At 35.9% G+C, this 57,671-nt stretch carries 51 protein-coding genes, 1 tRNA gene and 1 riboswitch (2 of these 53 only partly in view); of the genes, 17 read left to right on the top strand and 35 right to left on the bottom strand.

Translation table 11 applies throughout. The features are described from left to right. The 3 genes in view from FJ651_RS14245 to rsgA are tightly spaced (at most 59 nt apart) and all read right to left on the bottom strand, a layout consistent with a single transcriptional unit that may run on beyond the window. Nucleotides 1-1,568: the 5' portion of a DUF3857 domain-containing protein gene (locus FJ651_RS14245; protein ID WP_140991269.1), read on the bottom strand. Its footprint begins 337 nt before the window's first position; 1,568 of the gene's 1,905 nt are visible here — the first part of the coding sequence; the start codon lies at nt 1,566-1,568; its stop codon lies beyond the left edge, outside the window. Between the two features lie 59 nt (nt 1,569-1,627). Beyond that, nucleotides 1,628-2,080: a D-aminoacyl-tRNA deacylase gene (dtd, locus tag FJ651_RS14240; RefSeq protein WP_140991267.1), complete on the bottom strand. Its 453-nt coding sequence runs from the start codon at nt 2,078-2,080 to the stop codon at nt 1,628-1,630. 42 nt (nt 2,081-2,122) lie between these two features. After that, on the bottom strand, nt 2,123-3,073 hold the full coding sequence (rsgA, locus tag FJ651_RS14235) for a ribosome small subunit-dependent GTPase A (protein ID WP_140991265.1): 951 nt from the start codon (nt 3,071-3,073) through the stop codon (nt 2,123-2,125). Nucleotides 3,074-3,154: 81 nt separating this feature from the next. Between rsgA and FJ651_RS14230 the strand changes: the two genes are divergently transcribed. Next, entirely contained in the window at nt 3,155-3,601 is a 447-nt protein-coding gene (locus FJ651_RS14230) for a hypothetical protein (RefSeq protein WP_140991263.1), read from the top strand. Nucleotides 3,602-3,636: 35 nt separating this feature from the next. Here FJ651_RS14230 and FJ651_RS14225 read toward each other — a convergent pair whose 3' ends face one another. From FJ651_RS14225 to FJ651_RS14210, 4 genes are all read right to left on the bottom strand, one after another. Further along, on the bottom strand, nt 3,637-4,719 hold the full coding sequence (locus FJ651_RS14225) for a bifunctional 3-deoxy-7-phosphoheptulonate synthase/chorismate mutase type II (RefSeq protein WP_140991261.1): 1,083 nt from the start codon (nt 4,717-4,719) through the stop codon (nt 3,637-3,639). A 95-nt stretch (nt 4,720-4,814) separates the two neighbouring features. Further along, a complete protein-coding gene (locus tag FJ651_RS14220) occupies nt 4,815-5,666 on the bottom strand; it encodes a prephenate dehydrogenase (protein WP_140991259.1) in 852 nt (283 codons plus the stop codon). Further along, the gene (locus FJ651_RS14215) at nt 5,663-6,808 is read right to left on the bottom strand and encodes a pyridoxal phosphate-dependent aminotransferase (protein WP_140991257.1); all 1,146 of its coding nucleotides are present in this window, start codon (nt 6,806-6,808) and stop codon (nt 5,663-5,665) included. Before FJ651_RS14215 ends, FJ651_RS14220 begins: the two co-directional genes overlap by 4 nt. Continuing rightward, on the bottom strand, nt 6,792-7,649 hold the full coding sequence (locus FJ651_RS14210; protein WP_140991255.1) for a prephenate dehydratase: 858 nt from the start codon (nt 7,647-7,649) through the stop codon (nt 6,792-6,794). The genes FJ651_RS14215 and FJ651_RS14210 overlap by 17 nt, the downstream gene beginning before the upstream one ends. Nucleotides 7,650-7,901: 252 nt before the next feature. Here FJ651_RS14210 and gldA point away from each other — a divergent pair, with 252 nt between their 5' ends. Next, entirely contained in the window at nt 7,902-8,798 is an 897-nt protein-coding gene (gldA, locus tag FJ651_RS14205; protein ID WP_140991252.1) for a gliding motility-associated ABC transporter ATP-binding subunit GldA, read from the top strand. Here gldA and FJ651_RS14200 read toward each other — a convergent pair. The 9 genes from FJ651_RS14200 to FJ651_RS14160 form a co-directional block, all read right to left on the bottom strand. Beyond that, on the bottom strand, nt 8,791-9,537 hold the full coding sequence (locus tag FJ651_RS14200) for a head GIN domain-containing protein (protein ID WP_140991249.1): 747 nt from the start codon (nt 9,535-9,537) through the stop codon (nt 8,791-8,793). The genes gldA and FJ651_RS14200 overlap by 8 nt on opposite strands. A gap of 12 nt (nt 9,538-9,549) precedes the next feature. After that, nucleotides 9,550-10,644 carry an acyloxyacyl hydrolase gene (locus FJ651_RS14195; RefSeq protein ID WP_140991248.1) on the bottom strand — a complete coding sequence of 365 codons (1,095 nt, stop codon included), beginning with the start codon at nt 10,642-10,644 and terminating at the stop codon, nt 9,550-9,552. Nucleotides 10,645-10,763: 119 nt separating this feature from the next. After that, the gene (metF, locus tag FJ651_RS14190; protein WP_140991246.1) at nt 10,764-11,720 is read right to left on the bottom strand and encodes a methylenetetrahydrofolate reductase [NAD(P)H]; all 957 of its coding nucleotides are present in this window, start codon (nt 11,718-11,720) and stop codon (nt 10,764-10,766) included. A 23-nt stretch (nt 11,721-11,743) separates the two neighbouring features. Then, the gene (gene metH, locus FJ651_RS14185; protein ID WP_140991244.1) at nt 11,744-14,413 is read right to left on the bottom strand and encodes a methionine synthase; all 2,670 of its coding nucleotides are present in this window, start codon (nt 14,411-14,413) and stop codon (nt 11,744-11,746) included. An 8-nt stretch (nt 14,414-14,421) separates the two neighbouring features. Then, on the bottom strand, nt 14,422-15,414 hold the full coding sequence (locus FJ651_RS14180) for a homocysteine S-methyltransferase family protein (protein ID WP_140991242.1): 993 nt from the start codon (nt 15,412-15,414) through the stop codon (nt 14,422-14,424). Between the two features lie 25 nt (nt 15,415-15,439). Then, nucleotides 15,440-16,642 carry a trans-sulfuration enzyme family protein gene (locus tag FJ651_RS14175; RefSeq protein ID WP_140991240.1) on the bottom strand — a complete coding sequence of 401 codons (1,203 nt, stop codon included), beginning with the start codon at nt 16,640-16,642 and terminating at the stop codon, nt 15,440-15,442. Continuing rightward, on the bottom strand, nt 16,623-17,714 hold the full coding sequence (locus FJ651_RS14170; protein WP_140991238.1) for a homoserine dehydrogenase family protein: 1,092 nt from the start codon (nt 17,712-17,714) through the stop codon (nt 16,623-16,625). The genes FJ651_RS14175 and FJ651_RS14170 overlap by 20 nt, the downstream gene beginning before the upstream one ends. Further along, the gene (locus FJ651_RS14165) at nt 17,677-18,693 is read right to left on the bottom strand and encodes an alpha/beta fold hydrolase (RefSeq protein ID WP_140991236.1); all 1,017 of its coding nucleotides are present in this window, start codon (nt 18,691-18,693) and stop codon (nt 17,677-17,679) included. Before FJ651_RS14165 ends, FJ651_RS14170 begins: the two co-directional genes overlap by 38 nt. A gap of 34 nt (nt 18,694-18,727) precedes the next feature. After that, nucleotides 18,728-20,020, bottom strand: coding sequence for an O-acetylhomoserine aminocarboxypropyltransferase/cysteine synthase family protein (locus FJ651_RS14160; protein WP_140991234.1), 1,293 nt, complete (start codon nt 20,018-20,020; stop codon nt 18,728-18,730). Nucleotides 20,021-20,141: 121 nt separating this feature from the next. Beyond that, a riboswitch (SAM riboswitch) is annotated at nt 20,142-20,263 on the bottom strand. A 287-nt stretch (nt 20,264-20,550) separates the two neighbouring features. On the opposite strand from FJ651_RS14160, the gene FJ651_RS14155 reads away from it, so the two are divergent. The 4 genes from FJ651_RS14155 to FJ651_RS14140 all read left to right on the top strand — a co-directional run bounded on the left by FJ651_RS14155 (nt 20,551) and on the right by FJ651_RS14140 (nt 24,951). Next, nucleotides 20,551-20,889, top strand: a complete 339-nt coding sequence (locus FJ651_RS14155; RefSeq protein ID WP_140991232.1) for a P-II family nitrogen regulator — start codon at nt 20,551-20,553, stop codon at nt 20,887-20,889. A gap of 11 nt (nt 20,890-20,900) precedes the next feature. Further along, nucleotides 20,901-22,133 (top strand): ammonium transporter, encoded by a 1,233-nt coding sequence (locus tag FJ651_RS14150; RefSeq protein ID WP_140991230.1) that lies wholly within the window; start codon nt 20,901-20,903, stop codon nt 22,131-22,133. Nucleotides 22,134-22,331: 198 nt separating this feature from the next. Then, on the top strand, nt 22,332-23,585 hold the full coding sequence (gene metK / locus FJ651_RS14145; RefSeq protein ID WP_140991228.1) for a methionine adenosyltransferase: 1,254 nt from the start codon (nt 22,332-22,334) through the stop codon (nt 23,583-23,585). A 334-nt stretch (nt 23,586-23,919) separates the two neighbouring features. Then, nucleotides 23,920-24,951, top strand: coding sequence for a L,D-transpeptidase (locus FJ651_RS14140; RefSeq protein WP_140991226.1), 1,032 nt, complete (start codon nt 23,920-23,922; stop codon nt 24,949-24,951). An 18-nt stretch (nt 24,952-24,969) separates the two neighbouring features. Here the strand turns inward: FJ651_RS14140 and FJ651_RS14135 are convergent, their stop codons facing one another. Then, nucleotides 24,970-25,227, bottom strand: a complete 258-nt coding sequence (locus tag FJ651_RS14135) for a hypothetical protein (protein ID WP_140991224.1) — start codon at nt 25,225-25,227, stop codon at nt 24,970-24,972. A 348-nt stretch (nt 25,228-25,575) separates the two neighbouring features. Here FJ651_RS14135 and FJ651_RS14130 point away from each other — a divergent pair, with 348 nt between their 5' ends. The 10 genes from FJ651_RS14130 to FJ651_RS14085 all read left to right on the top strand — a co-directional run bounded on the left by FJ651_RS14130 (nt 25,576) and on the right by FJ651_RS14085 (nt 38,747). Then, nucleotides 25,576-26,889, top strand: coding sequence for a site-specific integrase (locus FJ651_RS14130; protein WP_140991222.1), 1,314 nt, complete (start codon nt 25,576-25,578; stop codon nt 26,887-26,889). 33 nt (nt 26,890-26,922) lie between these two features. Beyond that, nucleotides 26,923-27,900, top strand: a complete 978-nt coding sequence (locus tag FJ651_RS14125) for a hypothetical protein (RefSeq protein ID WP_140991220.1) — start codon at nt 26,923-26,925, stop codon at nt 27,898-27,900. Nucleotides 27,901-27,980: 80 nt separating this feature from the next. Continuing rightward, entirely contained in the window at nt 27,981-28,253 is a 273-nt protein-coding gene (locus FJ651_RS14120; protein WP_140991218.1) for a helix-turn-helix domain-containing protein, read from the top strand. 28 nt (nt 28,254-28,281) lie between these two features. Continuing rightward, nucleotides 28,282-30,477, top strand: coding sequence for a DUF3987 domain-containing protein (locus FJ651_RS14115; RefSeq protein ID WP_140991216.1), 2,196 nt, complete (start codon nt 28,282-28,284; stop codon nt 30,475-30,477). A 256-nt stretch (nt 30,478-30,733) separates the two neighbouring features. Further along, nucleotides 30,734-30,922 (top strand): helix-turn-helix transcriptional regulator, encoded by a 189-nt coding sequence (locus tag FJ651_RS14110; protein ID WP_140991214.1) that lies wholly within the window; start codon nt 30,734-30,736, stop codon nt 30,920-30,922. Next, nucleotides 30,923-33,913, top strand: coding sequence for a type I restriction endonuclease subunit R (locus FJ651_RS14105; RefSeq protein ID WP_246085379.1), 2,991 nt, complete (start codon nt 30,923-30,925; stop codon nt 33,911-33,913). Continuing rightward, nucleotides 33,906-35,123 (top strand): restriction endonuclease subunit S, encoded by a 1,218-nt coding sequence (locus tag FJ651_RS14100; protein ID WP_140991212.1) that lies wholly within the window; start codon nt 33,906-33,908, stop codon nt 35,121-35,123. The genes FJ651_RS14105 and FJ651_RS14100 overlap by 8 nt, the downstream gene beginning before the upstream one ends. 5 nt (nt 35,124-35,128) lie before the next feature. Beyond that, nucleotides 35,129-36,496, top strand: a complete 1,368-nt coding sequence (locus FJ651_RS14095) for an AAA family ATPase (RefSeq protein WP_140991210.1) — start codon at nt 35,129-35,131, stop codon at nt 36,494-36,496. Beyond that, on the top strand, nt 36,493-38,139 hold the full coding sequence (locus FJ651_RS14090; protein ID WP_140991208.1) for a type I restriction-modification system subunit M: 1,647 nt from the start codon (nt 36,493-36,495) through the stop codon (nt 38,137-38,139). The genes FJ651_RS14095 and FJ651_RS14090 overlap by 4 nt, the downstream gene beginning before the upstream one ends. Before the next feature lie 203 nt (nt 38,140-38,342). Continuing rightward, on the top strand, nt 38,343-38,747 hold the full coding sequence (locus tag FJ651_RS14085) for a hypothetical protein (RefSeq protein ID WP_140991206.1): 405 nt from the start codon (nt 38,343-38,345) through the stop codon (nt 38,745-38,747). Here the strand turns inward: FJ651_RS14085 and FJ651_RS15775 are convergent, their stop codons facing one another. From FJ651_RS15775 to FJ651_RS14060, 6 genes are all read right to left on the bottom strand, one after another. Further along, nucleotides 38,748-38,909: a hypothetical protein gene (locus FJ651_RS15775; RefSeq protein ID WP_216746157.1), complete on the bottom strand. Its 162-nt coding sequence runs from the start codon at nt 38,907-38,909 to the stop codon at nt 38,748-38,750. Between the two features lie 346 nt (nt 38,910-39,255). Beyond that, the gene (locus tag FJ651_RS14080; RefSeq protein WP_140991204.1) at nt 39,256-40,224 is read right to left on the bottom strand and encodes a hypothetical protein; all 969 of its coding nucleotides are present in this window, start codon (nt 40,222-40,224) and stop codon (nt 39,256-39,258) included. After that, nucleotides 40,221-40,841 carry a coiled-coil domain-containing protein gene (locus tag FJ651_RS14075; protein ID WP_140991202.1) on the bottom strand — a complete coding sequence of 207 codons (621 nt, stop codon included), beginning with the start codon at nt 40,839-40,841 and terminating at the stop codon, nt 40,221-40,223. The genes FJ651_RS14080 and FJ651_RS14075 overlap by 4 nt, the downstream gene beginning before the upstream one ends. Before the next feature lie 459 nt (nt 40,842-41,300). Further along, nucleotides 41,301-41,876 (bottom strand): hypothetical protein, encoded by a 576-nt coding sequence (locus FJ651_RS14070; RefSeq protein WP_140991200.1) that lies wholly within the window; start codon nt 41,874-41,876, stop codon nt 41,301-41,303. A gap of 119 nt (nt 41,877-41,995) precedes the next feature. Continuing rightward, nucleotides 41,996-42,715 carry a recombinase family protein gene (locus tag FJ651_RS14065; protein ID WP_140991198.1) on the bottom strand — a complete coding sequence of 240 codons (720 nt, stop codon included), beginning with the start codon at nt 42,713-42,715 and terminating at the stop codon, nt 41,996-41,998. Then, a complete protein-coding gene (locus FJ651_RS14060; RefSeq protein WP_140991196.1) occupies nt 42,716-43,030 on the bottom strand; it encodes a hypothetical protein in 315 nt (104 codons plus the stop codon). Nucleotides 43,031-43,125: 95 nt separating this feature from the next. Here FJ651_RS14060 and FJ651_RS14055 point away from each other — a divergent pair, with 95 nt between their 5' ends. After that, nucleotides 43,126-43,386 (top strand): hypothetical protein, encoded by a 261-nt coding sequence (locus FJ651_RS14055; RefSeq protein ID WP_140991194.1) that lies wholly within the window; start codon nt 43,126-43,128, stop codon nt 43,384-43,386. A 73-nt stretch (nt 43,387-43,459) separates the two neighbouring features. Here FJ651_RS14055 and FJ651_RS14050 read toward each other — a convergent pair. From FJ651_RS14050 to FJ651_RS13995, 12 genes are all read right to left on the bottom strand, one after another. Then, a tRNA-Arg gene (locus tag FJ651_RS14050) sits at nt 43,460-43,533 on the bottom strand. A gap of 43 nt (nt 43,534-43,576) precedes the next feature. Next, entirely contained in the window at nt 43,577-44,023 is a 447-nt protein-coding gene (locus FJ651_RS14045) for a GatB/YqeY domain-containing protein (protein ID WP_140991193.1), read from the bottom strand. 146 nt (nt 44,024-44,169) lie between these two features. After that, complete coding sequence (gene ftsZ / locus FJ651_RS14040) at nt 44,170-46,056, bottom strand: cell division protein FtsZ (protein WP_140991191.1); 1,887 nt, start codon at nt 46,054-46,056, stop codon at nt 44,170-44,172. Between the two features lie 37 nt (nt 46,057-46,093). Continuing rightward, nucleotides 46,094-47,407 carry a cell division protein FtsA gene (gene ftsA, locus FJ651_RS14035; RefSeq protein ID WP_140991190.1) on the bottom strand — a complete coding sequence of 438 codons (1,314 nt, stop codon included), beginning with the start codon at nt 47,405-47,407 and terminating at the stop codon, nt 46,094-46,096. Between the two features lie 3 nt (nt 47,408-47,410). Continuing rightward, on the bottom strand, nt 47,411-48,130 hold the full coding sequence (locus FJ651_RS14030; protein ID WP_140991188.1) for a cell division protein FtsQ/DivIB: 720 nt from the start codon (nt 48,128-48,130) through the stop codon (nt 47,411-47,413). Beyond that, complete coding sequence (murC, locus tag FJ651_RS14025; RefSeq protein ID WP_140991187.1) at nt 48,120-49,472, bottom strand: UDP-N-acetylmuramate--L-alanine ligase; 1,353 nt, start codon at nt 49,470-49,472, stop codon at nt 48,120-48,122. The genes FJ651_RS14030 and murC overlap by 11 nt, the downstream gene beginning before the upstream one ends. After that, entirely contained in the window at nt 49,469-50,569 is a 1,101-nt protein-coding gene (gene murG, locus FJ651_RS14020) for an undecaprenyldiphospho-muramoylpentapeptide beta-N-acetylglucosaminyltransferase (RefSeq protein WP_140991185.1), read from the bottom strand. Before murG ends, murC begins: the two co-directional genes overlap by 4 nt. Continuing rightward, complete coding sequence (locus tag FJ651_RS14015) at nt 50,566-51,759, bottom strand: FtsW/RodA/SpoVE family cell cycle protein (RefSeq protein ID WP_140991184.1); 1,194 nt, start codon at nt 51,757-51,759, stop codon at nt 50,566-50,568. Before FJ651_RS14015 ends, murG begins: the two co-directional genes overlap by 4 nt. A 10-nt stretch (nt 51,760-51,769) precedes the next feature. Next, a complete protein-coding gene (gene murD, locus FJ651_RS14010; RefSeq protein WP_140991183.1) occupies nt 51,770-53,101 on the bottom strand; it encodes a UDP-N-acetylmuramoyl-L-alanine--D-glutamate ligase in 1,332 nt (443 codons plus the stop codon). Further along, entirely contained in the window at nt 53,102-54,343 is a 1,242-nt protein-coding gene (mraY, locus tag FJ651_RS14005; protein ID WP_140991182.1) for a phospho-N-acetylmuramoyl-pentapeptide-transferase, read from the bottom strand. After that, complete coding sequence (locus FJ651_RS14000; RefSeq protein ID WP_140991180.1) at nt 54,344-55,807, bottom strand: UDP-N-acetylmuramoyl-L-alanyl-D-glutamate--2,6-diaminopimelate ligase; 1,464 nt, start codon at nt 55,805-55,807, stop codon at nt 54,344-54,346. Beyond that, nucleotides 55,804-57,671, bottom strand: the 3' portion of a protein-coding gene (locus tag FJ651_RS13995; RefSeq protein ID WP_246085378.1) for a penicillin-binding protein. The gene runs 145 nt beyond the window's last position; the window shows 1,868 of its 2,013 coding nt (coding positions 146-2,013); the start codon falls outside the window, past its right edge; its stop codon occupies nt 55,804-55,806. Before FJ651_RS13995 ends, FJ651_RS14000 begins: the two co-directional genes overlap by 4 nt.

Below are 57,671 nucleotides of genomic sequence, written 5' to 3'. Positions count from 1 at the left end.
GGTTGCAACAACAATCTGTTACCTGTTTTTGAAGCATAATTTTTTGCTGATAAGTTTACATTTTCAACAAACTCAATTTCGTCTTTGTCGTTTTTAAAACTCACCCCGTCAATTTGCAGGTTATTGATATTACCCCAATAGTTTTTATAGTTTAAGTTTTGTTCTTTGACGTCTTTTGTTTCGTACGCTTCTCTTAAAGAGTATTGGTATCCTGTGGATTTAATTTCAACACTGGCTTCAAGATTACCGCTTTCATCAAATAACACTGTGGCTTTGGTGTGTTGTAAACTCTCGTAGGGTTTGTATGCTTTTGTGCGCACTACTTCGCCACCTTCGGGCTTAATAATTAAAGCAGCTCTATCGTCGGTAAAACCCGCGATGAGACCGAACGGATTGGTTTGACTTGTACATTCCAACCAAATGTAATCGTCTTCGTTTGGCAAACATAAAATGACATGATTTCCTTGTGTAGAAGAAAAATCTTTGTCTATGTCATATATCCTTCCTGAACCGCCGTATATAACAGTGTAGTAAGATTCCACTCCAATTTCTTTTAAAAGTGCTTGAGTATAATTTGTTAACCCTTTGCAATCGCCATAACCAACTTGATTAACTTCCATAGCGCTAATAGGTTTCCAACCTCCAATACCAACTTGCACAGAGATATATCTTGTTTTGTCCTGAACAAATTGATAAACAATTTTTGCTTTTTCAATAGGATCATTGGTATAAGCGGTTAAAGCTTTAACCTCGTTAATGACACTTTCGGGAAGTTTTTGGGTATCGGCAATGAGTACATCATTCATCCATTTTCCGAATTCCTGCCAATTGTTATTAATACCTTTAACGCCTTCCATATCAAATTCTATCAAAGCTGCCTTAAATTCGGGAGTGAAACTATCAAAATCCGGACTGTATTCTTCGTATGCAATTGCAGGCATATTACTGGCCTTGTAATGTAATGGTCCCTTGGTTTCAATATTAAAGCCTTCAAAGTTTGAAGCTTTGCTTTTTAATTCTACACCTGAATTATTAATAATTTGATATTCTGAATTTTGGGTGGCATTGTAATATTTTTCCAGCGGTTGCCATGTTGGAATAAACGCAGTTGTTTGATAGTCAATTTCTGCGTAAAACTCTAAGGTATAAGGATAAGATATTGGTGTATAGTTAAGATATTTTACCCTGCTGTCTGAGTAAAGGGTACCACCACTCACAGCACTTTCATCAACAAAATCGCCTTTTTTAAATTTCTTTATTTGATTACCACTTTTGTCGTACACAAAAGCCTCAATTTTTTTAATAGTTCTTTTATCATCGTATCCAGCAAAGGCGCGTAAATTTCTATCACCAATTTTATTATAAACTGTAATTATACGCTTTTCAGTTACCAACATGCGGTTATAGGCACTAATGTCAATTTTTGTATCATGGTAGCGCACCACACTATTGACTTTGTCAGACAATTCATCGGGGATTAGTGAGGCGTTGTATAAATCTTGTGTTTGTGAATAGGATAATAAACAGATAAAAAACAGTAAATAGTAGGGTAAGGTCTTAAAAGTCATTCTAAAGGGATTTGGGGGCAATTTATTAAAGGAATGTTAAAAAACCAAGAACAATTTATTTATTCTTTGTTTTTAGAATCAATTAAAATAGTAACCGGCCCTGAATTTGTGAGATGAACATCCATCATTGCTCCAAATTTTCCGGTTTGAACAGGTTTGTTAATTTCAGTTTCTAAATTCCTGACAAAATATTCGTAAAGCGGTATGGCTGTTTCGGGTTTGGCTGCTTTGATATAACTAGGGCGGTTACCCTTTTTGGTGGCAGCATGAAGAGTGAACTGACTCACCACAATCACCTCTCCATCCACTTCTATCAAAGAACGATTCATAACCCCATTTTCGTCATCAAAAATTCTGAGATTGGCTATTTTCTTGCACAACCAGCTGGCGTCTTCTTCACTATCTGCATGCTCTACACCTAATAACACAAGTATTCCTGTATCAATTTTAGCTGTGATATTATTTTCAACCTCAACTGATGCTTTAGAAACTCTTTGAATGACAACTCTCATGACTTTACTTAAAATTTTCCGACGCAAAAACCATAAAATATTTTATTCATTTTCCCAATTGTCTGCGCGATAATTATCTTCATCACCTTGTAGAATCTGCAAATAGCTACGGTATCTGGAATGGAAAATCTCGTCTTTATCCAAAGCAGCTTTCACTGCACATTTGGGTTCTTCAACATGCAAACAATTATTAAACTTACACAAATGTTTCAGCGCGAAAAACTCCGGAAAATAATCACCTATTTCCTCAGGCTCCATATCTACCACACCAAAGCCTTTAATGCCCGGCGTATCGATAATTTTAGCTCCAAAATCTAAGTCAAACATTTCAGCGAAGGTAGTGGTGTGCTGACCTTGCATATGTTGTGTTGAGATTTCTTTGGTTTTTAGATCTAAGCCTGGTTGCAGAGAATTGACCAAAGTGGATTTACCAACACCAGAATGGCCTGCAAACATGCTTACCTTTTCCTTCATAACAGACTTAACCGCATCAATATTTTTACCGGTTTTGGCCGAAATCCCCAGACATTGGTAACCTATAGTTCTGTACATGTGTGCTAAATATTTAATCTCCAGTAATTCTTCTTCATTATAAGTATCTATTTTATTAAAAAGTAGAATGGTATCAATACCGTAAGCTTCAGCAGTTACTAAAAACCTGTCAATAAAACTCGTAAAAGTGGGTGGATTGTTAAATGTAATCAATAAAAAAACCTGATCGATGTTAGCGGCAATAATATGGGTTTGTTTAGACAGGTTTACCGATTTTCTGACGATGTAATTTTTACGATCGTGTATGTTGTTGATAACTCCTGAAACCTCGTCGTTATTGGTTTCAAGATCAAAATCTACCACATCGCCAACAGCAATGGGGTTGGTACTTTTAATGTCTTTTAGTCTAAATTTTCCTTTAATTCTGCAATTATAAGTTTTGCCTAAAGTAGTCTTTACGCTATACCAACTTCCCGTAGATTTATATACTTTTCCTGTCATAAAAATTACTTCTCAGCAAAATAACACTTTTTTATATGGTTATAAAACTTAAATTTAGCGAGATTTTTAAAAATTATTTTTATGAGAACAACCCTTCTTTTTTTTATTGCATTACTTATAGGAATTACTGAAGCAAATGCACAAGTAGAATACAAAGTTATTACCAGTGTTGAATCTATTGTTCCAGCTGGACTGGGAAGATCCAGACTGGTTTCTTCTAACGAAGAACGCGACTACAGAGATTACACCACGGATACAGAAGACGACAAACGCAATAAATCTGACCGCAGTGATATTAGAGTAAAAGGTTATGAGGAAACTAAATTATTAAACTTTTATAATCTTGGCGGTATTAGATTTCAAAACATTGTTGCCAATGATGCTGTTATTAGTTCAAAAATAAACGCTATGATTGAAGAAGGTTGGGAATTGGCTTTTGTAACCAGTGCTGTTGAGAGCGATGCCGGTAAAGATGATGGAAACGGCATCTTTATTACACGGTATATTTTTAAAAGAAATAAACAATAACAAAAAAAGGGGTTGAACTTGTCAACCCCTTTTTTCTATCCATTAATTATTTTTTCCTGGTGATTGATGGATTCCTGATGAATTGCCTTAAAGAGTTTTAAGGTAAATTCTTCGCTCAAGCCTTTTTCCTCACCTTCCAGTACCATTTTGCCTAAAATTTCGTTCCAGCGCTTACTTTGTAGTACCGCTACGTTTTTCTCTTTTTTCAATTTACCTATACCATCTGCAACTTTCATTCGTTTACCCAACAAATCAATCAACTGATTATCTATCACATCGATTTGGGCTCTTAAATTATTTAAGCTTGTTAAAAACTCTGCTTCGGCGTCAAACTCTTTTCTGATACGCAAATCTTTCATGATTTGAACAAGAGTTTCAGGGGTTACCTGCTGGGCAGCGTCACTCCAAGCGTTATCAGGATCGCTATGGGTTTCAATCATCAACCCATCAAAATTTAAATCTAAGGCTGTTTGAGAAACATCAAAAATCATATCGCGTTTACCGGTGATGTGCGACGGATCGTTAATTAACGGTAAATCGGGAAATTTTGTTTGTAATTCAATAGCAATTTGCCACTCGGGATTGTTGCGGTATTTTGTTTTTTCGTAGGTTGAAAAACCTCTGTGAATAACTCCCAACTTTTCTATATTGGCTGAAGCGAGACGTTCAATAGCGCCCAACCATAATGGCAAATCGGGGTTTACAGGATTTTTAACCAATACTATTTTATCGGTGCCACGAAGTGCATCGGCAATATCCTGAACAATAAATGGACTCACTGTAGAGCGCGCGCCAATCCACAACATATCAATATCGTGTTCTAAGGCCAATTCAACGTGATTGCGATTAGCGACTTCGGTTGCGGTTTTTAAACCAGTTTCTGCTTTTACTCTTTGCAGCCATTTTAATCCCAAAGAACCTACACCTTCAAACATGCCTGGACGTGTTCTTGGTTTCCAAATTCCTGCGCGGTAATAGCTAACATCGGTATCTTTAAGTTGATGAGCAATTTTCATTACTTGATCTTCGGTTTCTGCGCTACAGGGTCCTGCAATTACCAACGGATGGCTTAGTTGTAAGTTATCTAACCAGTGTCTTAGTTCTTTTCTGTTTTCCATAGTTTTTGTTTCAAATTCCAACTTTCAAATTCCAAATTCCAACTTATATAATTTATTAATGATTTTACTTGGTATTTGATATTTGGTGCTTATTATTAATTTATTCCTTTTAAAATTTCTTTTATTCGATTGGTGTTGCTCATAACTTGATAAACCGATTCAAAATCGTCATTTTCTATAAATGTTTTAAACTCATTTAAATTTTGAATGTATTCTTCAAGTGTCTCTAATACATTGTTTTTATTTTGTTTAAAAATAGGTGTCCACATAGCGGGTGAACTTTTTGCCAAACGAACTGTGCTTTCAAAACCACTGCCTGCCATGTCGAAAATATCGCGTTCGTTTCGTTCCTTATCAATTACTGTTTTACCCAACATAAAAGAACTAATGTGAGATAAATGCGATACGTAAGCTATGTGTTTATCGTGCGCTTCAGGATTCATATATCTAATTCGCATACCCATTTGCTGAAATAGTTGTAAGGCCTGTTCCTGTAACTTGAAGGCTGTTTTTTCAACTTCACAAATAATATTAGTTTTGTTTTTGTACAAACCGGCAAATGCCGCTTTTGGACCAGAAAACTCGGTACCCGCAATTGGGTGTGCGGCCAGAAAATTTCTGCGTTTGGGGTGGTTTTCAACCAGCTTACAAATATCAAATTTTGTGGAACCGGCGTCCATCACAATAGCGCTGTCTTTTACCTTGTCTAAAACCGAAGGAAGTAACTGCAAAGTCTTATCTACGGGAATAGCTAAAATAACAAAATCAGCTTTTGGAAGATCTTCTAAATCGGCTTTTTCATCAATAATACCAAGTGTTTTTGCCTCGGCTATATGATTGTCATTGATATCAATACCAAATATTTTAGCTTCTTTAAAAATTGATTTTACATCTAGCGCAAAACTACCGCCAATAAGTCCAACTCCTATAATAAATACGTTTTTCATGATAATCTCAACAAACATTCTTTAATGGCTTCTTCGTCTGCACAGAGAGAAAACCTGATATACCCTTCGCCATTGCTTCCAAAAATAGTTCCCGGTGCCACAAATATGCGATGCTCCTTTAAAAGCTTGTCAATAAAGGGTTCTGCCTTTTCTCCCGGTGGCAATTTAGCCCATACAAACAAACCTGCACTTTCCGGATTAAAACTACAACCTAGTTTAGAGGCCAACTGCCAAATTAATTCTCTACGCTGCTGGTAAACACTCTTTAAGCTGGCAAACCAAAATGAAGAACATTTTAAAGCTTCAATAGCTCCTTTTTGAATACCGTAAAACATACCGGAATCCATATTACTTTTAACCTTTAATATACTATCAATAAATTCTGATTTCCCCAAGACCATTCCAACGCGCCAACCGGCCATGTTAAAGGTTTTACTTAACGAATTAAGCTCTAAACAAACGTCTTTCGCTCCGCGATATTTAAGAATACTTCTGGGTGAATCATTTAAAATAAATCCGTAGGGATTATCATTTACAATCAAGATATCGTTCTGTAAACCAAAGGCAATTAAGTCATCATACAATTTATGCGTTGCAACTGCGCCAGTTGGCATATGCGGATAGCTCACCCACATTAATTTAACTTTTGACAAGTCTGTTTTTCGCAAAGCTTCTAAATCAGGCAACCAATTATTAGACCATGTTAAATCGTAATACCTAGGAATCGCTTCTACCAAATTGGTAACCGATGCATAAGTTGGATAACCCGGATTGGGGATTAACACTTCATCACCGGCATTTAAAAAAGCTAATGAAATGTGCATAATTCCCTCTTTACTACCCATTAATGGTAATACTTCGGTGAGCGGACTTAATGACACATCATATTGCTGCTTGTAAAAATCACTCATAGCTTGGCGCAGTTCCGGCAAGCCTTGATAACTTTGGTATTTATGTGCATCGGGGTGCTGTAAAGCTTCGGTTAAGGCAGTAATTACCTGTTGTGGCGGCGCTAAATCAGGACTACCAATTCCTAAATTAATCACATTATGGCCCGCGGCTTTTAAAGCTGCCACTTCGCGCAATTTTCTTGAGAAGTAGTATTCCTCTACGGTATTTAATCTGTTAGCTTTCCCAATCATGTGTTTCGGTTTTAAATACGCGCGCGTTTTTATAGGTTCCCAAGATTTTAAAATTTTCGGCCATAATATCCAGTAAGGCAGCTGCTTTGTTGAAATGGGTAACATCTGCAAAAGTTACATCTACGAAAAAGGCATATTTCCAGGGCGTTTCAATCTTTGGTAAGGATTGTATTTTAGTTAGATTTAATTTACAATCGCTCATCACGTTTAAAACAGTTGCCAGGCTACCACGTTTGTGGTCTAATTCAAATTTTAATGAAGCTTTAGTAATTTCGCGGTCCTCTATATTCTTTTTATTTAGTTTTACAATCACAAATCTTGTTTCGTTGTGGCTAATGGTTTGAATGCTTCTGGCAAGTATTTCCAGATTAAAAAGCTTAGCCGCCAAATCGCTGGCAATGGCTGCCACTTTTTTTAGTTGTTGATTGTTTATACGCTGCGCTACTTCGGCTGTATCTTTATCCTCAATAAGTTTTATGTGCGGGTATGCCTTAAAAAACTTTTTACACTGCAGCAGTGCCATTGGATGCGAATATACTTCTTCAATGTCATTAATAGTTTGATTTGGCAAAGCCATTAAATGATGTTGTATGTCTAAGTAATGCTCACCGGTGATTTGCAAATTATTATTATCAATTAATGCATAATTTGGCAATATTGATCCCGCAATAGAGTTTTCAAGTGCCATCACAACGGCATCGCTTTTTCCGGTTACCAAACTATCTACCGCGGCATCAAACGACAAAAATTCTTGTACGTTTATGTGCTTACCATAGTACTGTTCACTCACTATGTGGTGAAAAGACCCTAAAATTCCTTGTATGGCTACATTTTTTATCATAGTCAAAAAAAAAGTCCCGATTTACTATCGAGACCTTTGTTAAGTTTTATATCTGTTTTTACAAACACGCAACAGGTCTCTTTCTTTCGCTAAAAAAGAAGAAATACCAGTTGTAATATGCAAAAGTGTTATTCATAACTCAGTTTGAGTTGGCTAAAGTAAATAATAAATTGAAAAAACAAAATGTAAGTTCACAAATTTTAATCTTAAACCTGCGTTAAATATGTATTTTTACACAAATTTTATCGATTTATGTCTATTGTAGTTGAGAAAATAACAAAGCTTTATGGTAATCAAACCGCTTTAAAAGATGTTTCGTTTAGCGTTAAAAAAGGCGAAATAGTGGGTTTTTTGGGTCCTAATGGTGCAGGAAAATCGACCATGATGAAAATTTTAACCGCTTACATAGAAGCATCTAATGGCCAAGCTAAGGTAAATGAATTTGATGTTATTACTCAAAAAAAACAGGTTCAACAAAGTATTGGATACTTGCCAGAGCATAATCCGTTATACCTTGAACTATACGTAAAAGAATATTTAAAATTCACGGCCAATATTTACAAAACAGATAAAAGCAGAATTGATGAAGTTATAGCCGAAACAGGCTTAACACCCGAAGTTCACAAAAAAATTGGGCAATTGTCAAAGGGTTACCGGCAGCGTGTTGGTTTGGCCGCTGCGCTTATTCACAATCCTGATGTTTTAATTTTAGACGAGCCTACAACCGGATTAGACCCTAATCAATTGGTAGACATTAGACAGCTTATTAAAAAATTAGGGCAAACTAAAACTGTCTTTCTTTCAACACACATCATGCAGGAAGTTGAAGCTATTTGCGACCGCGTTATAATTATTAATAGAGGTGAAATTGTAGCCGATAAATATTTAAGTGAGCTGAATAAAGATCAAGACCAAATAGTCATCGTGGAGTTCGATTTTAGAGTTGAAGACGAATTTTTAAAACGAATGCCTCACGTAATCAAGGTTATCAATACTCATGACTTTACATACGAAATAACATTTGATACTAAAAAAGATATGCGGTCTCACGTGTTTGATTTTGCACACGATAACAACTTAAAAATTCTTCAGCTGAATCAAAAAAATACCAATTTAGAAAGCTTGTTTAGAGAACTTACCGCTAATTAAAAATAAGTCTACCGTTAAAAAGTTCTTCAACATCTACGATGGGTGGTTGATTTTTAGCAATAACATTTCCTGTAGCCACAATACTACCGGTGATAGACTGCTGCGGATTCACAATCATATCATTACTGCCACGGTGAAAAACTTCAACGTTTTGTGCTATTAAGTTTGCGCTTTCAACCCTGGCTTGACCTGAAAAAAAACTCAAAGACAGATTATTTACTGATCCTCTAAGGTAAAATGCAGACAAACCATTTGAAACAACAGTAAGGCTATTAGCATTAATTTGAAGGTCAAAATCGCCCACCGTGAAAGTTCCCGGCATATTGAAATTTTCTGAAATCAAGGTAAGATTTTCAAATCCTAGTTCACCTTCAGAAGAAATGGTGTATTGGGTTGATGTTCTTATTTCTGAAAGTGTTGGTGTACTAACCGTTATTTTTGTAATGCCAAAATCTCTCACTAAATTACAGTTATTATTATCGGTTAGGATGAGCTGATTATTCTTAACTTTTACGTCCACATCGTTGATTAAATTACTTCCGGTTTCTATTAAAACCGAATGTCTGGTTGATTCTCTCACTACCAATGTGATATCCCTGTTTACCAGTATTTTGTCAAAACTCTCCACTTCAATTTCCTGCTGAATGGTATTACCAGCCGTTTGGAAACAATCAATGGCGTTTTCGCTATCACAGGCCAGTAGGGTAATTACTATAAATATGTAGGTAAAATATTTCATTTAAATTTAAATTTAAATTCTAATTCCAATTCCAAATTCAACTGCTTCGGCTTTGGCGCCATGTGACTTTAAAGTTACTGCACCAAACCATTTTTCACCAAAATAACGCTTGAGTCCAGCTCTAAAGTAAACTCTGCCTTCAAAATCGAAGGGATAATACACGTAATAACCCAACTGCGATTCTAAAGACATTTTATTAATGAAGAGTTCGTGACCAACGAATATTCCTACCCGTTTAAAATCTTCGTTTCCAGACACACCTAATTCCGGAAATGCGATAGATTGAAACTCAATCAACTCTTTTAAAAAATTAGAAAAGAAAACATCAGTTCCAAATTGAAACGCACTAAGATGGCTTACTCGCTTATCTGCATATGCCGAAAAAATATAAAACGGATATTGCGCACTGCCAACCACATCACTCTGATTGATTCCTGATCTTAATGCGAGATTAAACTTGACTGGCTCTGTATATTTTTCTTTTTTCAGATTTGAAATGTATTCGGGGTTTTCATTCTCCAAATTATAGGTTAGCCCAACATTTAAGGTGATAGAATTAACGCTAGTGTTAGGCGCTTTTACATTCGCATTTGAGTAATGAATCAAGGCCAAACCGGTTTGAAATCCGAAATTTTTAAAAATTTGTTCTTTTTTATAATTCAGCATTACATATGTACTACTCATCAATGCAGAACCAAAAGCGATGTTTTTAAAATTGGTTTCTCTATCGTAAGGATTGGTGTTATAGGCCAATCCCTGACCTATTCTGAGCATCAAATTTCTGTCGAAAAAGTAAAAGTTATAATGCGCATACAAGGCAAAATTTTTACCCAGCGGTTCATTATTTAAATTTTGATAGCTAAAAGACAAACCATAATCAGGATAATTGAATCGTTGTTCCCAATCTTGGTAACCGAAGGTTTTTACGTTCCAGCTAGCAATAAAACCGTCTGGACGACCGTCTATTAAATGTAAAATGGCATCGTTATGCAATGCCTTTTGACCTGTAAAGTAATTTATATCAAAGGTGCTGACATGGGTCTTAGTTTCTTGCGAAAACAAAACAAAATTTATAATACAGAAAAAACCAACAAGTCTTAATTTCATTTACAGATATTGACGCGCAAAAATAAAAGAATAAATCAAGTAGTTGTTGATACTTTAGCCATGAATGCACTAATTTTTATAAATATTTAAACTGAATTCTAGTAACAAATTTAGTGCTACTAGAATAACTGCTCGGCTATAGCTTTGATGTTGTCGCTTTTACCCATAGAATAATAGTGCAACACCGGAAAACCGGCTTCTATGAGTTCTTTACTTTGCTGTACACACCATTCAATCCCAATTTGTTTTACCGAATCATTGTCTTTTGCTCTAACAATTTCCATAATTAAATCATCTGGAAGGTCTACCTTAAATCTATGTGGAATAAGATTCAATTGTTTTTTGGTCGCAATGGGTTTTAATCCGGGAATAATTGGTACGTTAATTCCGGCGGCATTACATTTTAACACAAAATCGAAGAATCTTTTATTATCAAAAAACATTTGGGTAACAATATAATGGGCACCGTTTTTTATTTTTTGTTTCAAAAAGTGAATATCGCTATCTAAGCTTGGCGCTTCCATGTGTTTTTCGGGGTAAGCACCCACCCCAATACAAAAATTAGTGCAGGTTGAGTTTTGCAAATCTTCATCTAAATAAACGCCGTTGTTTAGGTTGTTTATTTGCGTTACCAACTCTGAAGCGTAAGAATGACCATCTTTTTCGGGTTTAAAATAAATTTCGCTTTTAACAGCGTCACCGCGTAAGGCAACCACATTATCAATACCTAAAAAATCGAGGTCTATTAATAAATTTTCGGTATCCTCTTTGGTAAAGCCACCGCACAACACATGTGGTATCGCATCTACGCCATATTTATTTTGAATACCGGCACAAATACCTACTGTTCCCGGACGTTTTTTTACCACTTTTTTCTCAATGTAACCATTTGGTAGCTCCTTAAAGTCATATTCTTCTCGATGGTAAGTAACATCAATAAACGGAGGTTTAAATTCCATAAGTGGATCTATACCGTCAAAAATGGACTGGATATTCTGACCTTTCAAGGGTGGTAATATTTCAAAGGAAAACAAGGGTTTCCCGTTGGCTTTTTCTATGTGTTCTGTTACTTTCATTAATATTTCAATTCACTTTTAAATTAAGCATCGGCAATATTTGGCGCCAGCCACTTTATGGCTTCTTCGTTAGTAATACCTCTTCTTTTGGAATAATCGCGCACTTGATCTTCTTTGATTTTACCCAAACCAAAATATTTACTTTCAGGATTTGCAAAATAATACCCCGATACAGAGGCAGCGGGATACATGGCCATATTTTCGGTGAGTGTTACACCTATTTTTTCTTCTACATTTAACAACTTCCAAATTGTTGGCTTTTCCAGATGATCAGGACACGCGGGATAACCGGGCGCAGGCCTGATGCCTTTATACTTTTCTTTTATAAGTGCATCATTATCTAAATTTTCGTTTTGGGCATATCCCCAAATCTCCTTTCGCACTTTTAGATGAAGAAATTCAGCAAAAGCTTCGGCTAATCTATCAGCCAAGGCTTTTACCAAAATGGCATTATAATCGTCCAGATCTTTTTCAAAAACTTTCACTTTATCATCTACACCAAATCCCGTTGTTACACAAAAACAACCCATATAATCCTGAACATCTAAGTTCCTTGGGGCTATGAAATCGGCCAGAGCGATGTTGGGCGCACCCTCGGTTTTTTTAGATTGCTGCCGTAAGGTTAAAAATTTCTCAAGGCCATTTTCGGTAACCACTTCAATATCATCATCATTCACCTGATTCGCCGGAAAAATGCCTACAATGCCCCTGGCCGTCAACCATTTTTCGTTTATAATATTTTGCAACATCTTTTTCGCATCGCTGTAAAGCGAAGTAGCTTGTTCTCCCACCACTTCATCTTTTAAAATAGCCGGAAATTTACCATGTAATTGCCAGGATTGAAAAAATGGCGTCCAGTCTATAAAACCTTCCAGCTCTGATAAATCAACTTCAATGGTCTTAACCCCAATAAAATTTGGTTGTTGTGGTTTAAAATCATCCCAATTAATCTTGAATTTGTTCTTTCTGGCTTGGTCTATAGTTAAAAACTCTTTGGATTTACTGCGATTGAGGTAGGCTTCGCGAAGTTGATGGTATTCTGATCTAATATTGAAGGTATATTCATCTTTAAAATTGGGTTGTAATAAATTATTGGCCACATTTACGGCTCTGGAAGCATCATTTACGTGCACAACTGTTGATGTGTATTCCGGTGCAATTTTTACGGCGGTATGTGCTCTGGATGTAGTAGCACCACCAATCATTACCGGGATTTTGATATTTAATCGTTGTAATTCTTTGGTTAGGTAAACCATTTCATCTAAGGATGGTGTAATTAATCCGCTTAAACCAATAATATCAACTTGTTCTCTAACAGCAGTTTCAATTATTTTTTCAGGCGGTACCATCACGCCCAAATCAATAATTTCAAAATTATTACATGCCAATACCACGGCTACAATATTTTTACCAATATCATGAACATCGCCTTTAACTGTGGCCATTAAAATTTTTCCGGCACTAGACGACGCTGATGCTTCCTTTGAAGCTTCTATATAAGGTAACAAATAAGCCACTGCTTTTTTCATGACTCTGGCCGATTTAACCACTTGAGGTAAAAACATTTTTCCTGAACCGAACAAATCACCTACCACGTTCATGCCGTTCATCAAATAGGTTTCAATCACCGCTATAGGTCTATCAACTAACTGGCGGGCTTCCTCAACATCTTGCTCAACAAATTCGTCTAAACCCTTAACCAAAGCATGGGTTAATCGTTCTTGCAAGGGTTCTGAGCGCCATTGCGCCGCTATTTTTTCTTTAACTTCTGAAGTGCCTTTAAAACTTTCGGCCAAATCCAAAAGTCGCTCTGTAGCGTCTGGTTTTCGATTTAGCAGCACATCTTCAACATGCTCCAATAAAACGGGATCAATTTCATCGTAAATCTCAAGCATCTCAGGATTTACAATTCCCATGGTCATACCATTTTTAATGGCATGGTAAAGAAATGCCGAATGCATGGCTTCGCGCACTTTATCGTTTCCTCTAAATGAAAACGAAACATTACTTACACCTCCACTTACATGCGCATGCGGTAAATTCTCTCGAATCCATTTGGTGGCTTTAAAAAAATCGATAGCGTTCAACTTATGCTCATCCATACCTGTTGCTACAGGAAAAATATTGGGGTCAAAGATGATGTCTTGTGGCGAAAAATGAACTTTCTCGACTAAAATATCGTAAGAGCGCTTACAAATGTCAATACGTCTCTGGTAAGTATCTGCCTGGCCGGCTTCATCAAAAGCCATAACGACTACGGCAGCACCATATCGCTTGATAAGTTTAGCTTGATTGATAAAATTAGCTTCACCTTCCTTTAAAGAAATGGAATTCACAACGCCTTTTCCTTGAATTACTTTTAATCCGGCTTCAATAATTTCCCATTTAGAGCTGTCTATCATTACCGGTATACGAGCAATATCGGGCTCTGCGGCTATAAGGTTGAGAAATCTGGTCATAGCTGCAACGCCATCTAACATGCCTTCATCCATGTTAACATCTATAATTTGTGCACCACCTTCAACTTGGGCACGGGCGACTTCTACAGCTTCGTTATAGTTTTCCTCCTTTATGAGTCTTAAAAATTTTCTTGAGCCTGTAACATTGGTGCGTTCACCCACATTTACAAAATTGGTTTGGGGTGTAATTACCAAAGGTTCTAGTCCGGAAAGTTTTAAATAGTGGTTTTTCATAAATGGCTTCAACAAATTTTTTCTTTGGCGGTTCGTGGTTTAAATAATTTTGCAACCTCAGCGATTAGTTTGATATGTTCAGGTGTAGTGCCGCAACAACCACCTATAATATTAATCAAATTTTCCTCTAAATATTCTTTTATAAGCTGTTGCATTTCTTGAGGCGTCTGGTCGTAATTACCAAAGGCATTTGGCAACCCGGCATTGGGATGGGCAGATGTGAAAAGCGACGTATTTTGGGACAAGCGTTTTAAATAGGGTTTTAATTGATCGGCTCCCAAAGCACAATTAAAGCCAATACTCAGCATAGGAATGTGCGATATTGAAATTAAAAAGGCTTCAACCGTTTGTCCTGAAAGTGTTCTTCCGGAAGCATCCGTAATAGTGCCTGAAACCATCACCGGAATATCAATTTGTCTTTCTTCTTTTATGTCTTCTATAGCAAACAAAGCTGCTTTGGCATTGAGTGTATCAAAAACGGTTTCAACCAACAGCACATCACAACCACCATCAATCAAAGCTTCTGCTTGTTGTTGATACGCCTTTTTTAAATCGTCAAACGTAACAGCCCTGTAACCGGGATCATTGACATTTGGCGACATAGAGGCGGTTCGATTAGTTGGACCAATGGAGCCGGCAACAAATCGGGGCACATCGGTAAATTCATCGGCTACTTCTCTGGCAATTTTAGCAGATTGATAGTTGAGTTCGTACACCAAATCTTCCAAATGGTAGTCGGCCATTCCAATACTAGTTGCAGAAAACGTATTGGTTTCAACAATATCGGCACCAGCTTCAAAATACTGGCGATGTACTGCTTTTACAGCTTCTGGTTGGGTAATAGACAACAAATCATTATTACCTTTAAGCGGATGTGGGAAATTAGCGAAACGTTCACCCCTGTAATCGGCTTCTTCAAATTTGTAACGCTGTAACATGGTACCCATGGCACCGTCTAGAACAAGAATTCGATTTTTGATGGCTTCTTTAATATTACTCATATATATTAAGCTCATTATTGTTACTTCAACAACAACGTTCTAATGCTTGGTTTAAATCGTTAATAATATCTTTTACATTTTCAAGTCCTACTGATATTCTCACCATTCCCGGCGTTATGCCGGCTTCAAGGCGCTCTTCTTCTAACAACTTGGCATGGGTAGTTGAAGCAGGATGTGTAACAATGGTGCGGGCATCCCCCAAATTAGCAGAAAGTGTTAATAGTTTTATCGCATTTAAAAATAGCCTGCCAGCTTCTATTCCACCTTTAATTTCGAAAGCGACGACATTACCGCCCCGCTTCATTTGTTTTTTAGCCAAATGGTATTGCGGATGTGACTTTAAAAAAGGATATTTCACCAAAGTCACCTGAGGATGACGCTCTAAAAATTTAGCTACTTTTAGCGCGTTTTTGCAATGTTTTTCAACCCGTACCGCTAAGGTCTCAAGGCTTTTTGACAAAATCCATGCATTAAAAGGCGATAAGGCTGGACCTGTGATTCTGGCAAACAAATAAATTTTTTCAATTAAAATAGCACTTCCCACCGTAATGCCGCCAAGCACACGGCCTTGGCCATCTATTAGTTTTGTAGCCGAGTGAATTACCAAATGAGCACCAAATTTTATGGGTTGCTGTAAATATGGCGTTGCAAAACAGTTATCAATAATTAAAATGAGATGGTGCTTTTTTGCAATCTTTCCCAAAAGTTCTAAATCCAAAATATCAACAGCCGGATTAGTAGGACTTTCGGCATAGATAATTTTTGTGTTTGGCTGAATTAAGCTCTCAATGCGCTCTATCTCGTTAACCTTAAAATAACTGGTACTGATTTGCCATTTCGGAAATACATTTTTATACAGAGATTGGGTGGATCCAAAAACGCTAGCAGAGGATATAACGTGGTCTCCGGTATTTAGCAATGCCGCAAATGTGGAAAACACGGCCGCCATACCTGATGCAAAAGCAAAGCCGGTTTCCGCACCTTCCATCAAGCAAATTTTTGCAATAAACTCAGAAGTGTTAGGATTAGAATAACGACTGTAGATATTTCTATCCTTCTCCTCGGCAAAAGAGGCTCGCATGTCTTCGGCATCTTCAAAAACATAACTAGAGGTTAAATATAATGGTGTTGTATGTTCTAAAAATTCAGAACGTTCAACTTGAGTTCTTATGGCGTTGGTTTCAAATGCTTTCAAACTTTGTTCTATTTTAAAAATACGATTGTACATTTGCAATACTTTGTGCAATAGCCACCAAATCTTTTAAAACTCCTGTAGCAGTTACTTCTCTACCTGCACCCGCTCCAACTATACTTACCGGTTCATTACCGTATTGTTTAGAGTAAATTTCAAAGAGGTTATTAGTGCCTTGCAAGAGCCCATAGTTGGAGTTCTTTGATACTGTAATCAATTTTACTTTAGCCTGTTGTTCTTTAACATCCAGCTCAGCGACATATCTCAAGACCTCATTAGTACTTTTGGCGTTTACAAATTGCTCAATAGTACAATCTAATTCAAGAACCCGGGCATTAAATTGTTCTAAACTGGTTTGTCCATTCAATTGCTTAGGCACTAAAGACTGAACTTCAATGTGTTCCAATTCAAATTTAAGATCAAGTTCTCGAGCAATAATTAATAGCTTTCTGGCTACATCCTGACCAGACAAATCAATTCTGGGATCAGGCTCAGTATAGCCCAAATTACGCGCATGCTTTAAAATATTGGAAAAGGGCCTTTCTCCTTCGGATAATTGATTAAATAAAAAACTCAATGACCCTGAAAACACGCCCCTTACTTTCAAAACCTCATCACCAGATTCTTTTAAAGATCTTAAAGTACTCAAAACCGGTAAACCTGCACCAACATTGGTACTATAATAAAATTTCCTATTGTAGGCTTTGATATGATTTCTTAATTGAGCATAAAAGTCATAACTTAAAGAGTTAGCTATTTTATTGGCAGCTACTATATGAAAACCATTTTCAATAAGTAACAAATAAGAATTTACAATGTTTGAGCTGGCCGTGGCATCAACTGCTACAAGATTTTCCAATTCATGATGTTTCACAAATTTAATGATGTCCTCTATTTTATATGGAACAGAGAAATTTTTAAAATCAGTCTCCCAATTGTGTCCTAAGCTATTACTATTGTAAAATGCAAGTGAAGAATTAACAATAATTGGGACGTTAATTTGAAATCCCTGCTTATTAAACACCTGATCATTTGCTTGCAATATTTGATTGATAATGGCACTGCCAACATTACCAATTCCGAATAGTATAACGTTGATGGTTTTCATTTAAATTTTGTTTGGTTTGAAAAATTGGCAATAAAAATTTCGATAGCTGGTCAAAAGCTATTAAAAACGCATCGTGACCATGAATTGATTTAATCTCAAAAATGCTCACATTGTCTTTTACAGATTTTAAATCTACATAGGTTTTCCAGCATTCTTCCGGTTTAAACAGTAAATCTGAGTTAATAGTTACCAGATGAATATGTGCAGAAATCTTAGAGGCAACCGACAAAAATTCTGAACCATTTTGGGTAATATTAATTGTTTTCAATAGTTGGTTCATCAACTTGTAGGCGCTTAACTTAAATCTCGATGTTAGCTTATTGCCATGGTGATTTAACCAACTTTCTACATAAAACAGGCCATTCTCGTGTTGATTTCGATCAAACTTAGCCGAAAATGACTCGGGGGTTCTGTACATAGTCATGGCATGCATTCTGGCATCTATCAACGGTACTTTCGAATTATTTAAAATGGCATCTTGTATGTGGCAATTTGCTATGACCCAGTCGGTCGATTTCCAGTCGCATGCCACCGGAATAAGATGTTCACATAAATCGGGATTACGGGCTGCAAGTTCCCAAGCAATTCCGCCACCTACCGAACCGCCGATAATAGCAAATAAATGATGAATGTTTAATTGTTTGAGTCCCAAATCAAATATAGTTGCCACATCTGCAGCCACAAAATCTTTATAATTTTCTATCAAATGGGCTTCCTCACCATCATAGCCATTTCCGGGAATATTGAAAGCCAAGACCGTAAATCTGCCGGTGTCAATAATTTTATTTGGTCCTATTAAATCGTTCCACCAACCATTGACTCCACAAACATTGGAGTTTCCGGTAAGTGCATGAATGACCAATACTACCGGGTTGGCAGATTGTAAATCGCCAAAAACCTGATAAGATAAATTGATGGGGATTTTTAAGCCATTTGCCAGAGCAACCTCCGGCAAATGGATAAAATTTAATTGGCTCATAATCTTTCTTTTTTTAGCAATAATAAAACTAATGTTACACCAATTGCTTTAATTTCACAACAGAAAATGCCTGCTTCAAATCGGCCTTAAGATCATCAATGTTTTCAATTCCAACCGATAATCTGATTAGATCTTTGGTCACACCGGTAGCAATTTGGGCTTGCTCGTCAAGTTGCTGGTGCGTGGTACTGGCAGGATGAATTATAAGCGATTTAGTGTCTCCAATATTAGCCAGTAATGAAAACAACTTGGTACTATCTACAATTTTTTTCGCAGCTTCAAAACCTCCCTTAGCTCCAAAAGTTACAATACCACTTTTACCATTTGGCAAATATTTATCGGCTAGAGCTTTGTACTTACTAGATTCTAAACCGGGGTAATTCACCCAAGCCACCTCATCCTGTTCTTGAAGCCATTTAGCAAGTAATAAAGCGTTTTCACTATGTTTTTTGATTCGAAGTTCGAGAGTTTCCAAACCTTGAATGATTTGCCAGGCGTTAAACGGACTCAATGCACCACCGTAATCGCGCAAACCTTCAATTCTCACCTTTGCAATAAACGCTGCTGATTCTAAAGCCTCGCTGTATACTAAGCCGTGGTAACCGGGTGAAGGTTCTGTAAATTCAGGGAACTTTCCATTGGTCCAGTCAAAAGTACCGGCATCGATAATAACACCGCCTAAAGCAGTACCATTACCATTAATATATTTTGTTAAGGAATGAATAACAATGTTAGCTCCATATTCAATAGGGTTTAACAAATAAGGTGTGGCCACCGTATTATCAACAATTAATGGAACTTTGAAGGCCTTTGCCTCTTTAGAAATGGCTTCAATATCCAATACATCCAACTTTGGATTGCCGAGTGATTCAATAAAGAAGGCTCTAGTGTTTTCTTGAGCTGCTTTTGAAAAATTCTCAGGATCTGAAGGATCTACAAAGGTAGTGGTTACACCATGGCGTGGCAAGGTAACACTTAACAAATTATAAGTGCCTCCATACAAGCTATTTGACGCCACAATATGATCACCAGCCTTTAACAAAGTAAATAAGGTTGTGGCTATCGCAGAAGTTCCGGATGCTGTAACAACCGCCGCAATGCCGCCTTCTAAAGCCGCCAGTCTTTGCTCTAAAATGTCGTTGGTTGGATTGTTAATACGAGTGTAAATATTACCCGTTTCGGCAAGCGAAAACAAATTAGCCGCATGGTCTGTATTGTTAAATACGTAGGCGGTTGATTGATAGATTGGTACAGCGCGTGTACCTGCGTTTTTAGTAACGTCGTGCCCGGCGTGTAAAGCCTTGGTTGCAAATTTTTGTGTGCTCATTTTTCTAATTTTTTGAGTTAATAAATGATTAAAACAAAAGCCAAATTGCACCCCTTGAGGTGAAACTTAATAGAAAAATGTTATAAAGAAAACTAAACGAACATGCAGAAAACATTTCGCTGGGTTATCTATCCATCAAGCGCAATAAATGAATTGCCTTGAAAGTAGAATTTAGCACCTTCTTATAATTAAGGGTTGCTAAGGCTTCACCGGGTCTATTCCCTCCACCTTTCTTGATAACATTTCAATAAGTGTTTGAACTTTTCGAGCACAAAGATTCAGTTATAAAAATTAGAATTCCAAATTATTTACGAAGTTTTTTTAAAATTAAAATCATGGGCTCATAAAATACAACTAAAAATATCACATAATAATTAATATGTCTTCAAATTTTTCAATTAAAATTATTAACCCTATTTTTTTTAGGGTATTATTTTATTAATAATATATTTTTTGCTTTTATACCCTATTTATTTAAGGGTGTAAATAATTTTTTAAGTAGTTTTACACCGGTATTTAACGCAATCAAAATGAAAAAAATTGAAGCCATCATTCGAAAATCCAAATTTGAAGATGTTAAGGAAGCCTTACATCAAGTTGGAGTAAACTTTTTTTCTTACTGGGATGTTACCGGTTTAGGAAATGAGAAACACGGCTCTGTATACAGAGGTGTTGTTTACAGTACGAGTCAAATTCAGAGGCGATATCTCTCAATTGTTGTTAATGACGATTTTGAGGAAATTACAGTTAAAACTATTCTGGAATCTGCCAAGACCGGCGAGGTTGGAGACGGAAAGATTTTTGTCTCGACAGTAGACGAATGCTTCCGCATTAGAACCGGAGAAAAAGGAGGTCAAACTTTAAACTAACAAATTACAACATGGAACAACTTACTGCTAACAACGTTTGGATGATGATATGCACTGCGCTGGTATTTTTAATGCATTTTGGCTTTGCATTTTTGGAAATTGGACTTACCAGAGAAAAAAACACCATTAACGTACTATTTAAAAATATTTTTATCATAACATCAGGCCTGCTTTTGTATTTTCTCGTTGGATTTGGATTGATGTACCCGGGAGATTTTAATGGATTTTTAGGCTTGAGTTCTTTTGGACTTGATGCACCTTTAAATGCAGAAGGTAATTTCGATTTGGCTTATGCCGAAGGTTACACTTATTGGACTGACTTTTTATTTCAAGGCATGTTTGCCGCAACTGCCGCTACTATAGTTTCAGGTGCCGTGGCAGAACGCATTAAAATTGGTCCGTTTATGATTTTTGTAATACTATATGTTGGTCTGGTTTATCCTATTGTAGGTTCCTGGAAATGGGGTGGCGGATTCTTAGACAACCTTGCAACACCTTTTTACGATTTTGCAGGTTCAACATTAGTACACTCCGTGGGTGGGTGGGCTGCACTTGTGGCTGTGTGGCTACTTGGAGCCAGAATTGGCAAATTTAAAGACGGTAAATCTAAGGCCATTCAAGGTCACAACATTCCTTTGGCTACCGCAGGCGTGTTAATTTTATGGTTTGGCTGGTTCGGATTTAACGGTGGTTCTGTGCTTTCAGCAGATCCTGAAGCCACTTCCATTACATTAGTAACAACTTGCTTGGCTGCAGCTGCCGGCGGACTTTCGGCATTTGTGTCTTCTACGCTCTGGTATAAAAATTATGATCTTACCATGTTTCTTAACGGCATTTTGGGCGGCTTGGTAGCCATTACAGCCGGCGCCGACTTAATGAGTCCGATTGAAGCGGTGATTATTGGTGCTTTGGGTGGTGTAATTATTGTGTTGGCTGTTGGATTTATTGACAAAATAAGACTCGACGACCCGGTTGGAGCTATCGCTGTTCACCTTATTTGCGGGATTTGGGGAACTTTGGCGGTAGGTATTTTTGGTGAACTGGCCGGTTGGTCGCAATTACTCAGCCAGTTGATAGGTATATTGTGTTACGCCGCTGCTTGCATTTCTACTTCATTTATCATTTTATTCACGTTGAAAAAAACGGTAGGTATTAGAGTTTCTGAACTTGAAGAAGTAGAAGGATTAGACCTGCATGAACACGGCATGGCTGCCTACCCAGATTTTAGTTTGAACGAGCATTAATTAAAATTTTGTATTCTAAGTCGGTTTACATTTTTTAGTTTCGTTTTTATCCTTACTTTTGACAACTGAAAATAAGGAGGAATGATTTGACTGATTGCAACCTCTAACTTCAACTTAATGAAGTTTAAAAAGTGCTAAATACAGTAATTTACTGCATAATTGTACGTCAAATCATATCTAAGAAACTAAATTTATATTATGGCGTATTTATTTACCTCAGAAAGTGTTTCTGAAGGACATCCAGACAAAGTAGCAGACCAAATCAGCGATGCATTAATTGATAATTTCTTAGCATTCGATCCCGATTCTAAGGTAGCTTGCGAAACTATGGTGACTACCGGACAAGTTATTTTGGCGGGCGAAGTAAGGTCGAATACCTATCTCGACGTTCAAAAAATTGCAAGAGATACCATTAACAAGATTGGTTATACCAAAAGTGAATACATGTTTGACGGTAGCTCTTGTGGTGTTCTTTCTGCCATACATGAACAATCTGAAGACATTAACCGCGGAGTAGATAAGGCCAATAAAGAAGAACAAGGTGCCGGAGACCAAGGCATGATGTTTGGTTATGCCACGAACGAAACCGATAATTACATGCCTTTGGCCTTGGAATTGTCTCACCTTATTTTAAAAGAATTAGCCGTTTTACGCAGAGAATGCAAAGACATCACCTATCTAAGACCCGATGCTAAAAGCCAGGTAACTATTGAATACAGTGATGATAACATCCCGCAGCGTATCGATACTATTGTTATTTCAACCCAACACGACCCGTTTGATACCGAAGAAGCTATGCTTGAAAAGGTAAGGCATGATATGAAAAACATACTCATTCCAAGGGTAAAAACATTACTGCCTGAACATATTCAGGATTTGTTTAACGACGATATTACTTATCACATAAACCCTACCGGAAAGTTTGTTATTGGCGGTCCTCACGGCGATACCGGATTAACCGGCCGAAAAATTATTGTTGACACCTACGGCGGAAAAGGAGCCCACGGTGGTGGCGCGTTTTCAGGAAAAGATCCCAGTAAAGTTGACCGCAGTGCAGCTTATGCCACACGCCATATTGCAAAAAACTTAGTGGCTTCTGGTTTATGTGACGAAGTGCTGGTGCAGGTAAGTTATGCTATTGGCGTTGCCGAGCCTATGAACATCTTTGTAAACACCTTTGGAACCTGTGAATATAACATTACCGATAGCGAAATAGCCGAAGTAGTAAAGCAACTATTTGATATGCGACCCGCAGCTATCGAAGACCGATTAAAACTGCGTCAACCTATATATAGCGAAACGGCGGCATACGGACACATGGGCAGAACTCCGGAAATAGTAACCAAAACTTTTGAACAACCTAACGGCGACAGCATCACTTTAGATGTAGAACTGTTTACTTGGGAGAGGCTAGAATATGTAGATGCGATTAAAGCGGCTTTTAAAATTTAGTTTTAAAAAAGACGGATTTATGAATTTGCTATTAGTATCCTAAATATTTTTGAATTATAGAAATTGCTGAAACAGGTTGAATTACTTTGAAATTGTTCTTGGCACTATAAAAGATTAATAATCACTACCAGATGTTAGTCTATAAAACAAAACTAAAATGCTGAAATTCCCCAATGCAATTCTGCAAAATTGGGTTTTATTTGGTATCTTTATGTATAACTAATTCTCTTCTAAGGTTTGTAGAATAAGCTAATTATACGTTAATCATAAAACTACATTTTTTAGTGAATTAATTAAATCTATTGATAATAATAGGTCGTCAAAGCCTAGAACCATGAAATCAATGTCATTTGTTATTTTACTTGTAGCTGGCGTGATTTTTAGTTGCATTAACAAGACTGAGCCTGCAACTTTACATGAAAATAAGTCTCCTTCAAAGAAAGCGACTACATCGAGCAATTCTTTAAACAGCTATGAAAATCCTGAAACCATCCGGGTGAATAAAGACATTCCTATTAAACACTATTTTAAATGGATGGATAGTGTAGTATTCGGCCTAAACGCCACTCATAATTATGCAACCAACGAATATATTCTCGTTCATAACAATCACTGGATTTTAGATACGCTGTCCAAAACAGATTATTATTATTTAAAGGAAAAAGGCATATTCAATGAAGATTCTCAGTACCTTTTGGCACTTCGGAAAAATCAAGTTTTAATCGTACCCGATTCACTTCAAACCGAACGTATCAAATCACAATTAGACAACACCTACCTGGACTTAAACATCCCCGAATTTAAAATGAGAATTATTCAAAACGGACAAGCATTATACAAATTTCCGGTGCGGGTAGGACAAAACAGCACTCGTTTTTTGGCCATGGCTAACCGGGAAGTAGACTTAAGAACAAAGCCCGGTGTTGGCACCATCATTAGAGTTAATAAACAGCCCGCCTTTATCAATCCGAAAGACAACCATCGATATCATTCTACCCGCAGAGATGACGGTATGGTAACAAAATTGCCTGCCATACCCTGGATAGAACCGGCAATTAACGGCGTGAGTCTGGGACAACTAATTCACCCCACAACAAATCTGGAAACCTTAGAAAAAGCCTACTCCAATGGATGTGTTGGCCTACGTGAATCTGATGCCTGGATTGTATATTATTACGCGCCGGTAGGCACCAAAGTAGTCTTTAGATACGACTTAAAAGGAAAAGATGAAGCCGGTAATACCGTTGAGTTTAATAATATTTATCCCGGATTTGAAAAATTGAGTATCCAGAAAGAAACCACTGAAACCGCGCTCTATAAAATTGACGGCAAACCGATATCTGTTTGCTATTGCCATCTGGAATAGTAGTTATGGAGGATTTTACTAGAATCCTATAAGAATATCAAAAAAATCATTTAAGTTATTATTTTCTTTAAAATCAAGATCACGAGTGGTATTCGTCACATGAATCCCTTTAACATAACCCCTGCAAATAGGTAAAACCAGCACCCAATAAGGTTGGGTGCTGTGGTTTTTTAATTTTATTCCGCTTACAAAAGCTATGCTTTTGAATATTTTATCCTTGGGATTAGCGCCGCTGATCCCTGTTTGCTCGCTCCTGCAAATAGGTAAAACCAGCACCCAATAAGGTTGGGTGCTGTGGTTTTTTAATTTTATTCCGCTTACAAAAGCTATGCTTTTGACGCAGAATAAAATTAAAAAACCGTCTCCAACGCTGTTGGAGACGGTTTTACCTGCTTGATGTGACCGCGGAGGGGTCACAAAATACTTTAAACAATATTTATAAAAACAGCCATATAAAGCACCAATTTAAATATAACTTATTGATTTAATATTTTTTAATAAAAACATAAATGTAAAATCACATAAAGTTAAATAAAACTACATCAACAAATAAGTGACACAAATTGTGACACATATTTAAATAATAGATTGCTTTTTCATTATCTTTACTTAAAAGATAAAACCATGGCTAAACTAACTTTTGTTTTAAGAAGAGGTAAAAGCAAATCCGCATCAATTAACCTGTTTTTTAATTATGGCACTAAAAAACGACTCAGATACTCCACTGGACTGGAAATTTCGGATTTCAAAAATTGGGATGAACGAAAAATGAGAATAAAAAATGTTGTAGATGAGGTTCATAGAAACAAAATCAATACGAGATTAAGTGAAATTCAAACCCTTGTTGAAAAAATCCATGTTGAAAATATCACAAACGGAGTGCCTTTAAATAATGAGATGTTAAAAAATGAATTGGATATTTTCTTAAATAGAGGGAAGACCAATGAAGAAGAAAAAAATAATAATTTAGAACTATTACCATTTTTTGATTGGTTCATTGAACATTACAAAAATAACCCTCTTGTTTCTACTGGCAGGCCTATGAGTTCGGGAACTTCAAGAACCTATAGAAACTCATACAACATTTTAAAGCGATTTAATGATTCCATTTATAGTCTCAGCTATGACAAAATAGGTGTTGACTTCTATGATAGTTTCCTAAAGTTCATGCGTGAAAATGAATATTCGCTAAACTATATTGGAACCTCAATTAAAATTTTAAAAACGATAATGCACGCTAGTTTTGAAAAGGGATTCCATCAAAATTTAGATTTTAAAAAACGATACTTCAAAAAACCATCAGAACAGGTGTTTAACATTTACTTGAATACATCTGAACTTCAAAAAATACATGAGCTAGATTTCAGCAATTTTGTTGATAAAAAAATAAACGATGATTTTGTTATCACTTCCGAAAAAATAGACAATGCGAGAGATTTGTTTTTAATTTCTGCCAATACAGGTCTAAGGGTATCAGATTTCAACAACCTCAGCAAAAAAAACATAATCAAAGAAAAAGACTCCTATTATATTTCAATAGTAACCCAGAAAAACTCAAAACTTTTAACAATACCAATCAACAAAACTGTTAAGGCTATTTTAGAAAAACGAAATGGTAATCCACCTCCTAAAATGCCAGAGCAACATATAAATTATTGCCTAAAAGAAATTGGCGAACTTGCGAAAATTAATGAAGTTATTGAAAAAAGTATAACTAAGGGAGGCATAAAAAAAACAAAAAAATTTAAAAAATTTGAATTAATCACAAATCATACTGGCAGAAGAAGTTTTTGCACAAACGCATACAAAAGTGGTATGCCAACTATAGATATCATGACCATAAGTGGCCATAGCACAGAAAAAGTTTTTTATAACTACATCAAAGTAGATGATATAGAACGTGCTGAAAAAATAAAGATGCACAAGTTTTTTTCATAAATTTATTTGTAGAAAAAATAAGAATTTATAGCTATGAAAGCACGGGATAACATCAACGAAAGGGTACTAAATCTATTTAGCAGACTTTTTATTAATATTGAGTTACTCAAAGACAGAGAACTAAATAAAGAAGACCAAAATAAAATTAAAAATTTTGACTCAGTAAATGAGTACATCAAACAATTTAAACAAAGCAACGAATTTAATAATGAAATCAAATTTGATGATAATGAGATTTCAAAAGCAATTTTAAAATATTTAAATCCTTCAACCGCTTATAGGAATTACAAGACTGAACTAAACCGCATCTTTGATAAAATCCTTGATTTTAGCGAAAAAAATAACTACTACTGGCATAATTGTTCAATAAAAGTTTATGAAAATCATTTTCACAATATTAAAGAGTCCTACTTTAAGCATTTTCCCAGAGAGGATTATATAAATTTTTTAGAATATGAATGTAATTTTCAATTTAATCCAAGGAATACCGAAGACCATATATACCAAACTGACATTCCAGATTATTTTTTACATCTGAATTATCATGAATTTTTAAATGGGAAAAACAGACAAGTTATATCTAGTAATCGAGTTAAAAAAATTCATTTCTTAAAGTTAAAACTGGAGAAAGAGGGATATGTTGCAGAACACACAAATAATGGCATAAGAATAAATAAAAAAAATATTTTAAACCCGACTGAAAAAGAATCCAATGTTGAGGTTCCCCTAAAGCTAAAAGATATTCCTGAATTTGATAATTTAGAGCGTTTTGAATTAATTAAAAAATTAAAAATAGATAATTTAATTCATAATTTAGATGCGTCACAAAGAAGTAAATATAAAGTACTAGCTCTTATTATGGGTATCCATCCAGATAATGCCAGAAAACTTTTAACCAATAAATATCCTAAACTTAAATCTAATGAAGAGATAAATGTACTTATTAAAGAAGCAAAAAAAAATGTAGAACATTTTTTAAATAACCCCATAAACAACATTAAAATTCCATAAAATTTAAAAATGGGTCTAAAGACATATAGACCCCATTAGACCCACCTTCCATTTGTACCATAATTTTAAATTAAATAAAAATGGTACAATTAATTCAAATTACTGAAGAAAAGCTAACGGAAACTATCCTAATAGCTATTAAAAAGGAGCTAGAAGAGCTCAAAAAAGAATTCCAACCCAAGCAACCATCTAAATGGATTAGTCGTATTGAAGCGGCTGAAATCTTGGGGGTCTCATTTCCTACATTATATAGTTGGCATAAAAAAAAGGTGCTTACTGCTTATAGCATTGGTAATCGAGTTTATTATAAACGAGAAGACATCGATAATGCACTAACTCCCATCGCTTGCTAAATTATTAATAATAAAAAATGTAAAAAAAATGAATTCTATTTATATAAATTTCGGTAAAAAAATCGGTGAAACTAAGATTCAAGATATATTTCAATCTGTAAAATCTGGTAAATTCAAAAATGAAATACTAGCAATAAGAACTGCCATAAAAGAAGATAATAGTTCTGAAGCCGATAAGTTAAAAAGTAAACTTCGTGCCTTTACTCCCTCTGGAACGTTTGGAGACCAAAGAAAGAAAGAGTGTATAACATCTTATTCAAAAATTATAAATCTTGATTTTGACCATATTTCATTAAATGAGATTGAAAATTTAGTTGATGTTATAAATAACTGTGAATATACTTATGGTTCTTTTATAAGCCCAAGTGGCAAAGGTGTAAAAGTGTTTATAAAAATTAATTCTGAGCAAGAATTCCACACAAATGCTTATTTGCAAGTGGCAAATTTTTACAAAAATTTAACTGGTTATGATTTTGACACCAAGTGTAAAGATATCACTCGCTTATGTTTTGTTTCATATGATGAAAAAACTTATGTAAACGAAGACTCAACTATTTTTAATGTTAATCCTGATTTTAATAATTCGATAGTTATTAAAGATGACAATACTACATCTTCAAAAAATTTAGATGCCTGTTTAAAATTTACAGAGATTAAAAATCAATATTATGTAGGAAACAGAAATAATTTTATTTATCAATTTGCATGTAATGCAAATAGAAGAGGAATATTAGAAGAAGATACTTTCAATTATTGTTATGACAATTTTGACTTAGATGAGGTTGAAATAAAAAATACAATAAACAGCGCCTACAAAAACCAAATTGCAGACTTTGCAAAGTTTGCAAACCTTGCAAATGACACAAATCATGATTTAGAGGGTGAAAAAAATGAAGAGTTTTTATTAAATACTCCTCTAATTCCAGAGTTAGTATATAAACGACTACCTAATTTACTAAAGGAAGGCTCCAACGCATTTACAGACAAACGTTCTAAAGACAGCTTTTTAACAGGTGCCCTAACAATAATTTCAGGTTGCTTACCAAATGTTTATGGAATATATGGCGGTCGAAAAGTATATCCAAATTTATTTTCATTCATAATTGCACCAGCAGCATCAGGTAAAGGTTCGCTACAATCGGCTAAAGAATTAGCAGACAGTTATCATAAAGAGACCGTGAAAAGTTCATTAGAAGCTATTGAAGCTTACAAGAGAGAGCAAGAAAACGAATTTATTAATGATATTGAGGTAGAATCAACTCCAGAACCAAAATTCAAAGTCGTTTTTATTCCCGCTAACACGAGTAATTCTAAAATAATTCAACATATCCAACAAAATAATGGAAAAGGTATTATTTGTGAAACCGAGGCGGACACTTTAGGTCAAACTTTTAAAAATGATTGGGGTTCATATTCCGACCTACTCAGAAAAGCATTTCATCACGAGAAAATTTCAATATCCAGAAAAACAAATAATGAATATTTTGAAATCGAGAACCCTCAATTATCAGTTGCATTATCTGGTACCCCGAATCAAATTTTTAAAATAATATCATCAGTTGAAGATGGATTATTTAGCAGATTTTTATTTTACATTTTTAAGTCAAAACCTGAGTGGATTGACCCTTCACCCTATGGTAATTCTATAAATCTAAATGATTATTTTGAACAGCTATCTAACCTAGTTCACGAAATGACTTTATTCTTTGAAAATAATGAAACCGAAATTAAACTTTCTAAAGAGCAATGGAACAAGTTAAATAAAGCCTTTAAAGTCTATTTAAAACAAGTAAATACATTTATTAGTGAAGATGCACTAAGCGTTGTTAAAAGGCTTGGTCTAATTTTATATCGCTTCTGTATGATATTTACTGCATTAAGAAAATTTGAAAATAAAATGTTAGATAATGAAAATGTTTGCACCGATGAAGACTTTGAAGTAGCTATGTCCTTAATTAAAACATACATACAGCATAGCCTTATTATGTTTAACAACTTACCATCTAAATCTGACAAAAGTTTTTTTAAGACAGGCTCAAATAAGGAATTATTTTATAACGCATTACCTAATGAATTTGGGAGAAAAGAAGCCATAACATTAGGGCCAAATTTTAACCTAGGCCAAAGAAGCGTTGATAGTATTTTAAAAAAATGCTTGGGAATATTTCTAGAACAGCCTAAAACGGGGTTTTATAAAAAAATAGATGGAAATTTAAATTCCTAAACTTTTATAAAAACATGGGAGTTAAATGCATTCCAAAAGAAGGATTAATCAATGAAGACTGGGACCATATTGGTGTCGATTTAAAAGACAAAAGAAATGGACTGTGAAATGTAATCGTTAGTTATTACAAATATTCAAAAGCTTGTCAAGACCCACATGCTCAAAATTATAACATGTGGGTTTTATTTTTATGTTTATATTATGAGATACTAAATTTTGTTTACTACTTTAGAGGATTCATAAAAATAATTCCAAAATGAATAAAATTAAAGATGTTTTAGAAGCAAAAGGAATTAAACAAATCTGGTTGGCTGAACAGTTAGGAAAGAGCTACAATATGGTAAACTCTTACGTTCAGAACAGAAGACAACCGAGTTTGGAAACACTATTTGAGATTTCAAAAATCTTAAAGGTTGAAGTAAAAGCATTAATAAAGGAAGATTGAATGGACATAGTTAAAGAAGCAGATATAGAATATGGACTTGTAGGCAAACTACAAGACTTAAAATACACATATCGTCCTGATATTAGAGACTTAAACGCTCTTGAACAAAACTTTCGAGAAAAATTCGAGAAGCTCAACAGAGTTAATTTAACAGATGCTGAATTTGACAAAATAAGAGAAGAAATCGTAAATCCTGATGTGTTCATTTCTTCTAATTATTTGCGTAAAACAAATACATTCACTCGAGAAGACGGCACACCTTTATATTATACCCTTGTAAACATCAAAGACTGGTGCAGGAATGACTTTGAAGTCATTAACCAACTTCGAATAAACACCAAAAACAGCAACCATAGATACGATGTCATCATTCTTATCAATGGTGTCCCTGTGGTTCAAATAGAACTAAAAACGCTGGAAGTAAGTCCTAACAAGGCAATGCAGCAGATTGTGGACTATAAAAATGATTCAGGAAGCGGCTACACCAATTCGTTAATGTGCTTTACGCAGTTGTTTATTGTGAGCAACAAAAGCAAGACCTTCTATTTTGCCAATAACAATAATGAACATTTTGCTTTTAATGCTGAAGAGCAGTTTTTACCTGTATATACGCTTGCTAGTGAAGACAATAAAAAAATCAATCACCTATTCGACTTTGCTGATAAGTTCTTGACCAAATGCACTTTGGGTCAAATGATAAGCCGCTATATGGTTTTGGTGGCAAGCGAGCAAAAAATACTCGTAATGCGGCCGTATCAAATTTATGCGGTGAAAGCCATTGTTGATTGCATTCACCAAAACAGAGGTAATGGCTACATCTGGCACACTACAGGAAGCGGAAAAACACTTACCTCTTTCAAAGCTTCTACCCTTTTAAAAGACAATCCTGATATTGAAAAATGCCTATTTGTAGTTGACCGAAAAGACCTTGACCGACAAACCCGTCAGGAGTTCAACAAGTTTCAAGAAGGTAGTGTGGAAGAAAACACCAATACAGGCACTTTGGTCAATAGAATGCTCTCTACCGATTATGCTGATAAGGTGATTGTAACCACTATTCAAAAACTTGGCTTAGCACTCAACCAGAATAGTAAACGTAATGTAAAGCAAAGGGAGGACAAGAAAGAAACGTATTACGATAGGTTAGCACCATTACGAGATAAAAGAATCGTGTTTATTTTTGATGAATGCCACCGTTCTCAATTTGGCGACAATCACGATGCTATAAAAGAGTTCTTCCCCAAAGCACAGCTTTTTGGATTTACAGGAACACCCATTTTTGAAGAAAACGCAACCTACAAAACCATTGAAGGTCAACAAGCTTCCTATAAGACAACAAATGATGTTTTTCAACAAGAATTACATTCATACACCATCACCAATGCCATAGAAGATAAAAACGTGCTGCGTTTTCATATCGACTATTTTACCGCAGAAGGCAAACCCGACTTCACTAGTTTGAGCCATAAAATGGCGGTGATAGATGCCATTCTAAAAAAGCACGACAAAGCCACTAATAACAGAAGGTTCAACGCTGTTTTGGCAACCTCTTCTATTTCTGATGCTATTGAATATTACCACCTTTTTAAGCAAAACCAACGGGAATTTGCCGAAGTTAATGAAGATTTCAGGCCTTTAAATATTGCCTGTGTGTTTTCGCCACCTGCCGAAGGCAATAAGGATGTGGAACAGCTACAAGAAGACTTAGAGCAAGAAAAGGCCGATAACCAAATAGAGCCCAACAAAAAGAAAGAAGCTCTAACCCAAATTATTGCAGACTACAATGTCCAGTATGGCACCAATCATAAAATAACAGAGTTTGATGGCTATTACCAAGATGTACAGCAACGCATCAAATGGCAGAAATACCCCAACAAAGACGTGCCACACGAAGACAAAATAGATGTGATGATTGTGGTAGATATGCTTTTAACGGGGTTTGATTCTAAATACCTGAATACACTTTATGTAGACAAAAACCTAAAATATCACGGATTAATTCAAGCCTATTCAAGAACCAATCGTGTGATTAACGATACCAAACCCTATGGTAATATTTTAGTGTTTAGAGACCAAGAAGAGGATGTAAAAAGGGCAATGGTTCGTTTTTCTGGTGCAGATATTGAAAAAGCTAAAGAAATTTGGTTGGTAGATGCTGCACCAAAAGTAATTGCTAAATACCAGGAAGCGGTTAGCAATCTCAAAACCTTTATGGAATCGCACGGATTGGAATGCAAACCCCACGAAGTGGATAACCTGAAAGGCGATGAAGCTCGTGCCCAGTTTATCAATACCTTTAAAGAAGTACAGCGATTAAAAACGCAACTCGACCAATACACCGACTTGGAAGAAACACAAGCCGAAACCATTGAAGCAGCATTGCCAACAGATGATTTCCGTTCGTTCAAGAGCAATTATCTCGATACCGCAAAACGCTTAAAGGAAATACAAAATAAACCCGATACACCACCCGAAGTGCAACAACTTGATTTTGAGTTTGTACTCTTCTCTTCTGCCATTATCGATTACGATTACATCATTGGGTTGATTGCCAAATACACCCAAGACAAACCGTCTAAACACAAGATGACCCGTGTGCAGTTGATAAACCTACTTAGCTCTAGTGCCAACTTAATGGACGAGCGAGAAGACATCATTGCCTACATCAACACCTTGGAAGTAGGTAATGGAATGACCGAAAAGGAAATACGTACAGGCTATCAACAATTTAAAGATGAAAAAGCAGCCAGTGAGTTAAAAGCCATTGCCCTAAAACACCAGTTGGAAAATGATAGCCTGAAAGCCTTTATAGATGAAATACTACACCGAATGATTTTTGATGGCGAAAAGCTCACCGATTTATTGGCACCCTTAGAGTTAGGTTGGAAAGACCGAAGAGTAGCCGAATTAGCACTAATGGAAGACCTAGTGCCATTATTAAACAAACTAGCCCAAGGGCGAGAAATTGCAGGATTAAACGCTTATGAATAAGGATGTTAAGAAAATAGTACCGCAGTTGCGTTTTTCTGAATTTGAAAAAGAGGGAGAATGGAAAATAAAAATGTTGGGAGATAAGGATGTTTCTAAAATTGTTATGGGTTCATCCCCAAAATCAGCTAATTACAATACAGAAGGTAAAGGCTTGCCTTTAATACAGGGCAATGCAGATATAAAAAACAGATTATCTGTTCCAAGAATTTTCACTTCAGAAATAACTAAAGAATGTTTAATTGATGATATTTTATTAAGTGTTAGAGCACCAGTTGGAACAGTAGCAAAATCATTACATAAAGCTTGTATAGGTAGAGGAATTTCAGCAATTAGAACAGTAAAGGATAATTCTCAAGAGTATTTATATCAGTGGTTAATTTCTTATGAGCCTTATTGGCAAGATATTTCCCAAGGTGGGGCATTTGACGCAGTTAATAGTGACGATATTAAGAAAGTATCCATTCCATTCCCATCACCCAAAGAACAACAAAAAATAGCTGATTGCTTTTCTTCTTTAGATGAAGTCATCACCGCAGAAACCGAAAAACTAGACCTATTACAAGACCATAAAAAAGGCTTATTGCAGCAGCTTTTCCCAGCAGAAGGCGAAAGTCAACCCAAATTTCGTTTTCCTGAGTTTAAGGATGATGGGGATTGGGAGGAAACAACTTTAGATGAAGTTGCCGACTATGAAAACGGAAAAGCTCACGAACAAGAAATATCTGATACAGGAAAATACAAAGTAGTAAACTCAAAATTTATATCGACAGAGGGTGAAGTAGTTAAGTTTACGGATTCAGCCAATTTAATGGCAAATACTGGTGATATTTTGATGGTATTAAGTGACATACCAAACGGAAAAGCCATAGCCAAATGTTTCTATGTTGACGAAGATGATACCTATACGGTGAATCAACGAATCTGTAAAATAACACCAACAGATATTGACAATAAATTTCTCTTTTACATTCAGAACAGAAATAAATACTTCTTAGCTTTTGATGATGGAGTTAAACAAACAAATCTTAGAAAAGAAACCGCTTTATCATTTCCATTTCTAAAACCAAAAGACCCAAAAGAACAGGAGAAAATAGCCAATTGTTTAACCTTGGCAGACGATTTAATCAAGAAACAAGCAGATAAAATAGAGTCTTTACAAGACCATAAAAAAGGCTTGTTGCAACAGTTATTTCCAAGTATTAATGATTGATAGATATGAGTGGAATAACTAACATACAAGAAGCGGTATTTAAAAAAGAAGTATTAAAAAAACTCAATAGACCTGAGTTTAAGAATTCTGATTTTAAAAAAACTATTGAAGACAATTATGCTCTAAATGATGAAAAAGACGCTTATGTTTTAAAAAATGGTATAAATGCTAATACAACAAGTAAAATTGTAAGCATCTTAAAAACCGTAGGCTTCCTTCCTTTTGATTCTTTAGATGAAGTTGTAAATCACATCAAGTCAATAGAGAAAAAGTACACGCTATTATTTGCCTACAACGGTACAGGAAAGACAAGACTTTCTATGAAGTTTAGAGAGCTTAGTAAAACAGGAGATAACAAGGAAACGCTTTATTTCAATGCTTTTACAGAAGACTTGTTTACTTGGGATAATGATTTAGATGATGATACACATCGTGTATTATTGCTAAACAGAGATTCCAAATTCTTTGGGAGTACAGATGCCGAAGACGATAAAAGTCTTATAGAGTCAATAGATATTGCCAATAGAATTCGACCACTTTTAAAGAGGTATGCAGATTTTAATTTTGACATCGACTATAAATACAAAAAACCTAACGCAGCGGATAACGGTGATGAGTCAGAATATTGGGCTGTTAATTTTATCCGTGAAGAGTTAGTTGATGGAACAGCCCAAAACAAAAATTTCATCAAAGTTTCCAGAGGTGAGGAAAATATTTTTATTTGGTGCTTTTTCTTGGCTATTGCTCAGCTAGCAATTGATGGTGACCAAAACTATGATTGGGTAAAATACATATACATTGACGACCCAATTTCTTCATTAGATGACAACAACACAATTGCCGTTGCTAGTCACTTAGCAAGATTGCTCAAGGAAAATGACAATAATGTAAAAGTCATTATTTCATCGCATCACACTTTATTTTTTAATGTGATGTGTAATGAATTAAAAAATGGTCAGAAATATTTTTTGAGCAAACTGTATGACAACAAATACAAACTAACTGATACAACAGATACACCATTTTTCCATCACGTATCACTTATTAGAGATTTACATAATGCCGTTGAAAGTGGCAATTTATACTCATATCATTTTAATATTCTGAGAAGTATCCTAGAAAAAACAGCTTCATTTCACGGTTTCGCCAATTTTTCAGATTGTATAAAGCCAGAAGCAGATGACGAAAATGGTGTTATATACACTAGGATGATTAATATTTTAAGTCACGGCAATTATTCATTATACGAGCCCACTGAAATGCTTCCTGAAAACAAGCAACATTTTAAAAGAATACTCAGGCAGTTTTTAAAGAATTACAAATTCAACCCTGAAATCGTGCCTGAATTAGAAACCGAAACTGTACAAGAATGACAGCAAAACAAAAACAAGAAGAATTAGGCAAAACCCTTTGGGAAATAGCCAATAACCTAAGAGGTGCAATGAACGCAGATGATTTCCGTGATTATATGCTCTCGTTCCTATTCTTACGCTATTTGTCCGATAATTATGAAGCTTCGGTTCAAAAAGAATTGGGCTCAGATTATCCAAAATTAGAAGCAAACGACAAACGTACACCGCTATCCATTTGGTATAAAGCTAACCCAAGCGATGTTGTAGAGTTTGAAAAACAAATGCGTAGAAAAGTGCATTATGTTATTGAGCCGCAATATTTATGGAGCAGCATTTCAGAACTCGCAAGAACACAGCACGAAGATTTATTAAAAACCCTGCAAAAGGGATTTAAATACATAGAAAATGAATCCTTTGAAAGTGCCTTTAAAGGTTTATTCTCTGAGATAAACCTAGATTCTGAAAAATTAGGAAAGAACTATGAAGCTAGAAATGAAAAGCTTTGTATAATAATTACAAAAATTGCCGAAGGTATTTCGGGTTTCTCGACAGACAGCGATACCCTTGGAGATGCTTACGAATATTTGATTGGGCAATTTGCAGCAGGTTCTGGCAAAAAAGCAGGTGAGTTTTATACCCCACAGGAAATATCATCTATTCTTTCAGAAATCGTTACTCTTGATAGCCAAAACCCAAAAGCAGGCAAAAAGAAAAAACTCAATAAAGTATTGGATTTTGCTTGTGGTTCGGGTTCGTTATTGCTCAACGTTAAAAATAAAATTGAAGACCAACCTGGAGGTGGCTCCATTAGCAGAATATATGGTCAAGAAAAAAACATTACTACCTACAACTTGGCACGAATGAATATGTTACTTCACGGAGTAAAAGATTCAGAATTCGAAATTTTTCACGGAGATACCTTAAAAAATGACTGGGATATTTTAAACGAAATGAACCCAGCCAAAAAAGTAGAGTTTGATGCCATAGTAGCCAATCCGCCTTTTAGTTTACGTTGGGATGCTTCAGAAGCGATGAACGAAGATTTTCGTTTTAAAAATTATGGCTTGGCACCTAAATCAGCAGCAGATTTTGCCTTTTTGTTACACGGTTTTCACTATTTAAGTGAAGAAGGTACAATGGCAATCATTCTGCCTCACGGTGTGTTATTCAGAGGTGGAGCGGAACAGAGCATTAGGAAAAAACTATTGAAAGATAATAATATTGACACTGTTATTGGCTTACCTTCTAACTTATTCTTTTCAACAGGAATCCCTGTTTGTATTTTGGTATTGAAAAAATGTAAAAAAGAAGATGATGTGTTGTTCATCAATGCAAGTGAACACTATAAAAAAGAAAAGCGTCAAAATGTTTTGCGTGATGGGGATGGAACAAAAGACCACCCAAATGATATTTTAAAAATCGTTGACACTTATCAAAATAGACCAGAAAAGCTTGAGCGATATGCTCGTAGAGTACCAATGTCAGAAATTGTAGACAATGACTACAACTTGAATATCTCACGTTACGTCAGCACTGCAATTGCAGAACCTATCATTGACTTAGAAGAAGTAAATGAAAAACTGACTGAAATAGAAAAGAAAGCAACCAAGTCTAGAAATGAACACAACGAATATTTGAAACAATTAGGACTGAAAACAATATAAAAAACTTGTATAGAAAAATTACATTAAAGAGTGCACTAAAATCACTCCTTGAAATCCCAAAGCAAGTTCAAGGAAGGTTTGGAAATAATGAAAAATACAAATCGATTGTAGATTTTATAATTTGTTTTAAATACGATGAAGATGACTACCATATTCCAACTATAACGGAATTAGAGAAATTAACTGGTCTTAAGCGGAATCTATTGAATAAGTACCTCATCGAAATGTATAATTCAATTGTTGATGATGAATTAAACTTTGATTATAAAATTAATAAAACTGAAATTTATTTTTTGGTTAGGCATGACAAAACGTTTTCCTCTTTTAGATGTCACAATTTATCTTTTATTCCCAAAGTTGGAGATAATTTCACTATTCCATATCTGAGAGCCAAGTTTCGTTTTGATATGTTCTATGTTTACGATGTTCATCACAATTTTATTGATGATGTACACGCCATATATATTAGTTTAAAACAAGGACTGTATAATTCGTTCTGGCATCAAAGACTTGATGAAGCGCAGTTCAAGAATGAAATCTCAATAATGGACTTAATTAACCTTAGTGAAGCGGATATCAAAGAAAAATTAGGATATAGAAGATATTAATCAATTAGCTCTGTAGGCTGCCTCAATTAATAATCGAATTGCAGAAGACGCACTTCCACCATATTTACTTCGTTTTGATAGTTGATTTAATTTTTCTTTTAGCTCTGGGCTAATCCTCATGATAAAGGTTTCGGTATTTTCTGATGTTGGAAATTTAGCCATGGTCTATTCTTTGTATATAAATATATCATTTAGAACAAAACGACTAATTTTTTTATCTGTCCTATTTCGTAACAGTCTCTCACCTAAATTAAAGTCTATACTTTACCGTACTTGCTGTTTTTAGGTCCTTTTGAGTAGATAGGTCCGACTGGCCCGTGAAGTGTGACTAATTTTTTACATTTTCTCAGACCTCAGCCCCGTAAACTCCCTTATAGCATAATCAATTTAAAGGTGTATATACACTGGTTGGACCTAAAAAAATTTTGACCAAAATTTTGACTCCACTAAAAGAACTTGTATATACGTTTTGGGATGTGAAAAAATTATGAATTTATTTAAATAACTTTTAATTTAAATAAATAGTTGAGTACTCTAATAACTTTTCCCTTTCATTGGAAATTTTCAGAGCTAATTTTTCTGATTCTAATTTACTAATTTCGTCCGATGAACTTGACATTGCAATTCTTGAAACCAATGAAGCTGCTGCTCCAATCCACCAAGTACCAGTTAACCATCCAACAATTGACCCAATCCCCAATGATATACCAGTTTTAACGCTCCTGTTAACTATATTAGAAATCATTGCATCAGAAGTTTGTTTATCAACAAATGCTTTTCTTCCTTCACCCAAAGTAATAATTAAAAATGGTAATCCTGGTAAAATAGAATCTAAAACATCTTCGCCAAAACTATCGAATAAAGGTTTTATCGGTTCGGTTAAATTAGTTTGTAATTCTTCTAAAGAAATATCGCTGTTAATTAAATCATTATTCATTCTTGAAATTTCTGAAGTAGAAATTATATCAATGTCTGGATATTTTTCAAACGCCTCATTAATATAACTTAATGAATTAGTTGCTTTTAGCTGTAGAGCATCTGCAATTGTTCCGTCAGAATTGAATATTTGTAAATCCCAACCAGGCTGATTTAAATCTCCAGCAATTTCAGCATATTGTCCAGTTTCTAATTGAATATCGCCAACTAATTCTCCACTGTTTAACTTGTCGCGTACATGAATTTCAAATAGTTTACCTTTCCAATTACTTATAATACCAGACAATTGTTCCGAATCAAGTAATTCTAAGTCTTCTATATTTTTATTAGGAAAACTTAAATTAAATGCTTCTTTCATTTGTGGAGTAAGAGCTTCATAATCAATTCCCTGATTTGAGAAAATTGAACTTATAGCAGTGGCGGCTAAAATAGAGTCGACCAATGATTCTCTTTTCCTTTTAATATACTTTTCGTAGATTGAATCAATCTTATTTACATCATTATGCTTATATTTCTTATAAAGGTCACCTAACGAATTCATCTCAAAAAATTAATTATTAGTGAAATTAAAAATAAACTTAAAATAATTATAAAGGCTTTCTGATATTTTTCGAGTGTTTGAATTTTTTTATCTGCTTGATTTAATGAAGATATAGTTGTTGTTAGTTTTTTATCTAACGATTTAATTGATTGCTCTGCTTGATTTAAAGAAGATACCGTAGTTGTTAGTTTCTTATCTAACGATTCAATTGTGTTTTTTATGTTACCGATTTCGATATTTAACTTTTTAATAGATTCAATACCTTTGTTAAAATCTTCACTGGATTTATTTAAAGAAGTTAGCTTATTTTCGAGGTCAACCTTATAATTTTTTAAATAAACTTGATACTCATTTATTTCTTCTTTCGTTTCTCTAAGTTGATTATTAATATTTAATTCAGACTTTTCAATTTTCTCAAAAGTTTCAAGAATATTAATTTTTAAATTTTCAGAATGATTCAACAGCTCAGTGCATTTGCTTAAAATAACAGTAGACTTATTTGAATAATCATTAACCTTATTTTTATAATCAATTAAGTCATTATGTATTCCAACTAAAATTTCACCGTAAATTTTGGAATATACTTCAACTTCAGTTCTTAAATCTTTTCCAGCCATAATAAAATAATATTTACACCTTCTAAAATTAAATTATGTTTTAATCAATTAACTAATAAATATATGAATAATATTGATGGTATAAAAAATAAGATTATTGAATTGGTATTGTCTATTGATTCGACAACTAATCTACTACCATGTTCTTGGTCTATATATTCACGTGTTGTTTTAAAAAAAGAATATTTAGGAAATCCAATCACTACAACTGTAAATATTAAAATTGATTTTATTTGTTCTTTTTGACTAAATATTTATTAATGCAATTTGCAACTTATCTTTATTTTAGTTTGATATTTTGTTAGTTTAACAAAAAGGAAATTTTTAAAAAATCACAGAAACGGAATCTACTTATTCACTTGAAAATCAAAATAGGTTATGCTTAAAATTGAACCAATTATTAACTTAATTTCATCAATTATAGGTGTGTTATTATAACGCATCAAAATATAAACAGAATCAATTCAGGACATAAACTGGGAATCTATATTCACCAGTTAATACTATTGGTGAATTATCAATATCCCTGAAAGTAACTGAGAAATTTCCTGAAATAGCATATATCGCCTCTTGACTATTTTCAGCGATAAACTCGATGTTAGTAATATTATTTACGTTACTACTTGAATTGTCAACCTCCAAAAAGTTTTCATTATAAGAAAAGTCTAAATAAAAATCAAAAACATCAAAGCAACTATCAAAATCATAAAATAAATCAGAATCAATTACTCTTGATGAAAGAATGGCGTTTTCATCAAACTCTGATGAGAATTCATAATGTGCTAAAAAAGCAGATATGCCATACGTTGATGTTTCAATAAAAGCAATATTTGCAAAAGCTAAGGTCTCATCGTTGGATGAACATTCTTCTACTGGGCTACTAGCTATGCCAACATTGTTATTCTCTGAGAGGTTGTTATTTTGAACTCTAACTCTTAAAAAATAAGAGTCATCAGAGGATGAATCATCATTAGAACACGATTGAAAAATAAATAGGATAATTAAAAATGCGCTAGTTAGATTAATTTTATACATGATATTAGTTTTTATATTTTCAAAAATATCCTAAACTTTAGAAGTATTTTTACGGAATTCCTCATTTTGAGAAATTTTACGATATTTTACATGTATTAACTCTTGAAATTAGTTTAGTTTTAATCTTCACATCGCCTATACAGCCTTTGTACTTGAATAGGATTAAATTGCTTACCACGCCTAGTTGTATACTGTAATTTATTCAACTTATCGGCAATAGCTTGAAAGGTCATACCTTCCTTGCGAGCAGAACAAATAATATCCATAGCTTGGATATTATTTTTATTTTTTCTAGCGTTATCTTTTATTTTTTTCACCCCAAGTTTTTGATATTCACCAAAGCCATTAGGGTTTCCCAAGCGGACTTCACCATCAATAGGTGTCATGGTAGAACCATCTTTATTGGTATAAATACCCTTTTTTATTTTTTCTTTTTTGACTTTAAGAGCTTCCTTGATTCTTTTAGAGATTACCTCAGCTTCATGTTCTGCAATAACCGAAAGGAGCTGAATTGTGAGTTTATTTGCTGTCGGATTATCGCAACAAAGGAATTCGACCCCACTGTTATAAAGAGCTGAGGTAAATTCTACATCTCTGGCTAGTCTATCTAATTTAGCAACTATTAAGACTGCCTTATTAGCCCTTGCCAGCTCTATAGCCTTGTAGATTTCAACTCTTTTCTTTTTTCTCGTTCCAGTTTCTACTTCGGTAAATTCGGCAATTAATTGGTCGTTGCTTTTAATTTGGTAAGCAACTGCATTTTTCTGAGCTTGTAGACCAAGCCCAGAATTTCCCTGCTTTTGAGTTGAGACTCTGTAATATGCTACATATTTTCTCATTTATGCTGCGTGTTTCCCCTCTATATAATCAATAATGTCGACTAGTTGGTCACAATATACTCCTTCAAAACTTTTAACAACGTTACGATTTCTATTGGTGAATATAACGTTATAGGTATCCAACCAGTCTAGTTCAATCGTTACCCAACCTTTATGAGTTATACCATTAACTCGAAAGCTTAAACCGCCAGCTCTAACCTCATTTTCAGATAAAGCGCAAAAACTCTGAGCTCCCCATGCCATAAGAGCACTTCTATCCAAATATTTGATTTGGTTTAAAATGGTTTGAGCGATTTGCATTGTAGAATTTTTCATGACTAATAATTTATTTAATCAAAGATAACATTTTTATAACAAATTGCAAACATTAGTTTACAATTTGTTATTTTTGCCATATAAATATATTAATTATGGCGACACAAGGACAAAGACAAGATTTTAAATGGAGACCAAATGACTATAGTTCAACAACTTTAGCCAGATATGACCAAGAGGCTGAGCATTGGTACAGAGCTTTTAAAAATGCAGAAAGCAAGAATAGGCCAGTTGATTACAAAGGAGCCTTTAACACAATTGGATTGATTATTAATTTAGTTATTTTAATTGTGAGCTTAGTAGTGATGATAATAATAAAAGGCATTAAATGGTTAAATAAGGACAATAATATGTGACACAATAAATGACACACATGAAAAATAAAAATACCTAAACACTTAATATAAAAGTGTTTAGGTATTTTTATTGTGACCGCGGAGGGATTCAAACCCCCAACCCTCAGAGCCGAAATCTGATGCGCTATTCAGTTGCGCCACGCGGCCATATACCTGCGAAAGCAGGTATCTCATTAATCTATTTTCTAAACTAACTTAATTTTCCTTTCACTATCATAGAAATAGTCTTCCCATCTGCCTTACCGGCAAGCTGGCTAGATGCCATTCCCATCACCTTACCCATATCTTTCATGCCCGATGCACCGGTTTGACTAATAATGGCGTCGATGGCGTTGCTAATTTCCTCTTCACTTAATTGCTCAGGTAAAAACTTACTGATAACTTCAGCTTGAGCCAGTTCAGGCTCTGCCAAATCGGGTCGGTTTTGCTCTGCGTAAATGGCAGCACTGTCTTTGCGCTGTTTAACAAGCTTTGATAAAATTTTAATTTCATCCGCGTCGGTCATCGTCGCATCCGAACCGGAGGTTTGTGCCAATAAGATTTCAGATTTGATGGCGCGTAAAGCAGCCAAAGCTGTTTGATCTTTGTCTTTCATGGCCGATTTCATGGCGTCCATTACTTTCTCCTGCAAACTCATATCTTCTTATTTTAAATAGGACTGCGAAGATAATAAGAATTTGAGATTTTATACCATTTGATTTGGTATTTAAAAATCAAAAACCCGAAAAGCTGTAATACCTTCCGGGTTTGATACAAGTGTGAAACACTCAACTCAATTTGCTATTAATCTACGTTGTCGTGTAAAAATGAATTGTTACTTCTTAGTTGAATATCGTCGTTGTCGTCAGTGCCAACAGACAGTCTTGAAGTAATTGTTTCGGATGAATGCGATGATTCATCAAGATTCACACCTTGTCTTTTATATGCGGGTTCGCGTTCTATTTCATCAATTTTTGCATTGCTGAATTTGTAATTAAAGTCTTTCATTTTACGTCTGCGCTCATTGGCACGTTCTTTCAACAATTCTGATATGGGTGACGTAAGTGGGTCTATTTCCTGCGCTGCTTCGGCAGTATCCTCTTCAAGTTTTATAACTTTCTTTTCAAAAACGGGTTCTTCTACAGCAGGTTGTTTCTTTTGAACCTTTGTTTCGGCTTCATCTTCATGCAAATCTTCAAGCACATAACGCTTCTCGCCTGCTTCATTGGCTTCGGTTACAGTAACTATTTCAATATAACTGTTAACATCTAAATCTTTGTAATCTTCGTCTAACGTAAACATCACCTTATCTTCATTTTCAGGTTCCTTAGGTGTGTTTTCCTTCTTTGGTGTTAAAGGCAAATCGAAAGTAAGGGTGATTTGCTCTTCTTCCTTAGGGGTATCAATTACAGGTGTTTCCTTTTTAACTTCATTAATAATAAACTTGGGTTGCTCAGGTTTTTTATCAATAACTTCTTCGTACGACACATTGATATTTCTTAAAAACTCTGTCGTTGGAATTAAATCTAGCCCTTCATCCACCTCATCTAAATCTAAAGTGTGCACTACCACATCAGGGGTTTTCTCTAACACCACATCTGGGGTAAAAATTGCCGGTTCTGAATCTTTAACACCAAAGTCTGCCTCGTTTTCTTCTTCAAGCGAATGCACTACCTTTTTGGCTTCAGTATTTGATATTTCGTTTTGTTGATCGGCGTTAAAACCGGTAGCAATGATTGTCACAGCAATAGATTCGCCCAAAGACTCGTCTTCACCAACACCCATAATGATATTGGCGCACTGGCCGGCTTCATTCTGAATATGGTCGTTAATCTCGCCTATCTCGTCAATGGTAATTTCTTGCGAACCTGAAACAATTAAAAGCAATACGTTTTTAGCACCGCTAATCTTGTTATCGTTTAATAATGGCGAATCGAGCGCTTTCATAATGGCTTCCTGAGCGCGCGTATTACCTGAGGCTTCAGCCGAACCCATGATGGCAGTGCCACTGTTGCTCAACACTGTCTTGGCATCGCGTAAATCGATGTTTTGTGTATAGTGGTGCGTAATAACTTCGGCAATGCCACGCGACGCAGTAGACAATACTTCATCGGCTTTTGAGAAGCCGGCTTTAAATCCAAGATTACCGTAAACTTCTCTAAGCTTATTATTGTTGATAACGATAAGGGAATCGACGTGCTTTCTCAGCTTTTCAATACCTTGTTGCGCCTGTTCATTTCGCATTTTACCCTCAAACTGAAACGGAATGGTAACGATACCCACCGTTAAGATATCCATTTCTTTGGCCATCTTTGCAATTACGGGTGCCGCACCTGTTCCGGTACCACCACCCATTCCGGCGGTGATAAATACCATCTTGGTATTGGTGTCGAGCATGCGTCTAATATCTTCAAGACTTTCAACTGCTGCGCGTTCTCCAATTTCAGGATTAGCGCCTGCGCCAAGACCTTCGGTAAGGTTGACACCTAATTGAATTTTATTAGGGACACCGCTGTTTTGCAGCGCCTGAGAATCGGTGTTACAAATTACAAAATCTACGCCTTTAATACCTTGTTGAAACATGTGGTTAATGGCATTGCTGCCACCACCGCCAACACCAATTACTTTAATGACGTTTGATTGATTTTTTGGTAAATCGAATGCTATATTTCCAAAATCGTTAGTGCTCATATTGATAGGTTCTTTTTTGGGTTTTATTATGGATTAATTATTCTGCGTTGTCTAAAAATTCTTTAACACGCTCAGTAATTTTATCTAAAAAACTCACGCGTTGTTTTTGAATTGAAACAGGCTCTTGTTCCTCAACTTCTGTTTTTGCCTGTTCTAATTCAGTCTGCTTTATTTCGGCCTGTTTGCGTTGCTGACGTTTAAGTCCGTCCATTACCAAACCAACCGCAGTGGCGTATAACGGACTGGCTACTTCGGTGTCGCTATCACCTGCCAAGTGCTCATTTGGATAACCAATTCTGGTATCCATACCGGTGATGTATTCCACCAGTTGCTTTAGGTGCGTTAACTGACTGCCGCCTCCGGTTAGAACAATACCTGCAATTAGTTTCTTCTTCTGCTCTTCGTGTCCGTAATTCTTGATTTCTACATACACTTGTTCAACTATTTCTTCAACTCTGGCATGTATGATTTTTGAAAGATTTTTGAGGGTAATTTCTTTCGGTTCACGACCACGTAGTCCGGGAATTGAAACAATTTCATTATCGCGATTTTCTCCGGGCCATGCCGAGCCGAATTTAATTTTAAGCAATTCGGCTTGTTTTTCTATAATTGAGCAGCCTTCCTTGATATCTTCTGTAATGACATTGCCGCCAAAAGGAATAACCGCAGTATGACGAATGATACCGTCTTTAAAAACAGCCAAATCGGTGGTACCACCACCAATATCAATCAATGCAACACCGGCTTCTTTTTCTTCACGACTCAACACCGCATCGGCCGAAGCCAGAGGTTCTAAAGTGATACCCTCTAATTGCAGTCCAGCGCTTTGTACACAACGGGCAATGTTTCTTATTGATGACACCTGACCAACCACTACGTGAAAATTGGCCTCGAGTCTGCCACCATACATCCCGATGGGTTCTTTAATTTCGGCTTGTCCGTCAACCTTATACTCCTGTGGCAATACATGGATAATTTCTTCACCGGGAAGCATGACCAGCTTGTGCACCTGATTGATTAAGCGATCTATATCTTCTTCGTCAATAACCAATTCTGAATTGGCTCTGGTAATATAATCGCTGTGCTGCAAGCTGCGAATGTGCTGGCCTGCAATACCAACTGTAACCGACTCAATCTTATGCCCCGAAGCCGCCTCGGCTTCTTGAACAGCCTGCTGTATAGATTGAATGGTTTGCGTGATGTTGTTGACCACACCACGATGTACACCCAAACTTTTGGCTTTACCAATGCCAAGAATTTCAACCTTGCCGTATTCATTTTTACGGCCAACCATAGCCACAATTTTTGTGGTACCAATGTCTAAACCAACTGCAATTTTATTAGTATCCATGTTTTATTTTTTTGTACAAATCACCTGATTATCAAATTTTAAATTTACCATTTTGTAGGTTGCCAAAGAACTGTCTTTTGCAGCCTTTTGATAAAATGCCTTTAGATTATTAATCTTTTTATCTAACTGGCTTAAAGTCCCAATATGCACTTTTAAGTTGTTATTTCTAAGCCTTAAATCGAATGTTTGATCTTCATGAAAAATCATTTCTATAACATGCGATTTTAAAAACTCATCACCATCAACCTTTCTGGCCAGCGGTGCGACATGAGAAATGTTACTTTTGTTAACAACTCCTGTAACCAGCGGCACTCTGGCAGTATAATTAGAACTTAACGGCATATAAGTACCTTGTTCATCAATATAATACGATGCATTGGTACTTACACGCGCAATAGGCCTTTTTTGCTCGATTTCAGCTGTTAACACACCATCAACCGACAAATAAACCTGAGCATCTTTGATAATTTGGTTGGTATTCAGGGCAGATTCCAAACGGTTCAAATCTATAATTTCTTTAGGCTTATTTATAACACCTTGTTGATTTTGTATTAACAATTTACTAACATTCTCGGTCGTGAGGAACATGGTTTGATCGCCTTTAAAAACAACGTTTAAATTTGAAACTTCACGCTTTGCGTTTTTAGTGTTACTAAAAGCAAACAATCCAGCCACAGCAATGGCAAGAAAAGGCAATTTAATATGTCTTAATTTAACCTGCATATTTTAATGTTTGCTTGATGTTATAAACTTCTTCGCCAATATCGCCCGCTCCCAGGCTTAAAACTACCTGTGCTTTGTTTTGCTTTAATACTTGTAATAATTCGGTTTTACTTAACAGCGCTTTATTCTTGTTCTCTACTTTGTCTAACAGCCATTGCGAAGTCACTCCGTTAATTGGTAGCTCTCTGGCAGGATATATATCCAATAAAATAACATTGTCAAAACCACTCAGGGCTTTTGCAAAATCATCGGCGAAATCTCTTGTACGACTGTAGAGATGAGGCTGAAAAATTACCGTGATAAATTTACCCGGATACAGTTCTCTAACAGCCTGTAGAACTGCTTTAATTTCCTCGGGATGATGCGCATAATCGTCAATGTAAACCAAATTGTCTTCTTTTATGTGATACGAAAATCTACGTTTCACACCCATAAAAGATGCCAATGCCTTGGCGAGCTGTTGGTGAGGGCAACCATACTCCACAGCCATCGCCAGGGCTATTAATGCATTCGACAGATTGTGTCTACCGGGTAGGTTAAATTTAAAATCTTTAAGTATGCCTTTAGGTGTTTTTACATCAAACACATAATGACCGTTTTCTATTCTTATATTTTGTGCCGAATAATCGGCATTGTCTTCTATACCGTAGGTGATGCCTTTTAATGGTAAGCCGTTTTTAACAAAGAGTTTTCCGTTGGGTTTAATGCACTTTGAAAACGCTACAAAGGCCTCTTTTATTTCGGATGCTTCTCCATAAATATCCAAATGATCGGCATCCATTGATGTGATGCAGGCAAAATCAGGACTCAATTTTAAAAATGAACGATCAAATTCATCGGCTTCTACAACCGACACTTCCGTTCCGTTAACAATAAGATTTGAATTGTAATTAACGCTAATACCACCCAGAAATGCTGTTAAGGGTACGTTGCAACTGTAGAGCAAATGCCCTAAAATCGCCGATGTTGTAGTTTTACCGTGGGTACCGGCAACAGCCAGACAAAAGGTGCTTTTTGTAACATCACCTAATAACTCAGCGCGCTTTAATACCTTAAAATTATTAGATTTAAAAAAGTTGAGCTGGGTGTGATTTTGCGGAATCGCCGGTGTGTAAACCACCAGTGTTTTTTCTGAATTTTTGTAATGCTCCGGAATGGCCTCTAACTTATCTTCAAAATTTACAATGGCCCCAAGCACCTGTAATTGCTCTGTAATTTCAGATTTGGTTTTATCATAACCGGCAACTGCTGTTTTACCAGCCATAAAATAACGTGCCAGCGCACTCATGCCTATACCGCCAATGCCAATAAAATAGATATGTGTGAAGCGGTTGATATTCATGAGGCTTTTAATAATTTTTCAACTTGTTTAACTATATCACTCGTAGCATTGGGCATTGCCAACGCTTTGATATTGGTGCTTAATTGTTCTCTTAATGATGACGAGCTGAGCAACTGTGTAAACCGGTCGCTAAATTGTTGATCTAAATCTTGTTCTTTTATAAGAATCGCTGCTTGTTTCTCTGAAACCGCGAGAGCGTTTTTGGTTTGATGATCTTCGGCTACATTGGGCGAAGGAATAAAGATAACAGGCTTTCCAACAATGCACAATTCTGACACCGAACTGGCACCGGCACGAGAAATGATAACATCGGCCGCAGCATAAGCCATATCCATTCTATCTATAAAAGGCATGACCTGAATGTTGATGCCGTCATGATATTGTTTGTATTGCTCGTAATACAGTTTACCACATTGCCAAATCAACTGAACTTTTTGAGACGCAAACAACGGTAACTGAGATTCAATAAGCTGGTTAATGCGTCGCGCTCCCAGACTTCCACCTAACACCAGTAAGGTATAATTGTTGTGTTTTAGCTTGAAAAAATCTTTTCCGGTGATGGATTTACCCGAAATACTCAATAAATCTTTACGTACCGGATTCCCGGTTTTGACAATCTTTCCTTTAGGGAAAAACCGTTCTAAGCCGTCGTATGCAACGCAAATACAATTCACCTTTTTACCCAATATTTTATTGGTGATTCCCGGATAAGAATTTTGTTCCTGAATGAGCGTTGGAATGCCTTTCATAGTAGCCACCTGTAATAAAGGTCCGCTGGCAAAGCCTCCGGTACCAATAGCCACATGTGGTTTGAAATTATTAATAATGCGTCTTGCTCTTAACAAACTGCTAATGAGTTTTAAGGGAAACGCCACATTTTTTAAACTCAATTTACGCTGAATACCCGATATCCATAAGCCTTCGATGTTATAGCCGGCTTGCGGTACCTTTTCCATTTCCATTCGGTTATAGGCACCAACAAATAAAAACCGGGCATTGGGATACCTGCTTTTTAATTCGTTGGCAATGGCAAGGGCCGGATAAATATGTCCGCCGGTGCCGCCACCTGAAATGATAATGTTATAATTTGCACTCATATAGTTTCGCTGAGTATCTCCAGCGGATTTTCTTCTTGATCTACTTCTTTTTTTATTTCTTGTCTTTTAGCACTTACACTTAAAACAATACCCAATGCCAGGCAGGTCATCCATATAGATGTGCCACCACTGCTTATGAGCGGTAATGTTTGTCCGGTTACGGGAAACAGCTCAACTGCCACTGCCATATTTACCAATGCCTGAAATATAATTGGCAAGCCCACGCCCAACACCAGTAGTTTTCCAAAAACGGTATCGGCCTTTTGCGAGACAATCACAATTCTAAACAACAACCAGGAATACATAATCAGTAAAAACACACCACCAATAAGACCGTATTCCTCAACGATGATAGCGAAAATGAAATCGGATGACGATTGTGGTAGAAAGTTTTTCTGAACGCTTTTACCGGGTCCAACACCTTGTATTCCTCCGGTGGCAATGGCTATTTTTGCTTTTTCAATTTGGTAATCTGCTTCGGAAGGCTCAGAATTTGAGAAATTTTGAATGCGATTCATCCAGGTATCAACCCGGTTTGGCATTAAGGTTGGAAATGCCTTGGCCGTTAAAATAAAAAACCCAAAGGCCACAATTGCCACTCCTAAAATACCCAACAAATATTTTAACGGATAACCACCAATAAAGGTGAGAATTAACACCATGCTAAAAATGATGGCCGTTGTCGAAAAATTGGCCGGAAGAATCAGTGCTAAAACGATGAACACCGGTAACCATAATGGTAAAATACTTTGTTTAAAAGTGATGGCTTGATCTGAAATTTTAGACAGATAACGCGCTACATACACCAATAAAACCACAGCTGCCAAAGTAGAAGTTTGAAAAGACATACCTACAACCGGAATTTGAATCCAACGGCTGGCATTTGCTCCATCAATGGTTTTACCCTGTAACAGGGTAAGAATCAACAAACCAATTACTACCGGAATCATCACAATAGACAAGCCTTTAAAATAGCGGTAAGGTATTTTGTGTACACCATACATTATGGCAAAGCCCAAAAACAAATGCATAAAGTGTTTCAGAAAGAAGCTGAATGTACTACCAACAGCACTGGTATAAGCCAAATTACTGGCAGCACTGTACACCGGTAAAAATGAAAATATAGCCAACAAGGTAATGATAGCCCAGATAAGCTTATCGCCTTTTATATGTTGAAATACATTTTGCATTGATACCTTATTATAATTTTCTTACTGCCTCTTTAAATTGTCGGCCGCGATCTTCGTAATTCTCAAATAAATCGAAACTGGCACAAGCGGGAGACAACAAAACATTATCGCCAGCTTTTGCTATTTTATAAGCTATTTTCACAGCTTCGCTCATAAATTGTGTTTCTATGATGATATCTACCATTGATGAGAAAGTATCCATCAATTTTTCATTATCTACACCCAAACAAATAATAGCTTTTACCTTTTCATTTACAAAGGGAAATAATTCTTCGTAGTTATTCCCCTTATCTTGTCCGCCAACAATCCAAACCGTAGGCGCATCCATACTTTCGAGCGCGTAATAAGTGGCATTAACATTAGTAGCCTTCGAGTCGTTGATATAATTGACTTTATTAATTTTTAACACATGTTCTAAACGGTGTTCTACGCCTTGAAAGTTTTCTAAACTCTCTCTAATGGTTTGCTTTCTAATACGAAGCAATTGCGCCACCGTTGAGGCGGCCATGGCATTTTTAATATTGTGATTTCCTTCTAAGGTTAAATTTGTTGTAGGCATAGTTATTTTATTGTTATCTATAGTTATAATAATATGTTTGTCTTTGTAATACGCGCCATTTTCAACAGTTTTAGTCAATGAAAACGGCAGCAATCTTGCTTTGATTGAGAAATTTTTCAGGTTGGCCTCAATTACAGGATCATCGGCGTCGTAGATGAAATAATCATCTTCTGACTGATTTTTTGTAATAGAGAATTTTGAAGCGATATACTTTTCAAACTGATAATTATAGCGGTCCAAATGATCTGGTGTGATATTGGTTAACACTGCAATGTGCGGCTTAAAACCCAACGTACCGTCCAATTGAAAACTACTTACTTCAAGCACATAGTTTGGAAAATCTTGTTCCAATACCTGTTGTGCAAAACTGTTCCCAATGTTACCCGAAAGTCCAACCTGCAACTCTTGTTTAAGAATATGGTATGTAAGCGATGCCGTTGTGGTTTTACCGTTACTACCGGTAATAGCCACCAGATTTGCTTTTGTATACCTTGCCGCAAATTCAATTTCGGAAATAACTTCAACACCTTTGGCATTGAGCGCTTTCACAAGCGGAACTGTATCGGGGATTCCCGGACTTTTCACTACCAAATCTGCATTTAGAATTAAAGCTTCGGTATGTTGACCTGATTCCCATTCAATAGCATTATTTAAAAGAACGTTTTTATATATTGGTTTGATTTCGGATTTGTCTGAAACAAATACCTCAAACCCTTTTGCCTTTCCCAGAAGTGCCGCTCCTGCGCCACTTTCGCCTGCACCCAATACCACTAACCGCTTCATTTATCTTATCTTAAGCGTTACTACCGAAATAATAGCCAGTAAAATGCCAATAATCCAAAACCGTGTTACTATTTTGCTTTCGTGATATCCTAATTTTTGATAGTGGTGATGCAAAGGCGCCATTTTGAAAATGCGCTTGCCTTCACCAAATTTTTTCCTGGTGTATTTGAAATAACTCACCTGCATGACCACCGATAGATTTTCGGCCAGAAAAATGCCGCATAAAATGGGGATGAGCCATTCTTTTCTAACTGCAATGGCAATAACCGCTATGATACCACCTATGGTTAAGCTACCGGTATCACCCATAAATACTTGAGCCGGATAAGTGTTGTACCACAGAAACCCGATGAGCGCTCCCACAAAAGCGGTGATATAAATAGTAATTTCTTCAACATTAGGTATGTACATAATATTGAGATAATCGGCAAAAACAATATTACCCGAAACCCACGCAAAAATGCCAAGGGTTAAAACAATGATGGCCGAAGAACCGGCTGCCAAACCGTCGATACCATCGGTAAGGTTGGCACCGTTTGATACCGCTGTTATGATAAAAATTACAATGGGAATAAATAACAACCAGGCATAATTAGCCAACGACGGATGAATCCATGTAATTAAAGTGGCGTAATCAAACTCATTTTGTTTTACAAACGGAATGGTGGTTTTGGTCGAGCGATGTGCTTCTTCAAATAATTTGGATGGTGAAATATTTGGATTTTCAGCTCTAAGTTCGCGCTGAACTTCAACTGGCACTTTTTCCTTGATGGTGACATCAGGACTAAAATACAAAGCTGCTCCAACGATAATACCCAATCCAACCTGACCAATGACTTTAAATCTTCCTTTAAGACCTTCTTTATTCTTTTTAAATTTTTTAATGTAATCGTCAATAAACCCGATTACACCCATCCATAAGGTAGTTACAATTAATAAAATAATGTAGATATTGGCCAATTTTGCAAACAACAATACAGGCACTAGTGTAGCCATGATAATGATGAGGCCGCCCATGGTTGGTGTACCGGCTTTTTCAGACTGACCTTCCAAACCCAAATCTCTGATGGTTTCACCAACTTGCTTTCTTTGTAAATAAGTAATGATGCGTTTTCCGAAGATAATGGAGATGAGTAATGACGTAATAATAGCCGCCGCCGCTCTAAAGGTTATAAAACCAAAAAGTGCCGCTCCGGGAACGTCGTAGTGTTGTTGTATGTATTCAAATAAATAGTATAGCATCTACTTTTGTAAGGCTTTTAAAAATTCTTTTACAATTTTAAAATCATCAAAATCAAAACGTTCGCCGCTAATTTCTTGATAGGTTTCATGACCTTTACCGGCAACCAGAATAATATCTCCCGGTTTGCACATTTGGCAAGCCGCTTTAATGGCTTGTTTACGGTCTAAAATGGACAACACCTTTTTATAATGTTGTGGTTCTACACCTGCTTCTATGTCTTTAATAATTTGATCCGGGTTTTCGGTTCTTGGATTATCACTGGTAAAAATTACCTGATTGCTCAAGTATGCGGCTATTTTGCCCATTTCGGGGCGTTTGGTTTTATCTCTGTCGCCACCACAACCAACAACTGTGATTAAAGTTTCATTATTAGTGCGAATGCTGTTAATGGTTTCCAGTACATTTTTAAGTGCATCGGGTGTATGGGCATAGTCAACAATAGCTGTTACTTTTTCCTCTGAAATGGTATACTGAAACCTGCCGCTCACGCTTTCCAGTTCGCTTATCAAACGAAGTGTTTCAAAGGTTTCCATCCCTAACAAATCGGCAGTAGCGTAAATAGCCAATAGATTATAAGCATTGAAAGCGCCAATTAATTTAGACCAAACCTCGTTATCATTGATTTTCAGCATTAAGCCTTCAAACTGATTTTCTAATATCTGGGCGCGATAGTTGGCGTAGCTTTTTAGGGCGTAGGTATATTTTTTAGCCGCCGTATTTTGCAGCATCAACAAACCGTTTTTATCGTCTACATTGGTAAGCGCAAAGGCTGTTTTGGGTAATTGATCAAAAAATGCCTTCTTTACGTCGCGATAAGCAGCAAAGGTTTTGTGATAGTCTAAATGATCATGCGTTAAATTGGTGAAAATGCCACCTGTAAACAATAATCCTTTGGTGCGGTTTTGATGGATACCGTGAGAGCTGACTTCCATAAAACAGAACTCGACACCTGCTTCACACATCAGATTTAAGTAATAATTGATGGTTAACGAATCGGGTGTAGTATGGGTTGCAGGATACAGTTGGTCATCAACCAAAATTTTAACGGTTGATATTAAGCCAACTTTAAATCCGGCCTTTTTAAACAATTGATATAACAACGACGTTACCGTGGTTTTTCCGTTGGTTCCTGTAACGCCAATAAGTTTTATATTCTCTGAAGGATTGTAATAAAAATTGGCTGCCATAAAAGCCAAGGCTGCCGAAGTATCTTCCACTTCAACATAAGTGATATGATCGGCTAGCTTTTTGGGCAAAACTTCACAAACTACAACTACTGCACCATTGGTTAATGCCACATCGATATATTGATGCCCGTCTGAAAGCGTACCTTTTATGGCCACAAAAACGTCGTTATCGGCAACCTTTCTCGAATCAAACTGAATATTTTTTACAGACACCCCGGTACTGCCAACTACTTTGTTGATGGTAACCTTATATAATATGTCTCTTAAAATACTCATATAGCTTCCAAAACCACAGTTTGCTGATTGTTTAATTTAGTTCCTGAATTAACAGATTGACTTTTTACTACACCTGAGCCTTTCAGTTCAATTTGAACTTTGACATCCATATTCTCAAGCAATGTTAATGCATCCATAACCGGCAAACCTACAAGAGCTGGCATTACCGTTTTGTAGTTATTGGCTATGCTGTAAAACCTATTGTAATCTTTTTCTACCGGTAAATCCTGAAAGTCTAAATTGTATACCTCGTCTATTAAAGGCGTATCGGTATAAATTTTTTGTGCTATTTTTTTGAATACAGGACCAGACACATCTGCACCGTAGTAGCCAACTTCCTTGTCGGGTTCGTGGATAACCACAATACAAGAATATTTAGGATTTTCGGCCGGAAAGAAACCCGCGAAAGACGAGATATAATTTAGCTTGTCTTTATCTGAATAGTTCTTTTGACAAGTACCGGTTTTACCAGCCATAGAAAAATTTGGAGAATATAATTTATGGCCGGTACCGTGCTTTTTCTCAACCACATTTGTCAGTAATTGTTTGACTTTTGCAACAGTTTCGGGTGAACAAATTTGCGGATTGATGACCTCTTTTTGATACGGTTGAATTACCTGATCAAAATAACGCACCTCTTTTAAAAATTGGGGTTTTACCATTTCGCCGTTATTGGCAATGGCATTGTAAAAGGTAAGCGTTTGTAAAGGTGTAAAAGAGACGCCATAACCGTAAGCCATCCATTGCAGGGCAATACCACTCCAGCGTTCTTTGTCATCGGGATGCGGAATAATAGGTTTCCCTTCACCAATTAAAGGTAAATCCAAGGTGTTGTGCAAATTCATTTTTTGCAATTGCTCCACAAATTTTCGAGGATCGTTCTTATAGTGTTCATTAATAACAGATACGATACCTGTATTTGAAGACACTTCAAAAGCCTTGGCAATAGAAATTTTTCCATAACCTCCATGTTTGCTATCTCTAACCTTTTTACCATAGAAGGATAAAATGCCGTTTTTGGTATCAACTATATCGGTAGTGTCAACCACTTTGTGCTCAAGCGCTGCCACAAGTGCCATTAATTTAAAGGTAGAACCGGGTTCATGGCTTTCGCCAACCGCATAGTTTAATTTTTCGTAATAATTACCATTTGAAGTTCTTCCTAAATTAGAAATGGCCTTGATCTCGCCTGTGGCTACTTCCATCACCACCACGCAACCGTGGTCTGCTTTGTAGTATTCCAATTGCTCTAGCAAGGCGTGATGCGCTATATCCTGAATATTGACATCTATAGTGGTATAGACATCGTAACCATCTTTTGGTTCAACTTCATTATAATCGGTTAGTGGTTTCCACTGGCCATTACCAATTTTAACCTTTAAACGCTTACCGTCTACACCTCTTAAATATTCTGCACCAAACGCACCATCTATTCCGGCACGGGTGATATTACCTTTATCGTCAACGCGCTCATAACCAATACTACGTTCGGCAATTGCACCCATAGGATGCTCGCGCTTGGTGGTTTGTTCTACAATTAATCCGCCTTTAAATGCACCTAAATTTAATAGTGGAAAGTTGCTGATACGCAGATATTCTGAGTACTTTAAATTACGTGCTATTAAAAAGTAACGATTTTTATTAATGCGCGCCTTTTGCAATTCTTTTAAATGGTAGGCTGATGATTTTCCGGTGAATGCAGCGAGAGAATCAGCCAAAGATTTAACATGTGCATCAAATCTGGTTTTTGTTGGCGTTAAGGCATCAAAACGAATGTCGTATTTTGGGATTGAAGTAGCTAATAAACTGCCATCTGTTGCATAAACATTTCCGCGATTGGCGGGGATTACCACATTTTTTATAG

This window comes from Paucihalobacter ruber (assembly GCF_006494535.1).
GTDB lineage: Bacteria > Bacteroidota > Bacteroidia > Flavobacteriales > Flavobacteriaceae > Paucihalobacter > Paucihalobacter ruber.
This window is presented reverse-complemented; position numbering and strand designations above follow the sequence as displayed.

Bases quoted from the DNA above. Each gene is read 5' to 3' on its own strand.
- FJ651_RS14090 (WP_140991208.1), top strand. From the start codon at position 36,493: ATGACAGCAAAACAAAAACAAGAAGAATTAGGCAAAACCCTTTGGGAA.
- FJ651_RS14160 (WP_140991234.1), bottom strand. From the start codon at position 20,020: ATGAGCACACAAAAATTTGCAACCAAGGCTTTACACGCCGGGCACGAC.
- FJ651_RS14165 (WP_140991236.1), bottom strand. From the start codon at position 18,693: ATGAGCCAATTAAATTTTATCCATTTGCCGGAGGTTGCTCTGGCAAAT.
- metH (WP_140991244.1), bottom strand. From the start codon at position 14,413: ATGAAAAACCACTATTTAAAACTTTCCGGACTAGAACCTTTGGTAATT.
- FJ651_RS14175 (WP_140991240.1), bottom strand. From the start codon at position 16,642: ATGTACAATCGTATTTTTAAAATAGAACAAAGTTTGAAAGCATTTGAA.
- FJ651_RS14180 (WP_140991242.1), bottom strand. From the start codon at position 15,414: ATGAGTAATATTAAAGAAGCCATCAAAAATCGAATTCTTGTTCTAGAC.
- FJ651_RS14110 (WP_140991214.1), top strand. From the start codon at position 30,734: ATGAATAAAATTAAAGATGTTTTAGAAGCAAAAGGAATTAAACAAATC.
- FJ651_RS14030 (WP_140991188.1), bottom strand. From the start codon at position 48,130: ATGCAGGTTAAATTAAGACATATTAAATTGCCTTTTCTTGCCATTGCT.
- FJ651_RS14220 (WP_140991259.1), bottom strand. From the start codon at position 5,666: ATGAAAAACGTATTTATTATAGGAGTTGGACTTATTGGCGGTAGTTTT.
- FJ651_RS14015 (WP_140991184.1), bottom strand. From the start codon at position 51,759: ATGCAAAATGTATTTCAACATATAAAAGGCGATAAGCTTATCTGGGCT.
- FJ651_RS14080 (WP_140991204.1), bottom strand. From the start codon at position 40,224: ATGAATTCGTTAGGTGACCTTTATAAGAAATATAAGCATAATGATGTA.
- metK (WP_140991228.1), top strand. From the start codon at position 22,332: ATGGCGTATTTATTTACCTCAGAAAGTGTTTCTGAAGGACATCCAGAC.
- FJ651_RS14195 (WP_140991248.1), bottom strand. From the start codon at position 10,644: ATGAAATTAAGACTTGTTGGTTTTTTCTGTATTATAAATTTTGTTTTG.
- metF (WP_140991246.1), bottom strand. From the start codon at position 11,720: ATGAAAGTAACAGAACACATAGAAAAAGCCAACGGGAAACCCTTGTTT.
- FJ651_RS14230 (WP_140991263.1), top strand. From the start codon at position 3,155: ATGAGAACAACCCTTCTTTTTTTTATTGCATTACTTATAGGAATTACT.
- FJ651_RS14215 (WP_140991257.1), bottom strand. From the start codon at position 6,808: ATGATTGGGAAAGCTAACAGATTAAATACCGTAGAGGAATACTACTTC.
- murD (WP_140991183.1), bottom strand. From the start codon at position 53,101: ATGAAGCGGTTAGTGGTATTGGGTGCAGGCGAAAGTGGCGCAGGAGCG.
- mraY (WP_140991182.1), bottom strand. From the start codon at position 54,343: ATGCTATACTATTTATTTGAATACATACAACAACACTACGACGTTCCC.
- FJ651_RS15775 (WP_216746157.1), bottom strand. From the start codon at position 38,909: ATGGCTAAATTTCCAACATCAGAAAATACCGAAACCTTTATCATGAGG.
- FJ651_RS14225 (WP_140991261.1), bottom strand. From the start codon at position 4,719: ATGGAAAACAGAAAAGAACTAAGACACTGGTTAGATAACTTACAACTA.
- FJ651_RS14150 (WP_140991230.1), top strand. From the start codon at position 20,901: ATGGAACAACTTACTGCTAACAACGTTTGGATGATGATATGCACTGCG.
- gldA (WP_140991252.1), top strand. From the start codon at position 7,902: ATGTCTATTGTAGTTGAGAAAATAACAAAGCTTTATGGTAATCAAACC.
- FJ651_RS14060 (WP_140991196.1), bottom strand. From the start codon at position 43,030: ATGAAAAATTCTACAATGCAAATCGCTCAAACCATTTTAAACCAAATC.
- FJ651_RS14170 (WP_140991238.1), bottom strand. From the start codon at position 17,714: ATGAAAACCATCAACGTTATACTATTCGGAATTGGTAATGTTGGCAGT.
- FJ651_RS14075 (WP_140991202.1), bottom strand. From the start codon at position 40,841: ATGGCTGGAAAAGATTTAAGAACTGAAGTTGAAGTATATTCCAAAATT.
- FJ651_RS14120 (WP_140991218.1), top strand. From the start codon at position 27,981: ATGGTACAATTAATTCAAATTACTGAAGAAAAGCTAACGGAAACTATC.
- ftsZ (WP_140991191.1), bottom strand. From the start codon at position 46,056: ATGAGCACTAACGATTTTGGAAATATAGCATTCGATTTACCAAAAAAT.
- FJ651_RS14155 (WP_140991232.1), top strand. From the start codon at position 20,551: ATGAAAAAAATTGAAGCCATCATTCGAAAATCCAAATTTGAAGATGTT.
- FJ651_RS14125 (WP_140991220.1), top strand. From the start codon at position 26,923: ATGAAAGCACGGGATAACATCAACGAAAGGGTACTAAATCTATTTAGC.
- murC (WP_140991187.1), bottom strand. From the start codon at position 49,472: ATGAATATCAACCGCTTCACACATATCTATTTTATTGGCATTGGCGGT.
- FJ651_RS14000 (WP_140991180.1), bottom strand. From the start codon at position 55,807: ATGAGTATTTTAAGAGACATATTATATAAGGTTACCATCAACAAAGTA.
- FJ651_RS14045 (WP_140991193.1), bottom strand. From the start codon at position 44,023: ATGAGTTTGCAGGAGAAAGTAATGGACGCCATGAAATCGGCCATGAAA.
- murG (WP_140991185.1), bottom strand. From the start codon at position 50,569: ATGAGTGCAAATTATAACATTATCATTTCAGGTGGCGGCACCGGCGGA.
- FJ651_RS14070 (WP_140991200.1), bottom strand. From the start codon at position 41,876: ATGTATAAAATTAATCTAACTAGCGCATTTTTAATTATCCTATTTATT.
- FJ651_RS14210 (WP_140991255.1), bottom strand. From the start codon at position 7,649: ATGATAAAAAATGTAGCCATACAAGGAATTTTAGGGTCTTTTCACCAC.
- FJ651_RS14100 (WP_140991212.1), top strand. From the start codon at position 33,906: ATGAATAAGGATGTTAAGAAAATAGTACCGCAGTTGCGTTTTTCTGAA.
- FJ651_RS14065 (WP_140991198.1), bottom strand. From the start codon at position 42,715: ATGAGAAAATATGTAGCATATTACAGAGTCTCAACTCAAAAGCAGGGA.
- FJ651_RS14115 (WP_140991216.1), top strand. From the start codon at position 28,282: ATGAATTCTATTTATATAAATTTCGGTAAAAAAATCGGTGAAACTAAG.
- FJ651_RS14095 (WP_140991210.1), top strand. From the start codon at position 35,129: ATGAGTGGAATAACTAACATACAAGAAGCGGTATTTAAAAAAGAAGTA.
- FJ651_RS14055 (WP_140991194.1), top strand. From the start codon at position 43,126: ATGGCGACACAAGGACAAAGACAAGATTTTAAATGGAGACCAAATGAC.
- FJ651_RS14140 (WP_140991226.1), top strand. From the start codon at position 23,920: ATGAAATCAATGTCATTTGTTATTTTACTTGTAGCTGGCGTGATTTTT.
- FJ651_RS14130 (WP_140991222.1), top strand. From the start codon at position 25,576: ATGGCTAAACTAACTTTTGTTTTAAGAAGAGGTAAAAGCAAATCCGCA.
- FJ651_RS14105 (WP_246085379.1), top strand. From the start codon at position 30,923: ATGGACATAGTTAAAGAAGCAGATATAGAATATGGACTTGTAGGCAAA.
- ftsA (WP_140991190.1), bottom strand. From the start codon at position 47,407: ATGGATACTAATAAAATTGCAGTTGGTTTAGACATTGGTACCACAAAA.
- FJ651_RS14200 (WP_140991249.1), bottom strand. From the start codon at position 9,537: ATGAAATATTTTACCTACATATTTATAGTAATTACCCTACTGGCCTGT.
- dtd (WP_140991267.1), bottom strand. From the start codon at position 2,080: ATGAGAGTTGTCATTCAAAGAGTTTCTAAAGCATCAGTTGAGGTTGAA.
- rsgA (WP_140991265.1), bottom strand. From the start codon at position 3,073: ATGACAGGAAAAGTATATAAATCTACGGGAAGTTGGTATAGCGTAAAG.